This is a genomic window from Agromyces flavus (genome assembly GCF_900104685.1).
Taxonomy (GTDB): domain Bacteria; phylum Actinomycetota; class Actinomycetes; order Actinomycetales; family Microbacteriaceae; genus Agromyces; species Agromyces flavus.
The window spans coordinates 1,362,422-1,420,092 of the sequence record NZ_LT629755.1 but is presented as its reverse complement, the minus strand read 5'-3'; the positions used below and the strand labels follow the sequence as shown (position 1 = coordinate 1,420,092).

General features: G+C 71.5%; 51 protein-coding genes and 1 pseudogene (2 of these 52 running past the window's edge). 40 read left to right on the top strand and 12 right to left on the bottom strand.

Annotated elements, in window-relative coordinates; translation table 11 throughout:
- Positions 1–617: the 3' end of a class II 3-deoxy-7-phosphoheptulonate synthase gene (locus BLT99_RS06700; protein WP_371874269.1), read on the top strand. The gene continues 754 nt to the left of window position 1, outside the view; only the last 617 of its 1,371 coding nucleotides appear in the window; the start codon falls outside the window, past its left edge; the stop codon is at positions 615–617.
- Between the two features lie 34 nt (positions 618–651).
- Here BLT99_RS06700 and pknB read toward each other — a convergent pair whose 3' ends face one another.
- Both pknB and BLT99_RS06690 read right to left on the bottom strand, forming a co-directional pair.
- Positions 652–2,544, bottom strand: coding sequence for a Stk1 family PASTA domain-containing Ser/Thr kinase (gene pknB, locus BLT99_RS06695; RefSeq protein ID WP_301296284.1), 1,893 nt, complete (start codon positions 2,542–2,544; stop codon positions 652–654).
- Positions 2,545–2,665: 121 nt separating this feature from the next.
- The gene (locus BLT99_RS06690) at positions 2,666–3,772 is read right to left on the bottom strand and encodes a LysM peptidoglycan-binding domain-containing protein (RefSeq protein ID WP_092670359.1); all 1,107 of its coding nucleotides are present in this window, start codon (positions 3,770–3,772) and stop codon (positions 2,666–2,668) included.
- Positions 3,773–3,906: 134 nt separating this feature from the next.
- On the opposite strand from BLT99_RS06690, the gene BLT99_RS06685 reads away from it, so the two are divergent.
- Positions 3,907–4,245 carry an Rv2175c family DNA-binding protein gene (locus BLT99_RS06685; RefSeq protein ID WP_092670357.1) on the top strand — a complete coding sequence of 113 codons (339 nt, stop codon included), beginning with the start codon at positions 3,907–3,909 and terminating at the stop codon, positions 4,243–4,245.
- 15 nt (positions 4,246–4,260) lie between these two features.
- Here the strand turns inward: BLT99_RS06685 and BLT99_RS06680 are convergent, their stop codons facing one another.
- On the bottom strand, positions 4,261–5,370 hold the full coding sequence (locus tag BLT99_RS06680; RefSeq protein ID WP_092670355.1) for a polyprenyl synthetase family protein: 1,110 nt from the start codon (positions 5,368–5,370) through the stop codon (positions 4,261–4,263).
- 75 nt (positions 5,371–5,445) lie between these two features.
- On the opposite strand from BLT99_RS06680, the gene BLT99_RS06675 reads away from it, so the two are divergent.
- The 24 genes from BLT99_RS06675 to BLT99_RS06560 all read left to right on the top strand — a co-directional run bounded on the left by BLT99_RS06675 (position 5,446) and on the right by BLT99_RS06560 (position 32,564).
- Positions 5,446–5,838, top strand: coding sequence for a DUF3040 domain-containing protein (locus tag BLT99_RS06675; RefSeq protein WP_092670353.1), 393 nt, complete (start codon positions 5,446–5,448; stop codon positions 5,836–5,838).
- Between the two features lie 397 nt (positions 5,839–6,235).
- Complete coding sequence (gene mraZ / locus BLT99_RS06670; RefSeq protein WP_092670351.1) at positions 6,236–6,667, top strand: division/cell wall cluster transcriptional repressor MraZ; 432 nt, start codon at positions 6,236–6,238, stop codon at positions 6,665–6,667.
- Between the two features lie 103 nt (positions 6,668–6,770).
- Complete coding sequence (gene rsmH, locus BLT99_RS06665) at positions 6,771–7,724, top strand: 16S rRNA (cytosine(1402)-N(4))-methyltransferase RsmH (protein WP_092670349.1); 954 nt, start codon at positions 6,771–6,773, stop codon at positions 7,722–7,724.
- Complete coding sequence (locus BLT99_RS06660) at positions 7,721–8,305, top strand: hypothetical protein (protein ID WP_092670347.1); 585 nt, start codon at positions 7,721–7,723, stop codon at positions 8,303–8,305. The genes rsmH and BLT99_RS06660 overlap by 4 nt, the downstream gene beginning before the upstream one ends.
- Before the next feature lie 37 nt (positions 8,306–8,342).
- The gene (locus BLT99_RS06655; protein ID WP_092670345.1) at positions 8,343–10,151 is read left to right on the top strand and encodes a peptidoglycan D,D-transpeptidase FtsI family protein; all 1,809 of its coding nucleotides are present in this window, start codon (positions 8,343–8,345) and stop codon (positions 10,149–10,151) included.
- Between the two features lie 12 nt (positions 10,152–10,163).
- Positions 10,164–11,708, top strand: a complete 1,545-nt coding sequence (locus BLT99_RS06650) for a Mur ligase family protein (RefSeq protein ID WP_092670343.1) — start codon at positions 10,164–10,166, stop codon at positions 11,706–11,708.
- Complete coding sequence (locus BLT99_RS06645) at positions 11,705–13,117, top strand: UDP-N-acetylmuramoyl-tripeptide--D-alanyl-D-alanine ligase (protein ID WP_092675751.1); 1,413 nt, start codon at positions 11,705–11,707, stop codon at positions 13,115–13,117. The genes BLT99_RS06650 and BLT99_RS06645 overlap by 4 nt, the downstream gene beginning before the upstream one ends.
- The gene (gene mraY / locus BLT99_RS06640; protein WP_092670341.1) at positions 13,114–14,208 is read left to right on the top strand and encodes a phospho-N-acetylmuramoyl-pentapeptide-transferase; all 1,095 of its coding nucleotides are present in this window, start codon (positions 13,114–13,116) and stop codon (positions 14,206–14,208) included. The genes BLT99_RS06645 and mraY overlap by 4 nt, the downstream gene beginning before the upstream one ends.
- Entirely contained in the window at positions 14,193–15,749 is a 1,557-nt protein-coding gene (murD, locus tag BLT99_RS06635; RefSeq protein WP_092670339.1) for a UDP-N-acetylmuramoyl-L-alanine--D-glutamate ligase, read from the top strand. Before mraY ends, murD begins: the two co-directional genes overlap by 16 nt.
- Positions 15,706–16,962 carry a putative lipid II flippase FtsW gene (ftsW, locus tag BLT99_RS06630; protein WP_092670337.1) on the top strand — a complete coding sequence of 419 codons (1,257 nt, stop codon included), beginning with the start codon at positions 15,706–15,708 and terminating at the stop codon, positions 16,960–16,962. Before murD ends, ftsW begins: the two co-directional genes overlap by 44 nt.
- On the top strand, positions 16,959–18,059 hold the full coding sequence (gene murG, locus BLT99_RS06625) for an undecaprenyldiphospho-muramoylpentapeptide beta-N-acetylglucosaminyltransferase (RefSeq protein ID WP_092670335.1): 1,101 nt from the start codon (positions 16,959–16,961) through the stop codon (positions 18,057–18,059). Before ftsW ends, murG begins: the two co-directional genes overlap by 4 nt.
- A 43-nt stretch (positions 18,060–18,102) precedes the next feature.
- On the top strand, positions 18,103–19,509 hold the full coding sequence (gene murC / locus BLT99_RS06620; RefSeq protein WP_092670333.1) for a UDP-N-acetylmuramate--L-alanine ligase: 1,407 nt from the start codon (positions 18,103–18,105) through the stop codon (positions 19,507–19,509).
- Positions 19,510–19,519: 10 nt separating this feature from the next.
- Positions 19,520–20,620 carry an FtsQ-type POTRA domain-containing protein gene (locus tag BLT99_RS06615; protein ID WP_157674951.1) on the top strand — a complete coding sequence of 367 codons (1,101 nt, stop codon included), beginning with the start codon at positions 19,520–19,522 and terminating at the stop codon, positions 20,618–20,620.
- A gap of 195 nt (positions 20,621–20,815) precedes the next feature.
- Entirely contained in the window at positions 20,816–22,024 is a 1,209-nt protein-coding gene (ftsZ, locus tag BLT99_RS06610) for a cell division protein FtsZ (RefSeq protein WP_092670329.1), read from the top strand.
- Between the two features lie 32 nt (positions 22,025–22,056).
- Positions 22,057–22,728 carry a YggS family pyridoxal phosphate-dependent enzyme gene (locus tag BLT99_RS06605; protein WP_092670327.1) on the top strand — a complete coding sequence of 224 codons (672 nt, stop codon included), beginning with the start codon at positions 22,057–22,059 and terminating at the stop codon, positions 22,726–22,728.
- Positions 22,729–22,761: 33 nt separating this feature from the next.
- On the top strand, positions 22,762–23,244 hold the full coding sequence (locus tag BLT99_RS06600) for a cell division protein SepF (protein ID WP_092670326.1): 483 nt from the start codon (positions 22,762–22,764) through the stop codon (positions 23,242–23,244).
- Between the two features lie 10 nt (positions 23,245–23,254).
- The gene (locus BLT99_RS06595; protein WP_092670325.1) at positions 23,255–23,572 is read left to right on the top strand and encodes a YggT family protein; all 318 of its coding nucleotides are present in this window, start codon (positions 23,255–23,257) and stop codon (positions 23,570–23,572) included.
- Between the two features lie 116 nt (positions 23,573–23,688).
- Positions 23,689–24,375 (top strand): DivIVA domain-containing protein, encoded by a 687-nt coding sequence (locus BLT99_RS06590; RefSeq protein WP_092675749.1) that lies wholly within the window; start codon positions 23,689–23,691, stop codon positions 24,373–24,375.
- Positions 24,365–24,973, top strand: a complete 609-nt coding sequence (lspA, locus tag BLT99_RS06585) for a signal peptidase II (RefSeq protein ID WP_229724826.1) — start codon at positions 24,365–24,367, stop codon at positions 24,971–24,973. The genes BLT99_RS06590 and lspA overlap by 11 nt, the downstream gene beginning before the upstream one ends.
- A gap of 2 nt (positions 24,974–24,975) precedes the next feature.
- On the top strand, positions 24,976–25,896 hold the full coding sequence (locus tag BLT99_RS06580) for an RluA family pseudouridine synthase (protein WP_092670324.1): 921 nt from the start codon (positions 24,976–24,978) through the stop codon (positions 25,894–25,896).
- A 190-nt stretch (positions 25,897–26,086) separates the two neighbouring features.
- Positions 26,087–29,617, top strand: a complete 3,531-nt coding sequence (dnaE, locus tag BLT99_RS06575) for a DNA polymerase III subunit alpha (RefSeq protein WP_092675742.1) — start codon at positions 26,087–26,089, stop codon at positions 29,615–29,617.
- A 45-nt stretch (positions 29,618–29,662) separates the two neighbouring features.
- Positions 29,663–30,970, top strand: coding sequence for a histidinol dehydrogenase (hisD, locus tag BLT99_RS06570; RefSeq protein WP_092670323.1), 1,308 nt, complete (start codon positions 29,663–29,665; stop codon positions 30,968–30,970).
- Between the two features lie 30 nt (positions 30,971–31,000).
- Complete coding sequence (gene nrdR / locus BLT99_RS06565; RefSeq protein ID WP_092670322.1) at positions 31,001–31,474, top strand: transcriptional regulator NrdR; 474 nt, start codon at positions 31,001–31,003, stop codon at positions 31,472–31,474.
- Positions 31,475–31,508: 34 nt separating this feature from the next.
- The gene (locus tag BLT99_RS06560) at positions 31,509–32,564 is read left to right on the top strand and encodes a quinone-dependent dihydroorotate dehydrogenase (protein WP_092670321.1); all 1,056 of its coding nucleotides are present in this window, start codon (positions 31,509–31,511) and stop codon (positions 32,562–32,564) included.
- 30 nt (positions 32,565–32,594) lie between these two features.
- Here the strand turns inward: BLT99_RS06560 and BLT99_RS06555 are convergent, their stop codons facing one another.
- Positions 32,595–33,653, bottom strand: coding sequence for an App1 family protein (locus BLT99_RS06555; RefSeq protein WP_092670320.1), 1,059 nt, complete (start codon positions 33,651–33,653; stop codon positions 32,595–32,597).
- Between the two features lie 104 nt (positions 33,654–33,757).
- On the opposite strand from BLT99_RS06555, the gene BLT99_RS06550 reads away from it, so the two are divergent.
- From BLT99_RS06550 to BLT99_RS06530, 6 genes are all read left to right on the top strand, one after another.
- Complete coding sequence (locus BLT99_RS06550) at positions 33,758–34,411, top strand: TetR/AcrR family transcriptional regulator (protein ID WP_092670319.1); 654 nt, start codon at positions 33,758–33,760, stop codon at positions 34,409–34,411.
- A 110-nt stretch (positions 34,412–34,521) separates the two neighbouring features.
- Positions 34,522–35,334 carry an ABC transporter ATP-binding protein gene (locus BLT99_RS06545; RefSeq protein WP_092670318.1) on the top strand — a complete coding sequence of 271 codons (813 nt, stop codon included), beginning with the start codon at positions 34,522–34,524 and terminating at the stop codon, positions 35,332–35,334.
- Positions 35,331–35,777, top strand: a complete 447-nt coding sequence (locus BLT99_RS18245) for an ABC transporter permease (protein WP_331712597.1) — start codon at positions 35,331–35,333, stop codon at positions 35,775–35,777. The genes BLT99_RS06545 and BLT99_RS18245 overlap by 4 nt, the downstream gene beginning before the upstream one ends.
- Positions 35,774–36,019: a hypothetical protein gene (locus BLT99_RS18240; RefSeq protein ID WP_331712596.1), complete on the top strand. Its 246-nt coding sequence runs from the start codon at positions 35,774–35,776 to the stop codon at positions 36,017–36,019. Before BLT99_RS18245 ends, BLT99_RS18240 begins: the two co-directional genes overlap by 4 nt.
- Entirely contained in the window at positions 36,016–36,759 is a 744-nt protein-coding gene (locus BLT99_RS06535) for an ABC transporter permease (protein WP_092675739.1), read from the top strand. The genes BLT99_RS18240 and BLT99_RS06535 overlap by 4 nt, the downstream gene beginning before the upstream one ends.
- A complete protein-coding gene (locus BLT99_RS06530; protein ID WP_092670316.1) occupies positions 36,756–37,682 on the top strand; it encodes an ABC transporter substrate-binding protein in 927 nt (308 codons plus the stop codon). Before BLT99_RS06535 ends, BLT99_RS06530 begins: the two co-directional genes overlap by 4 nt.
- On the opposite strand, the gene BLT99_RS06525 is transcribed toward BLT99_RS06530, so the two are convergent.
- Genes BLT99_RS06525 through BLT99_RS06515 form a run of 3 tightly spaced genes read right to left on the bottom strand, consistent with a single transcriptional unit; the run spans position 37,679 to position 39,783 of the window.
- Complete coding sequence (locus BLT99_RS06525; protein ID WP_092670314.1) at positions 37,679–38,431, bottom strand: DedA family protein; 753 nt, start codon at positions 38,429–38,431, stop codon at positions 37,679–37,681. The two genes, BLT99_RS06530 and BLT99_RS06525, sit on opposite strands and share 4 nt — an antisense overlap.
- A gap of 52 nt (positions 38,432–38,483) precedes the next feature.
- Entirely contained in the window at positions 38,484–39,410 is a 927-nt protein-coding gene (locus BLT99_RS06520) for a M56 family metallopeptidase (protein WP_092670312.1), read from the bottom strand.
- A 1-nt stretch (position 39,411) separates the two neighbouring features.
- Positions 39,412–39,783: a BlaI/MecI/CopY family transcriptional regulator gene (locus BLT99_RS06515; RefSeq protein WP_092670310.1), complete on the bottom strand. Its 372-nt coding sequence runs from the start codon at positions 39,781–39,783 to the stop codon at positions 39,412–39,414.
- A 109-nt stretch (positions 39,784–39,892) separates the two neighbouring features.
- Here BLT99_RS06515 and BLT99_RS06510 point away from each other — a divergent pair, with 109 nt between their 5' ends.
- The 7 genes and pseudogenes from BLT99_RS06510 to BLT99_RS18165 all read left to right on the top strand — a co-directional run.
- A complete protein-coding gene (locus BLT99_RS06510; protein WP_092670308.1) occupies positions 39,893–41,305 on the top strand; it encodes a cytochrome ubiquinol oxidase subunit I in 1,413 nt (470 codons plus the stop codon).
- Between the two features lie 12 nt (positions 41,306–41,317).
- Positions 41,318–42,325, top strand: a complete 1,008-nt coding sequence (gene cydB / locus BLT99_RS06505; RefSeq protein ID WP_092670306.1) for a cytochrome d ubiquinol oxidase subunit II — start codon at positions 41,318–41,320, stop codon at positions 42,323–42,325.
- 1 nt (position 42,326) lies between these two features.
- A complete protein-coding gene (gene cydD, locus BLT99_RS18235; RefSeq protein WP_092670304.1) occupies positions 42,327–45,674 on the top strand; it encodes a thiol reductant ABC exporter subunit CydD in 3,348 nt (1,115 codons plus the stop codon).
- Positions 45,675–45,678: 4 nt separating this feature from the next.
- Positions 45,679–47,163: an aminodeoxychorismate synthase component I gene (gene pabB / locus BLT99_RS06495; protein ID WP_092670302.1), complete on the top strand. Its 1,485-nt coding sequence runs from the start codon at positions 45,679–45,681 to the stop codon at positions 47,161–47,163.
- 81 nt (positions 47,164–47,244) lie between these two features.
- On the top strand, positions 47,245–49,821 hold the full coding sequence (gene leuS / locus BLT99_RS06490; protein WP_092670300.1) for a leucine--tRNA ligase: 2,577 nt from the start codon (positions 47,245–47,247) through the stop codon (positions 49,819–49,821).
- A gap of 94 nt (positions 49,822–49,915) precedes the next feature.
- Positions 49,916–50,608 (top strand): ComEA family DNA-binding protein, encoded by a 693-nt coding sequence (locus BLT99_RS06485; RefSeq protein WP_092670298.1) that lies wholly within the window; start codon positions 49,916–49,918, stop codon positions 50,606–50,608.
- 193 nt (positions 50,609–50,801) lie between these two features.
- Positions 50,802–52,481, top strand: a pseudogene (locus tag BLT99_RS18165) (ComEC/Rec2 family competence protein); the annotation flags it as partial.
- Positions 52,482–53,056: 575 nt separating this feature from the next.
- Here the strand turns inward: BLT99_RS18165 and BLT99_RS17985 are convergent.
- On the bottom strand, positions 53,057–54,415 hold the full coding sequence (locus BLT99_RS17985; RefSeq protein ID WP_157674950.1) for a GGDEF domain-containing protein: 1,359 nt from the start codon (positions 54,413–54,415) through the stop codon (positions 53,057–53,059).
- Between the two features lie 221 nt (positions 54,416–54,636).
- Here BLT99_RS17985 and holA point away from each other — a divergent pair, with 221 nt between their 5' ends.
- A complete protein-coding gene (gene holA / locus BLT99_RS06470; protein WP_092670292.1) occupies positions 54,637–55,653 on the top strand; it encodes a DNA polymerase III subunit delta in 1,017 nt (338 codons plus the stop codon).
- A 117-nt stretch (positions 55,654–55,770) separates the two neighbouring features.
- On the opposite strand, the gene rpsT is transcribed toward holA, so the two are convergent.
- The 4 genes from rpsT to BLT99_RS06450 all read right to left on the bottom strand — a co-directional run.
- Positions 55,771–56,031, bottom strand: a complete 261-nt coding sequence (gene rpsT, locus BLT99_RS06465; protein WP_092670290.1) for a 30S ribosomal protein S20 — start codon at positions 56,029–56,031, stop codon at positions 55,771–55,773.
- Between the two features lie 120 nt (positions 56,032–56,151).
- Positions 56,152–56,943, bottom strand: coding sequence for an alpha/beta fold hydrolase (locus BLT99_RS06460; protein ID WP_092670288.1), 792 nt, complete (start codon positions 56,941–56,943; stop codon positions 56,152–56,154).
- 3 nt (positions 56,944–56,946) lie between these two features.
- Positions 56,947–57,573, bottom strand: a complete 627-nt coding sequence (locus tag BLT99_RS06455; protein ID WP_092670286.1) for a response regulator — start codon at positions 57,571–57,573, stop codon at positions 56,947–56,949.
- Positions 57,570–57,671 carry the 3' end of a sensor histidine kinase gene (locus tag BLT99_RS06450; protein ID WP_229724825.1) on the bottom strand. The gene runs 1,125 nt beyond the window's last position, so 102 of the gene's 1,227 nt are visible here — the last part of the coding sequence; its start codon lies off the right edge, out of view; it ends in the stop codon at positions 57,570–57,572. The genes BLT99_RS06455 and BLT99_RS06450 overlap by 4 nt, the downstream gene beginning before the upstream one ends.

Genomic DNA, 57,671 nt, shown 5'->3' with positions numbered 1-57,671 from the left:
GCCCGATGACGCGGATCGACTCGCGCACCGGCACGCCGTACAACACGTCGGCGCACTTCATCTGGATCGGCGAGCGCACGCGCGAGCTCGACGGCGCGCACGTCGACTTCCTCTCCCGAGTGCGCAACCCGATCGGCGTCAAGCTCGGCCCGACCACGACCCCCGAGGTCATGCTCGAGTTGGTCGAGAAGCTCGATCCGAACCGCGAGCCGGGGCGACTCACGTTCATCACACGGATGGGCGCGGGGAAGATCCGCGATGCGCTGCCTCCGCTGCTCGAGGCGATCACACGCAGCGGCGCGAATCCGTTGTGGGTGACCGACCCGATGCACGGCAACGGCATCACGACGCCCACCGGCTACAAGACGCGGCGCTTCGACGACGTGGTCGACGAGGTCAAGGGGTTCTTCGAGGCGCATCGTGCGGCGGGCACGCACCCGGGCGGCATCCACGTCGAGCTCACGGGCGACGACGTCACCGAGTGCCTCGGCGGCTCCGAGCACATCGACGAGGAGACGCTCGCCACCCGGTACGAGTCGCTGTGCGACCCGCGACTGAACCACATGCAGTCGCTCGAGCTGGCGTTCCTGGTGGCCGAGGAGCTCGCGGCGCGCTGAACGCGCCCGGCCTTCGGTGCATCGGGCCCGGCCGCTACGGCTGGAAGTTGACCGTGACCTCGCTGCCACGGGCGACCTTCTCGCCGGCAGCCGGGCTCTGCACTGAGGCGACCACTGCGCCCTCGAGGAACGGCGGCACGTTCGACGCGACCGCGAAACCGGCCGCCTCGAGCTGCGCACGAGCCTGCGCGATGGTCTGGCCAGTGACCACGTTCGGGACCTCGATGAGATCGGGGCCCTTCGAGACGGTGAGGCGCACGGTGTCGCCCGGGTTCATCGGGTCGTCGAGCCAGTCGGCCGTGATCACCACGTCGATCGCGACCTCGTTGCTGAACTGGGGATCGGCGTACTCGACGACGAGTCCGGCGTCCTTCAGGCGCGTCTCGGCCTCGCCCACCGCGAGCCCCTCTACCGGCGGGACGGGCCCGACCGAGACGACGAGCGTGATGGCCCCGCGCTCGGGGTAGGTCGCGGGGATCGGTGCGCCGTCGCCGTCGAGCACGGCGATCACCGCGCCGGCCGCGACGTCGGCCGAGAACTGCTTCGCTGAGTCCTCCGCGACGGCGAACGCCTCGAGGGCCGTGCGTGCGTCGGCCTCGGGCAGGCCGACGACCTGCGGCACGTCGAGGATCTGCGGGCCCAGCGAGACGAAGAGCTGTACGGTCGACCCGCGGCGGGCGAGTGCGCCGTCCTCGGGGTCGGTGCCGGAGACCTGGCCTGCGGGGATCAGCGGGTCGTTGCGCTCGGCGGGCTCGACCTCGAATCCCGCCTCCTGGAGCACCTGCGTCGCGGTGTCGGGCAGCATTCCGGTCGTGTCGGGCACGGTCGCGAGCGACCCCGGTCCGGCGCCGAAGTACCATCCGGTGCCCGCTGCGAGGCCGGTCAGGAGCAGCACGAGTGCGAGCAGCCAATAGCCGCGTCGGCGCCGGGCGCTCGACGTGCGCGCGAGCGTCACCGCGTCGCCCGTGTCGCCGCCATCGTCGACCGCGGTCCCTGCCGGGGCGACGAGGCGGCCGGTCGAGGCCAGCACACGCGTCTCGGCCGTCGGTGCCGCGTCGATCGCGCCGATGACCGCGGTGTCTCCGGCGGCCGTCCGCGGATGGGCCGCCCGGAGCGCCGGCTCGAGTTCGCGGAGCCGTTCGAGCATGATGCGCGCGTCGGCCGGGCGCTCATCGGGATCGCGCGACGTCGCCCACAGCACGATCTCGTCGAGTTCGGCGGGCACCGAGGGGGTGCGTGTGCTCGGAGCGGGCACGGACTCGTTCGCGTGCTGGTATGCGATCTGCATGGGCGCCTCGCCGACGTACGGCTGCTCGCCGGTGAGCATCTCGTACGCCATGATGCCCAGCGCGTAGATGTCGCTGCGCGCATCTGCCACGCCCCGCGTCACGAGCTCGGGGGAGAGGTATGCGATCGTGCCGAGCAGCGCCTGCCCGGTCGCCGTGTTGGCGCTCGCCGCACGCGCGAGCCCGAAGTCGCCGAGCTTGATGCGCCCGTCGTCGGCGAGGAGCACGTTCTCGGGCTTGAGGTCTCGGTGCACGATGCCGGCCTTGTGCGCTGCGGCGAGACCGGCGAGCACCGCATCGAGGATGTCGACGGTCTGCTCGGGCGTGAGGCGCTTGTAGTCCTTGAGGAGGTCGCGCAGCGTGATGCCGGGCAGGTACTCCATGACGAGGTACGCCATGTCGGCGTCCTGGCCCTGGTCGAAGACGTTCACGACGTTCGGGTGCGCCAGGCGCGCCGCGGAGCGCGCCTCCTGGACGAATCGCGTCTTGAACGTGTTGTCGTCGGCGAGGTGTCCGTGCATCACCTTGATCGCGACGCGCCGCTCGAGGCGGAGGTCGGTCGCGAGGTACACGGTCGCCATGCCGCCGCGCGCGATGCGCGAGCGCACCTGATACCGGCCGTCGATGAGACGGCCGATCATCGGGTCGGCGGGCGCGGTGGTCACCGTACGAGTGTACGAAGGAGCGTATGCCGTCAGATGAACAAACGCCGAGCGGCCGTGGATCGCAACGCCATCGTGACGATGGATGGGTCGTGTCGCGTCACCCGAGTTCGGTGAGCCAGCGCTGCGCCGACGCCTCCCATTTGCCGTAGTGCTCGGGGTGTCCGCTGTGCTGCACGGCCTGTGCCGCGTCCGTCAGCGTCATCGACGACCATCCGGGCACGTCGACCAGGCCGGGAGCGGTTCCGACCGTCGGCGACGACGGGCCGCCGAAGAACGCGGCGGCGGCGTGGACCGGATCGAGCACCTGGTCGACGGTGCCCCAGCCCTGGCTCGGACGCTGCTGGAACAGTCCGAGCGAGTCGCGGTCGCCGTGGTCGAGGTTGCGCAGGCCGGACTCCTGGGCGGCGACGGCGAGGGCGATCACGATGCCGCGGTCCGGCAGTCCGAGCGCTCGACCGACGTCGACGATGACCTGGGCGTTGGCGCGCATCGTGTCGTTCAGGTGCACGTCGAGCATGGCGGCGGGCGCGTCGTCGAGGGCCGGGTCGACGGCGAGCGCCCTGCCCGTCGACGGCTCGGCTCCGGGACCGCCGGGGATCTCGGCGCCATCGGCGGGCAGCACGATCGCCTGTCCCGGGAAGATGAGGCTCGCCCGGCTGAGGCCGTTCGCGCTCAGTACGACGTCGACGTCGAGTCCGTACGCGGCCGCGATGCCGCTCACCGTGTCGCCCGGTCGCACGACATGGCGCTCGATCTCGGGCCGCGGCACCGGGGGTGCGGTCGAGGCCGCGGCGATCCCGCCGGGCATCGCGAGCCGCTGCCCTGGGAAGATCAGGGTCGACCAGCTCAGGCCGTTCTCGGCCAGGACCTCGGCCGTCGACAGGCCGTAGCGGGCGGCGATCGCGGTCACGGTGTCGCCCTCCTGCACCGTCACCTCCGCCGGGACGTCGGTTGCCGCGCTGGTGCTCGTCGCCTCGACCGCGGCGGGCGCACCCGAGAGTGCCCTGGGCTTCGGCTGGCGCTTGACGGTCTGGGGCGCGGCGGCGGCCGGTTGGACGATCCCGAGCGTGACGGCGACGGCGCCGGCCACGGCGACGGGGAGCGCGAGGAGGCGGCGGACGCCTCGGCGTCGGCGTCCGCCCGACGCGGGCTCGGGGCGTCCGACCTCCCGGCCGGTGGACGTCGCTTCCCGGTGCTGGTCCATGTTCCCCCTCCGCATCGAGCGGATGCGGTCACCGTCTCACCGAGGTGCGGGCGAGTCAAACACATCCGCGCGCGTCGCCGCGCCTCGCCGTCGGGCGGTTCCCTCGGGATGCGGCCGCGTGGCAGTCTGTACGCGTGACCGACGCCCAGCAGACCGAGTGGCTGACCGTTCCCGACCTCGTCGAGCGCCTCGGGCAGACCCCGAGCCGCATCCGTCGCCTGATCGACGAGCGCTACCTGCTCGCGACCCGGGTCGACGGCGTCCTCAAGGTGCCCGCGGCGTTCCTGCGCGACGATGCGCCGCTTCCCGAGCTGCACGGCACCGCGATCGTGCTCGCCGATGCGGGCTTCAGCGACGCCGAGGCGCTCGAGTGGTTGCTCGCCGAGGAGGACAGCCTCGGCACGACCCCGATCGCGGCGCTCCACGCCGGCCGCAAGTCCGAGGTGCGCCGCGTCGCCCAGGCACTCGCCTGAGGGCCGGTCGCCGGCTCAGCTGACCCGCCGGGTCACCGCGCCGGCGAGATCGGCCAGCGCGATCGAGGCGTCCCGGTCGAGCTTCGCGGCCTCCAGCGCACGGTTCGCCTCCTCGGTGCGCATCGCGATGATCCGCTCGACCTCGTCGACCGCTCCGCAGTCCCGCAGCGCCTGCTGCAGCGAGCGCACCTGCTCCTCGTCGAGATCGGGGTCGCCGAGGAGGTCGTCGAGCAGCTGCCGCTCCGGCGACGACAGGCGTTCCCGCGCGATGGCGACGAGCACCGTGCGCTTGCCCTCGCGCAGGTCGTCGCCCGCCGGCTTGCCGGTCACCGACGGATCCCCGTAGACGCCGAGCAGGTCGTCGCGGAGCTGGAACGCGATGCCGAGCGGCAGGCCGAACGCACGGAGCGCATCGAGCTCGGCCGGCGAGCCCCCCGCGATCGCGCCGCCGATCACCAGCGGCGCCTCGATGCTGTACTTGGCGGACTTGAACACCACGACGCGCTCGGCACGTTCGCGCTGCGCATCATCTGGCATCGCGACCCACGCCCGCTCCTCGAGGATGTCGAGGTACTGACCCACCGTGACCTCGGTGCGCATGCGATTGAACTCGAGCCTGGCGGCGCGCGCCGCTTGGGTCGGCAGTGCCGCGAGCCCGTCGTCGAGCAACTCGTCGCTCCAGCCGAGCAGCAGGTCGCCGAGGAGCACCGCGGTGGCGCGGCCGTAGTCGGGTGCGCTGCCGGCCCAGGCCGAATCGGCGTGGCGCGACTCGAAGACGCGGTGGGCGGATGGCGCGCCGCGACGCGTGTCGGAGTTGTCGATGAGGTCGTCGTGCACGAGCGCCGCCGCATGGAACACCTCGAGCGCCGCGGACGCGGACACGGCGGCCGCTCGTTCCGCGGTCGACGCGTCATCCGATTGATCGCCCGACGATCCCCGCACCGCTTCCCAACCGCGCAGGCAGAACTGCGCCCGGAACCGCTTGCCACCGCTGAGAAAGCGCTTGGAGAATTCCGACAGCGGGTCGAGGTCGGGCGCGATGGAGCGGAGAATGGAAGCACGGCCGGAAAGGAAATCCTCGAGGCGTTCGTTCACCAGATCGACGAGTCGGGGAGCCGGGACCATCGTCCTAGCCTAGCGACGACGCAGCAGACTAGAATGGCGTCACGAAGCGTCGGTCCCGAGCATGAGGGGAATGAGATGCCGCTTTCAGAGCAGGAGCAACGCCTTCTCGAGGAGATGGAGCGGAACCTCTACAAGAACGACGCCGACTTCGTCGCGACGGTCGGAGGTGCGGGCCGCGGGCGACCCAACTACCGGGCGATCGTGCTCGGCGTACTGCTCGCCGTCGCCGGCGCCGGCGCGCTCATCGGCGGCGTCGCATCGCACCTGCTCATCGTCGGCGTGCTGGGCTTCGCGCTCATGTTCGTCGGCGTGCTCGTGGCCATCACGCCGTCCAAGCGCTCGGCAGCCGCGAATCCGGTGAACGGCGTGCCCGGTTCGGCAGGCCAGTCCCGTCAGTCCAAGCCGCGCGCCGGCTTCATGGATCGACTGAACGACCGGTGGGACCGCCGCCAGGAAGGCCGCGACTGACCGCGCCACCGCACTGAACACCGACTGACGGGCCGATCGGGGGATCGGCCCGTTTCGTGTGCCAGGGCGGCGCCTCCACCATCTCGCGTCATCCCCTCCACCATCTCGTGCGATCCCCTCCACTTCCCTCCCCGCTGCGGCTGCGTCGCGCATCTCCGGGCGACACGCGACCCTCGAACGCGGTCCTGGCTTGGATGCGAGGCCGCCCCCGAGTACGGCCGGCTTGTCAACCCCCGGTCATCATCACCCACTTCCCTCCACCTCGGAGATCCCCGTCATTCCGGGCCTGCACTGAGGAATGCGTCTCGAAAAGCGGCCAATGTCGTTGTCTGGTGGAGGACAGTGGAGTAAAGTGGAGCCTGCACCTGGTTCCTGGCCGGAGGATGGGGGTGACGCGATGTTCCTCGGAAGCTACGAACCCAAGCTCGATGAGAAAGGCCGCGTCATTCTTCCGGCGAAATTCCGGGAGGAGCTGTCGAACGGCCTCGTGCTCACACGAGGTCAGGAGCGCTGCATCTACGTGTTCAGTGCGCGGGAGTTCGAGAGCATGAGCGAGAAGATCCGCCAAGCCCCCGTCACGAGCAAGCAGGCGCGCGACTACATGCGCGTCTTCCTCTCAGGGGCCTCTGCGGAGACCCCCGACAAGCAGCACCGGGTCACCATCCCCTCCAACCTGCGCACGTACGCGGGGCTCGACCGTGACCTCACGGTCATCGGAGCGGGGACACGGGTGGAGATCTGGGATGCGGCGGCGTGGCAGAGCTACCTCGCCGAGCAGGAGGCGGCCTTCGCGGAGACGGCGGAGGAGGTGATTCCCGGACTCTTCTGAGTCCACGGGTCGCGACTCCCAGCCGTGCGAGCCTGCTGCACTTCCCCGCAGCAGGACGAACGGATGGGGATCGGGACCCGGCGGACCGGGATCGGGAGGCAGCATGGACATCGAACGCATCCACACTCCGGTGATGCTCGAGCGAACCCTCGAGCTGCTCGGGCCGGCGCTCGAGCGCGATGGCGCAGTCTTCGTCGATGCCACGCTCGGCATGGGCGGCCACACCGCCGCGGTGCTCGAGCGCTTCCCGGGAGCGACGGCGATCGGGCTCGATCGCGATCCCGACGCGCTCGCGATCGCGGGGGAGCGGCTCGCGTCCTTCGGGGATCGGGTGCGATTCGTCCACACCGTGTACGACGGCATCGCCGAAGCGGTGCGCGGTGAGGGCTTCGGCGAGGTGCACGGCATCCTGTTCGACCTGGGCGTCTCGTCCCTGCAGCTCGACCGGGCCGAGCGCGGCTTTGCGTACGCGAAGGATGCGCCGCTCGACATGCGAATGGACTCGACTCGGGGCCGCACCGCCGCCGACGTCATCGCCGAGTACTCCGAGGAGGACCTCCGACGGATCTTCCGCGACTACGGCGAGGAGAAGCTGGCGGCGCGGTACGCGCGCGCGATCGTGAAGGCTCGTCTGTCGGCGCCGATCACCCGGTCCGGGCGGCTCGTCGAGGTGCTGCACGAGGCGACGCCCGTCGCGGTGCAGCGGGCCGGCCATCCGGCCAAGCGCGTCTTCCAGGCGCTGCGCATCGAGGTGAACGAGGAACTCGCGGTGCTCGAACGGGCGCTCCCCGCCGCACTCGACCTCGTCGCCGTCGAGGGCCGCATCGTGGTCCTCGCGTACCAGTCGCTCGAGGACCGGCTCGTCAAGCGCGTCCTCGCGGCGGCATCCAGCTCCACGGCGCCCCCCGGGCTGCCCATGGAGCTTCCCGAGCACCGCCCGCAGTTCCGGCTCCTCGTCAGGGGTGCCGAACTCGCGAGCGAGGCCGAGCAGGCGGAGAACCCGCGTGCCAAGCCGGTGCGCCTGCGCGCCGCAGAACGAGTGAGGAGGCCGTCATGAGCGCACTGCCGGCCCAGACCCGACCCGCGCGACGGCCCGCACCCGGGGTGGCGCCCGAACGCACGAGGCGACTTCGCCCCGTGCCCGAGACGGTGCGCCGCGCGAGGCCGAGGCTCGCCTACGGCGTGGTCGCACTCGTCTCGATCGGCGCCATCGCCATGGCGCAGCTGCTGCTGTCGATCGCGATGACGCAGGGCGCCTACGAGCTCGACGCGCAGCTCCTCCGCCAGTCCGAGCTGCAGCGCGAGCAGCAGAAGCTCTCGGACGATCTCGACCGCCTCGAATCGCCGCAGTACCTCGCCATGAACGCGGAGGCGCTCGGCATGGTGCCGAACTCGGATCCCGTGTACCTGCGTCTCTCCGACGGCGCCGTGCTCGGCGAGCCGACGGCGGCCGACGGCGCCGCCGGCGCTTCCGTATCCCTCGTGCCGAACGCGCTCATCGACGGCGTGCCGCCGGTCACCGAACAGGCGGCGGAGGAGACTTCCGACAAGGGTGGGAAACCGGAGGCACCGTCTGCCGGCACGCCGGCCGCCCCGCCCGCGCTGCAGGGCGGACTGCCGACGCCCGCGACGCACTGACCGATCAACCACGCCGCGAAGGGAGCGGACCCGACCGATGAACCGTGTGAGCCGGCGGCCGCTGCGCCGCATCATCGCGGCGGGCCTCGCGCTCGTGCTCATGGTGGGGTGGTTCGTCATCCGGCTCGTCGACATCCAGGTGGTGCGCGCTGCCGAGCTCAACGCGGCGTCCGAGGACGTGAGGTCGCGCGTCGCGACGATCTACGGCGAGCGCGGCGAGATCGTCGACGCCAACGGGATCGTCCTCGCCGACAGCGTCATGCGCTACGACATCGCGCTCTCCCCGAAGCAGGCGATGCTCGGGCCCGTGGTGCGCGAGCAGCCCGATCCCGCCGACCCGTCGAAGACCATCGAGGTCGAGGTGCCGCTCGATCAGGTCCTCTCCGAGCTCGGCGCGGTCATCGGACGCTCGGCCGAGGAGCTCCGCGGCGTCATCGACGCGGCGCTCGAGGAGGATCCCGACTCCGACTTCGCGTACGTCGCGAAGCTGGTCGACACCGAGGCGTACGAGGAGGTCGGGGCGCTCGACATCCCGTGGGTGGTGCCCTACGAGCACCCGAGTCGTCGATATCCGAACGGCGCGGTCGCGGGGAACCTCCTCGGCTTCATGGATCCCGACGGCAACGCGGTCGCTGGACTGGAATACTCCGAGGATGCGTGCCTCGCCGGCGAGAACGGCCAGCGCACGTGGCTGCACAGCCTGAAGGACTGGGTCGAGATCCCCGGTTCCGAGCGCGTCCTCTCCCAGGCGCGCCAGGGCGGCGACCTGCAGTTGACCATCGACTCCGACCTGCAGTACTTCGTGCAGCGCGTGGCTGCCGCGCAAGTGCAGGCGACGGGCGCGCAGTGGGCGACCGTGACGGTCATGGAGGCGAAGACCGGCCGCCTGCTCGCAGTCGCCGACGTCCCCACGGTCGACCCCAACTCGCCGTCCTCGGTCGACTCGGACGACCGCGGCTCGCGTGCGTTCACGGCGCCGTTCGAACCCGGCTCGACCTTCAAGGCGCTCACGTCGGCATCCGTCATCGACGCCGGCAAGGGCGACCCGACCGCGGGCGTCACGGCCGACTACCAGTACCTGCCGTCGAACGGCGCCGACATCACCGACAGCCACGGTCACGGCCCGACGAACTACACGATGACGGGCATGCTCATCGACTCGTCGAACACGGCGATGTCGCTGTTCGGCGAGCGCGTGAGCGACGAGCAGCGATACGAGGACATGCTCGACTTCGGGCTCGGCTCGGTCAGCGAGGTGGGGTTCGCCGGCGAGGCGGCGGGCGACCTGCACGGCGGCCCCGAGGCCTGGGATGCGCAGACGAAGTACGCGACGATGTTCGGGCAGGGACTGACGACGACCGCCATCCAGATCGCCAGCGTGTACCAGACGATCGCCAACGGCGGCGTCCGGATGCCCGTGACGCTCGTCGACGGGTGCCGAGCCGCCGACGGCGTCGTCACGGAGCGGGCCTCGACCGAGGGCAGCCGGGTCGTGTCCGAGAAGGCGGCGGATCAGACCGCCCAGATGCTCGAGCGCGTGTACCTCGAGGGGTGGCTCGCCGACGACTGGAACATCCCCGGGTACCGGGTCGCGGCGAAGACCGGAACCGCGCAGGTCGCCGACGGGAACGGCGGCTACCAGAGCGGTCACCTGGTGTCGGTGTCCGGGTTCGCTCCGGCCGACGACCCCGAGTTCGTCGTTTCGGTCAGCATCATGGACCCGGTTAAGATGAACTCGTCCGCCGCATCCGCTCCCGTCTTCCAACAGGTGATGAGCCAGGTGCTGAAGAAGTATCGGACGATTCCATCCGGCGCTCCGGCGCCCGAGTTGCCAGCCACCTGGTAGAAAGTTGGGTTCGTGACCGGAACGCCTCCGACGGCACTCCGGCCGCTGCACCCGAGTCCTCGATCGCTCCGCGGCCTCGCGGAGGCGTTCGGATTCGAGGTGCGCGGCGGGATCGACGAGATCGACGTGACCGGCGTCGCCATCGCCTCCGGGGCGGTCAACGGCGGCGACCTCTACGTCGGCGTGCCCGGTCGCAACGCCCACGGCGCCGACTTCGCCGCGCAGGCTGCCGCGAACGGGGCGGTGGCCGTCCTGACGGATGACGCGGGTGCCGAGCGTGCGGCCGCGTCGGGCCTTCCCGTGCTCGTGACGCCTGATGCGCGCGCCGCGCTCGGCGAGGTCGCCGCCTGGATCCACCGGACCGCCGAGAACCCCGCGACGCTGTTCGGCGTCACGGGAACGAACGGCAAGACGAGCGTGGTCTACCTGCTCGACGCGCTGCTGCGCCAGCTCGGCGTGACCGCGGGCCTGACCTCGACGGCGGAACGGCGGATCGGCGACGTGGCCGTGACCAGCTCGCTGACGACGCCCGAGGCGAGCGAGCTGCACGCCCTGCTCGCACGCATGCGCGAGGTCGACGTGCGCGCGGTCGGCATCGAGGTGTCGGCGCAGGCCCTGAGCCGGCACCGCGTCGACGGCATCGTCTTCGACGTGGTCGGGTTCACGAACCTCAGCCACGACCACCTCGACGACTACGCGTCCCTCGAGGAGTACTTCGACGCGAAGCGCGAGCTGTTCACGCCCGAGCGTGCGCGCCGCGGCGTGGTCACGGTCGATTCCGAGTGGGGCCGCCGCCTGGTGGCCGAATCGCGGATCCCGGTCACCACGCTCGCCACCGAGCCCGGCGTCGAGGCCGACTGGATGCTCGAGATCCTCGACGAGGCGCCGACCCACACCGCGTTCCGGTTGGTCGGACCCGACGGCCGCGCGCTCGAGACGCGCGTCCCGCTCATCGGGCGGTTCATGGCGTCCAACGCCGCGCTGGCGATCGTCATGCTCGTCGAGGGAGGCCACGACCTGGACCTGATCGCGCATGCGGTCGCCGATCACGGCATCGATGCCTACATCCCCGGCCGGGCGGAGCGGGTCTCGGGGGAGCGGGGGCCTGTCGTGTACATCGACTACGGGCACACGCCGGACGCGTTCCGGCAGACCCTCGATGCCATCCGCCGCACGACCGACGGGCGCATCGTGATGGTCTTCGGCGCCGACGGCGACCGCGACGCGACCAAGCGCCGTGACATGGGCGCCATCGCGGCCCGGGGGGCGGACGCGCTCGTCATCACCGACTTCCACCCGCGATGGGAGGATCCGGCCGCGATCCGCGCCGCGCTGATCGCCGGTGCCCGCGCCGCGGTCCCCGAACGGGAGATCCACGAGATCGCAGATCCGCGGGCCGCCTTCCGGCAGGCGCTCGCATTGGCCGGCGAGGGTGACGCGATCCTGTACGCCGGCCCCGGACACGAGGACTACCAGGAGGTCGCGGGCGTGAAGCATCCGTACTCGGCGAGGGACGACGCGCGGCTGGCGCTGCACGAGGCGGGGTGGCTCGCATGATCGCGCTCACGCTGGCCGAGGTCGTCGCCGCGACGGGCGGCCGCCTCGAGACCGTCGGCACCTCGGCGACCGAGTCGACCGTCGTGGACGGTCCGGTCACGACCGATTCGCGCGAGGTCGTCCCCGGCGGCATCTTCGTCGCCAAGCGCGGGGAGTTCGACGACGGGCACCGCTTCGCGCCGGGCGCGGTCGAGCGCGGCGCCGCCCTGCTCATCGTCGAGCGTCCACTCGACCTGCCCGTGCCGCAGGTCGTGGTCGCCGACTCGGTCGACGCGCTCGGCGCGCTCGCCACCGAGGTCGTGGCTCGGGTGCGCGCGCTCGGCCGGCTGCGCATCGTGGGCGTCACGGGCTCGAACGGCAAGACGACCACGAAGAACCTGCTCCGCACCGTGCTCGAGGCGGTGGGCCCCACGGTCGCGGCGCGCAAGAGCTACAACAACGAGGTCGGCGCGCCGACCACCATGCTCGAGCTCACCGAGCAGACCGAGTACCTGGTCGCCGAGATGGGCGCGTCGGGCGTCGGCGAGATCGCCCGCCTGATCCGGATGGCGCGACCCGACGTCGGCATCGTGCTGAAGGTCGGACTCGCCCACGCGGGCGAGTTCGGCGGCATCGAGAAGACCGTGCAGGCCAAGTCCGAGATGGTGACCGACCTGCTCGCGACCGATGTCGCGGTGCTGAACGCCGACGACCCGCGCGTGGTGCCCATGGCCGACGTCACGGCCGCACGCGTCGTGTGGTTCGGGCTGGGCGAGCGCGCCGACGTGCGGGCGACCGACGTGGTCGTGCACGCACGAGGCACGTCGTTCACCGTGACCGTGCCCGGCGGCGAGTCGGCGCGCGTGCGATTCTCGGTGCTCGGCGAGCACCACGTCATGAACGCGCTGGCCGCGATCGCAGCGTCGCTCGAGCTGGGCGTCCCGCTGGCCACCGTGGTCTCCGGCCTCGAGCGCGTGACGCTCGCCGAGCAGTGGCGCATGCAGGTCATGGGCGGCCGCGACGACATCACGGTCATCAACGACGCCTACAACGCGAGCCCCGACTCGGTCGCGGCCGCGCTGAAGACGCTCGCGCAGGTCAAGCGGCCCGAGGGGCGCACGATCGCCGTGCTCGGCGAGATGAGCGAACTCGGCGAGTTCTCGGGCGAGGAGCACGATCGCATCGGCCTGCTCGCCGTGCGGCTCGGCGTGTCCCAGCTCGTCGTCGTGGGTGAGGGCGCGCGGCGGCTGCACATCACGGCGATCAACGAGGGGTCGTGGGACGGCGAGTCGGCGTACGTCGAGACGGCCGACGAGGCCTTCGAGCTCGTCACGTCGACGGTCCGGCCGGGCGACACCGTGCTGGTGAAATCGTCGAACTCGGCGGGCCTCCGCCACCTCGGAGACCGACTGGGAGAATGGTTCGCGTGAGAGCACTTCTGACCGCCGGAGCCCTGTCGCTCTCCTTCACCCTGTTCCTGACGCCGCTGTTCATCCGGCTGTTCACGAGGCTCGGCTGGGGCCAGTTCATCCGCGACGACGGTCCGAAGACCCATCACGTCAAGCGCGGCACGCCGACCATGGGCGGCATCATCTTCATCCTGGGCACGCTGTTCGGGTACTTCTCGGCGACGATGCTCATCGGCGACGGTCCGACGGCGTCGGGCCTGCTCGTGCTGTTCATGATGGTGGGCCTCGGCCTCGTTGGCTTCGTCGACGACTTCCTGAAGACGCGCAAGAAGCAGAGCCTCGGGCTCGGGGGCTGGGCGAAGATCGCCGGCCAGACGCTCGTCGCAGCGGCATTCGCCCTCCTCGCGCTCCAGTTCCCGAACGAGGAGGGGGCGACGCCCGCCACGACGAAGATCTCCTTCATCCGCGACCTGCCGCTGGACTTCATGGTGCTCGGCACGGTGGTCGGCATCATCGCGTACGTCGCGTGGATCGTGCTCATCACGGCGGCGGCCTCGAACGGCGTGAACGTGACCGACGGACTCGACGGCCTGGCTTCGGGCGCGTCGATCCTCGCCATCGGGTCGTTCATCATCATCGGCTTCTGGCAGTTCAACCAGTCCCGCTTCAGCGAGAACCTCAATCCGGACGACCTCTATCGCAGCTACGACGTGCGGGACCCGCTCGACCTCGCGATCGTCGCGACCGCGATCGTCGGGGCGGTCGTCGGCTTCCTCTGGTGGAACACCAATCCCGCGCACATCTACATGGGCGACACGGGCTCGCTCGGCCTCGGCGGTGCGCTCGCGGCACTCGCCGTGACGAGCCAGACCGAGCTGCTCCTGCTCATCATCGGCGGCCTGTTCGTGATCGAGGCGGGCTCGGTGATCGTGCAGCGCGCGTACTTCAAGATCTCCGGCGGCAAGCGCATCTTCCTGATGAGCCCCATCCACCATCACTTCGAGCTGAAGGGCTGGGCCGAGGTCACGATCGTCGTGCGGTTCTGGATCATCGGCGGTCTGTTCGTCGCGGCGGGCGTCGGCGCCTTCTACTTCGAATGGCTGCAGAGTTGACCGATGCCGCTGCGCGCGCCGCGCGCCTCGAGGGCCTGACGAGCTGGCATGCCGACGGATGGCGCGGCCTCCGGGTCGCGGTACTGGGTCTCGGAGTGACGGGATTCGCCGTCGCCGACACGCTCGCCGAGCTCGGTTCCGAGGTCACCGTCTACGCGCGCGACCGCGACGAGGACCGAGAACGGATCCTCCAGGTGATCGGGGTGCGCTTCGCATCGCATCCGCTCGACGCCGTGCCCGATGAGCTCGCGACATCCGCCCCCGACCTCGTCGTGATCTCACCGGGATTCCGGCCCGATCACCCGGTCGTCACCTGGGCCGAGGAGCGCGCCGTCCCGGTGTGGGGCGATATCGAGCTGGCGTGGCGTGTGCGCGACAAGGTGAAGGCCTCGGAGTGGATGCTCGTCACGGGCACGAACGGCAAGACCACGACGGTGCAGCTCGCTGCGACCCTCATCGCCGCGAACGGCGTGCGGGTCGCGCCGTGCGGGAACATCGGGGTGCCGGTGCTCGACGCGGTCCGCGACCCGCTCGGCTACGACGTGCTCGTCGTCGAGCTGTCCAGCTTCCAGTTGCACCGCCTGCCGACCGAGGGCCCCGGCGCGATCCATCCGTACTCGAGCGTCTGCCTGAACATCGCCGACGACCACCTCGACTGGCACGGTTCGGCCGAGGCCTATCGCGACGCCAAGGGCAAGGTGTACGCCAACACCAAGGTCGCGTGCGTCTACAACCGCGCCGACGAGGCGACCCGCACGATGGTCGAGGACGCCGAGGTCGAGGAGGGCGCCCGCGCCATCGGCTTCGGGCTCGACACGCCCGGGCCCAGTGACTTCGGCGTGGTCGACGGCATCCTCTGCGATCGGGCGTTCCTCGAGGATCGGCGCACCGCGGCCCTCGAGATCACCACGCTCGACGAGCTCGAGCCCCACGGGCTCGCCGCGCCGCACATCGTGGCCAACATCCTCGCGGCGTCGGCGCTCGCACGCTCGTACGACGTGCCGGTCCGGGTCGTCCACGATGCGCTCGCGACCTTCCGCCTCGACGCGCACCGGATCGAGACGGTGGCGGTGGCCGGCGGCATCCGCTGGATCGACGACTCGAAGGCGACCAACCCGCACGCGGCCGAGGCGTCGCTGCGCGCCTTCGGCCGCGTGGTGTGGATCGTGGGCGGGCTGCTGAAGGGCGTCGACGCCGATGCGCTCGTCGCGCGGCACGTGGCCCGCCTGCGGGCCGCGGTCGTGATCGGGCGGGATCGCACGCCGCTCGTCGAGGCGTTCCGCCGACACGCGCCGGGACTGCCCCTCTTCGAGGTGCTCGCGGATGACACTGAGAACGTGATGCCCGACGCGGTCGCCCTGGCGGCCTCGGTCGCGGAGGACGGAGACACCGTCCTCCTCGCCCCGGCTGCGGCATCGATGGACCAGTTCGCGGACTACGCCGACCGCGGCCGGCGCTTCCACGACGCCGTCCGCGAGCGGCTCGGAGGGGAGGCGCATGACGAGCCCGCCTCGGACGAGCCGCCCGCCGAAGCGCCCTGAGGCGTCGGGCCTCGCCGCCCGCATCCGCCTCGGCGCATTCCGGCCCGAGTCGAAGGACTACTTCCTCCTCCTCGGCACGACGCTCTTCCTCGTGCTGCTCGGCCTCATCATGGTGCTCAGTTCCTCGATCGTCGAGTCCGGCCTCGAGAACGACGGCGACTTCACGTCGCGCGCCCTGCAGCAGGCGACGTACGCGCTGATCGGCGTGCCGGTCATGCTGCTCGCCGGCCGCATGCCCGAGGGCTTCTGGATGCGCATCGCCTGGCTCGTCCTCGGGGTCGCGTGCGCCCTGCAGCTGCTCGTCGTCGCGACCCCGCTCGGGGTCGAGGTCGGCGGCAACACCAACTGGCTGCGACTCGGCCCGGTGCAGTTCCAGCCGTCCGAGCTCATCAAGGTGGCGCTGGTGCTCTGGCTCGGCCTCATCGTCACCAAGAAGCAGGAGCATCTCCACGAGTTCGGCCAGGGCATCATGCCGATCCTGCTCGTCGGCGGCGGTGCCATCGGACTCGTGCTGCTCGGCGGCGACCTGGGCACCGTCATGGTCATGGCCGCGATGCTGCTCGGCACGCTCTTCCTGATCGGCGTGCGACTCCGGCTGCTCGTCATCCCGCTCGTCGTGGGCGCCATCGCGTTCTGGCTCGTGGCCATCTCCAGCGAGAACCGAATGCGTCGCATCACCGCCTTCCTGCACGAGCACTGCACGCAGTACGACACGGCCGACTGCTGGCAGATCCAGCACGGCACCTTCGCGCTCGCGAACGGCGGCATCTTCGGCGTCGGACTCGGCAACTCGGCCGCGAAGTGGTCGTGGCTCCCGGCCGCCGACAACGACTTCATCTTCGCGATCATCGGAGAGGAGCTCGGCCTCATCGGCGCGGTCGTCGTGATCGGGCTCTTCGTCGTCCTCGCCATCGCGCTCGCCCGCATCATCCGCTCGTCGACCACCCCGTTCGCCCGCACCGTCGCCGCCGCAGTGCTCGTGTGGGTCGTCGGCCAGGCGTGTGTCAATATCGGTGTCGTGCTCGGCGTCTTCCCCGTCCTCGGCGTTCCGCTGCCGCTCGTCTCGGCCGGCGGCACCGCATTGCTCACCACCCTGTTCGCGATCGGCGTGGTCCTCTCGGTCGCGCGCGATCCCGGCGCGCCCGCGCGTGCCGCCGCGCGTGCCGAGCAACGACGCGCGACGCGCGCGAACCGGACGGCGCGCAGCCGATGACCACGTACCTCCTGGCCGGCGGCGGGACCGCCGGCCACGTGAACCCCCTGCTCGCCGTCGCCGACCGGCTTCGCGAGCGCGACGCCGATGCCGTCGTCCTCGTCCTCGGCACCGCCGAGGGGCTCGAGTCGCGTCTCGTGCCCGCGCGCGGATACGAGCTGCTCACGATCGAGAAGGTGCCGTTCCCGCGGCGCCCCAACGGCGCGGCGCTCCGGTTCCCCTCGCGATTCCGCCGGTCCATCGCCGACGTCGCCGCGATCATCGATGAGCGCGGCGTCGATGCGGTCGTCGGCTTCGGCGGGTACGTCGCGACCCCCGCGTACCTCGCCGCACGCCGTGCCCGCGTCCCCGTCGTCATCCACGAGGCGAACGCACGTCCCGGACTGGCGAACCGGCTCGGTGCCCGGTTCGCGGCACGCGTCGGCGTCGCCTTCCGCGGGACGCCACTCCCGCGCGCCGAGTTCGTGGGCATGCCCCTGCGTCGCGAGATCGAGACGCTCGACCGTCCGGCGCGCCGCGCCGAGGCGGCGGCGCTGTTCGCCCTCGATCCCGCCCGGCCCGTGCTCCTCGCGACGGGAGGCTCGCTCGGCGCACGTCGCATCAACCGCACGATGGTCGCGAGCGCGCGGGCGCTCGTCGACCGCGGCTGGCAGGTCCTCCACGTCACGGGAGCGAAGTCCGACGTCGACGACCCGGGCCTGCCCGACTACCGCATGGTCGAGTACGCCGACCGCATGGACCTCGCGCTCTCGATCGCCGACGCGGCCGTCTCGCGTGCCGGGGCGGCCACGGTGAGCGAACTCTCTGCGCTCGGCATCCCGGCCGTCTACGTGCCGTATCCCGTCGGCAACGGCGAGCAGCGCTTCAACGCCGCCGACGTGGTCCGCGCGGGCGGCGGCATCCTCGTCGACGACGCCGCGTTCCTCCCCGAGTGGGTCGAGCGCGGGCTCGTCCCGCTGCTCGCCGACCGTGAGCGGCTCGACGCGATGGCGCGGGCCGCGGCATCCATCGGCGCGCTCGACGGCACCGATCGCACGGTCGCCCTGATCGACGCCGCGCTGCGCCCGGCGGGCGAACCACCCGCCCGGGGCGCGTAACGTTGAACCGACCGATCATCCGACCAGGAAGCTCCACGACACCGTGACGATCAAGCCCGACCTCTCCACCCCGATCCCCGCCGACCTCGGCACCGTGCACTTCGTCGGCATCGGCGGCTCGGGCATGAGCGGCATCGCCCGCCTCGCGCTCGGCGCAGGGCACCGCGTCACGGGATCCGACGTGCGGGACTCGGCGAACATCGCGGCGCTCCGCGAGCTCGGCGCGACGATCGCGATCGGCCACGCCGCCGAGAACCTGCCCGACGACGTCGACACGGTCGTCGTCACGGGTGCCCTCTGGCAGGACAACCCGGAGTACCGGCTGGCGCTGCAGCGCGGCATCCCGGTGCTGCACCGCTCGCAGGCGCTGGCCTCGGTGATCGCCGGCCAGCGGCTCGTCTCGGTCGCCGGCGCGCACGGCAAGACCACGTCGACGGGCATGATCATCACCGGCCTGCTCGCCCTCGGCGAGGACCCGAGCTTCGTCAACGGCGGGGTGATCGAGGAGCTCGGCGTGAGCTCGGCATCGGGCTCGGGCGAGCTGTTCGTGGTCGAGGCCGACGAATCCGACGGCTCCTTCCTGCTCTACGACACCTCCGTGGCGCTCATCACGAACGTCGATCCCGACCACCTCGACCACTACGGGTCGCTCGAGGCGTTCGAGCAGGCCTTCGTCGACTTCGCCGATCGGGCCCGTGAACTCGTCGTGATCTCCTCCGACGACCGCGGTGCGACGCGCGTGCGCGAGCGGCTCTCGCACGCCCGCGTGCTGACCTTCGGCGAGGCGCCGGATGCCACGGTGCGGGTGCACGACATCGTGACCGACGGCCCCGTGGCCTTCGCCGTCACGCACGAGGGGCGCGAGTACCGTGCGCAGCTGCGCATCCCCGGGCGGCACAACGCGATCAACGCAGCGGGCGCGTTCGCGGTGCTCGTGGGCCTCGGCTTCGATCCGCAGCGCGCCCTCGACGGCGTCTCGCGGTTCGCCGGGACCGGGCGCCGCTTCGAGCTGCATGGCACGGTCGACGGCGTGAGCGTCTACGACGACTACGCGCACCACCCCACCGAGGTCGCCGCGGCGCTCTCCGCGGCGCGCACGGTCGTGGGCGACGGGCGCATCATCGCCGTCCACCAGCCGCACCTCTACAGCCGCACCCGGCTGTTCGCGAAGGAGTTCGCCGAGGTCCTCGAGCAGTACGCCGACGAGACCGTCGTGCTCGACGTCTATGGAGCCCGCGAGGACCCCGAGCCCGGTGTCACGGGCGCGCTCGTCAGCGAGCGGTTCGAGCACCCCGAGCATGTCGCGTTCATCGCCGACTGGCAGGAGGCGGCCGACCACACCGCGCGCATCGCGCGACCGGGAGACTTCGTGATCACGCTGGGCTGCGGCGACGTGTACCGCATCGTGCCGCAGCTGCTCGGGTCGCTCGAGCACGAGCGGCGCGGCTGAGCGGGGCGACGTGAGGCGGCCGCAGGGATTCGATCGCGCGCGGACCGTGCGCACGCCTGCGGCGCCGCCCTCGGCCGCGCGTGAGAGGACCGAGCCGTCCGGTGCGACGCCCCGCGCCGTCGCGACCGGTGCAGCGACCGGTACAGCGCGCGGCGCGCGAGGCGCGCAGGACGCGAACGCGACCGAGCCCATCCCTCGTGCGGCCCTCGACACCGCAGCGCGCTCGTCCGGGGCCGAGCCGACCCCTGGCGCGCCGCGGCACGACCGGCGTCCGAGCCGGCCCGATGACCGGAGCACGGGCAAGCCGGCGACTCCTGCCACCGACGGCGGCGCGCGAGGTCGTGACGATCGCGCGGCACGTCGCGCGATCGCTGCCGCCGAGCGCGAGCGTCGCCGCTACGAGCGCCAGGAGATGCGGCGCTTCACGCACCGCAGCCGCATGCGCCGCCTCGCCTGGATCGTCGGCATCGCGTCGGTCGTCGGACTCGCGGTGCTCGCGGTCGCCGTGGCCTACTCGCCGCTCATGGCGCTCCGCGAGGTGCGCGTCGAGGGCGCCTCGCGCATCCCGGCCGCTGACATCCAGGCGGCGTTCGAGGATCGGATCGGCACGCCGCTCCCGCTCATCTCGGCCGACGACGTGCAGACCACGCTCTCGGAGTTCCCGCTGATCGAGACGTACGCGACCGAGACCCTGCCGCCCGGCACGCTCGTGGTCCGGATCGTCGAGCGAACGCCCGTCGGGGTCCTGGACGGCCCGTCGGGCTTCACCGCGGTCGACGCGGCGGGCGTGGTCGTCGCGCGATCCGACGAACGGCCCGATGCGCTGCCCGTGATCACCGTCGAGGGCGGGGTGGACGGCGATGCCTTCCGGGCCGTCGGCGCCGTGCTGCGGAGTCTGCCCGCCGACCTCCTGGCTCGCGTCACGACGGTCACCGCGCAGACGCCCGACGACGTGGAGTTCGAGCTCGCGGAGGGTGCGGCGGTCGTCTGGGGGAGTGACGAGGACTCCGCGCTGAAGTCGGCCGTCCTGGTTCGACTGATGGCGGCCGCTCCGCCCGACGAGGTCGATCGCTACGACGTCTCCGCGCCGCTCAGTCCCGTCCGGCAGTAGCCGCCGACGCGGTCGCCCGTCGCGACATCCGGCCCCACCGGGCTCGGACCCTCGCATCGGATCGCGACACGCGGGAGCGCCTTGCGGGATGCCTCGGACGGGGCACCTACCTTCGAACTCAGGAATTGCATACTCGGCAAAACTTTAACCTTCGAGTAGAGGTTCAAGGTTCAGAGTTCGCAGAGAGGGCCGGACATGTCGACAAACCAGAACTACCTCGCCGTCATCAAGGTGGTCGGTATCGGCGGCGGCGGCGTCAACGCCGTCAATCGCATGATCGAGCTCGGCCTGCGCGGGGTCGAGTTCATCGCGATCAACACCGATGCCCAGGCGCTGCTGATGTCGGACGCCGACGTCAAGCTCGACGTCGGCCGCGACCTCACGCGAGGCCTCGGCGCCGGCGCCGACCCCGAGGTCGGTCGTCGCGCGGCCGAGGATCACGCCGAGGAGATCGAGGAGGCGCTCGCGGGCGCCGACATGGTCTTCGTCACGGCCGGCGAGGGCGGCGGCACCGGCACGGGCGGCGCGCCCGTCGTCGCGCGCATCGCCAAGTCGATCGGAGCGCTCACGATCGGCGTCGTGACGAAGCCGTTCAGCTTCGAGGGCAAGCGCCGCCAGACGCAGGCCGAGCAGGGCGTCGCGCGGCTGAAGGAAGAGGTCGACACTCTCATCGTCGTGCCCAACGACCGCCTGCTCGAGATCAGCGACCGCGGCATCTCGATGCTCGAGGCCTTCGCGACGGCCGACCAGGTGCTCCTCGCCGGTGTCCAGGGCATCACCGACCTCATCACCACGCCGGGCCTGATCAACCTCGACTTCGCCGACGTCAAGTCGGTCATGCAGGGCGCGGGCTCCGCACTCATGGGCATCGGCTCGTCGCGCGGCGCCGACCGCGCGATCAAGGCGGCCGAGCTCGCCGTCGCGAGTCCGCTGCTCGAGGCATCCATCGACGGCGCGCACGGCGTGCTCCTCTCGATCCAGGGCGGGTCGAACCTCGGCATCTTCGAGATCAACGACGCCGCGAGGCTCGTGCAGGAGGCGGTGCACCCCGAGGCGAACATCATCTTCGGCGCCGTCATCGACGACACGCTCGGCGACGAGGTGCGCGTCACCGTGATCGCCGCCGGGTTCGACGGCGGCGACCCGATGCCGAAGCCCGTCGAGGTCAAGCGGCCCACGGTCGTCCCCGCGACCGTCGGGGCGGGCGTCGCCGGGGGCGCGGGCGTCGGAGGCGCGTTCGGCAGCGACGCCGCCGCCGAGCCCCTCGCCGAGATCGACATCGAGGAGCTCGTCGAGACGGCCAACTGGGGCGAGGCCACGAGCAGCTCGGCCGACCAGATCGTGACCGATCCCGCGTTCGGCGACGACTCCGACGACCTCGACATCCCCGACTTCCTCAAGTGAGGCGCGAGGACGCCGGCCGGGGGGCGAGCCGCGTGAGCGAGCTCGCCGCCCGGCTTTCGGCGGTCCGAGAACGCATCGCGGATGCCGCGGACGCGGCCGGACGCGACGCCCACGACATCACGACCGTCGTGGTCACGAAGTTCCAGCCCGTCTCGCTCATCCGCGAACTCGCCTCCCTCGGCGTGCGCGACATCGGCGAGAACCGGCACCAGGAGGCGCAGGCGAAGGCGCGGGAGCTGGCCGACCTCGGGTTGGACTGGCACTTCGTCGGACAGCTGCAGGGCAAGAAGGCGCGGCAGGTCCGCGCCTACGCCTCGGTGATCCACTCCGTCGACCGGACCTCGCTCGTCGACGCGCTGCGCTCCGACGAGGCATCCGTCGACTGCTTCGTGCAGGTCAACCTCACCGACGATCCGGGGCGTGGCGGCGTCGATCCCGAGGGCCTCGAGGACCTCGTCGAGCACGTGCTCCGCACGCCGGGGCTCCGCCTGCTCGGCCTCATGGCCGTGGCTCCGCTCGACGAGGACGCGCGAGCGGCCTTCGCGCGCGTGCGCGGGCTCTCGGATCGCATCAGGCCGCTCGCGCCCGAGGCCACCGCGCTGTCCATGGGGATGTCGCACGACTATCGCGACGCGATCTTGGAGGGTGCGACACACCTGCGGATCGGAACGGCAATCACGGGGAATCGACCGGCCCCGGGCTAGCCTCGAAACCACGAACGACTGACGGAGGCAGCGATGTCCAACCCGCTCAAGAAGACCATGGTCTACCTCGGACTCGCCGACGAGGAGCTCGAGGCCGAGACGCCGCCCCCGGCGGCCGCACCGGCACCGATCGTGCACGCGGCGCCCGCACCGACCGCGGCCAAGGGCGGAGCGGCCGTGACCCCCCTCCGAAAGCACCACGTGCAACCGACGACACCACCGCAGGCGGAGATGAACGAGATCCTCACGGTGCACCCGCGCCAGTACCGAGACGCCCAGATGATCGCAGAGTCGTTCCGCGAGGGCGTGCCGGTGATCATCAACCTCTCGCAGATGTCCGACGCCGACGCTCGCCGGCTCATCGACTTCGCGAGCGGCCTCTCGCAGGGCCTGTACGGCAAGATCGAGCGCGTGACGAGCAAGGTCTTCCTGCTCTCCCCGGCGCACGTCGTGGTCTCCGGAGAGGCCGGCGAAGCGGAAGGCGACGTGGACGCGTCGTTCTTCACGCACGCGTAGACTCCCCGTCGTGAGCGCCCTCTCCGTCGTCTGGAACCTCCTCTACACCCTCCTCCTCATCTATTTCTTCATCATGTGGGCGAGGTTCGTCCTGGACCTCGTCCGCACCTTCAACCGGTCGTGGCGCCCGCGTGGATTCGTGCTCGTGCTCGTGGAGGGCGTGTACACGGTCACCGATCCGCTCGTGCGATTCTTCCGGCGCCTCGTGCCGCCGATCCGCCTCGGGCAGGTCGCGCTCGACCTCGGCTGGAGCATCGCGATGCTCGTGGTGATCATCGCGATGACGGTCGTGTCCTGGCTCGCCGCGGCATCCGCTGCGACGGCCTGACCCGGATGACGCGGGGTGGCGCGCCGTACGTCGCCGCTCTGCATCCCCGAGGTTCTCTTTGCTACCGTTAGCAGAACGTGATCGAACCGTTCGACAGATTCAAGGGATGGGAAGCCATGGCGCTAACTCCGGAAGATGTGGTCAACAAGCGCTTCCAGGCGACGAAGTTCCGGGAGGGCTACGACCAGGACGAGGTCGATGACTTCCTCGACGAGGTGGTCGTCGAGCTTCGCCGGCTCAACCAGGAGAACGAGGAGCTGCGCCAGCGCCTCGCCGCGGCCGAGGCACGCGCCGGCGAGGGCGGCGGATCCGCGTCCGCAGCCGCCCAGGCGCCCGTCTACGCCGAGCCCGCCGCCGCACCGCCCACGGTCGCGGTGCCGACTCCGACCGCCACGCCGCAGTCCGAGATCGACGAGCAGACCAGCACCACCAACCTGCTGCAGCTCGCCCGCCGCCTCCACGAGGAGCACGTCCGCGAGGGCGTCGAGAAGCGCGACGCGCTGATCGCCGAGGGCCACGCGACCGCGGCCCGCATCGTGGCCGAGGCCGAGGCCAAGCAGCGCGCCCAGATGGGCATCCTCGACCAGGAGCGCGTCGCGCTCGAGAAGCGCGTCGACGAGCTCCGCATCTTCGAGCGCGAGTACCGCCAGAAGCTGAAGAGCTACATCGAGGGCCAGCTCCGCGAGCTCGACACCGCCCAGCCGGTGCAGGTCTCCGGCGGCGCGGGCTTCTCGGCGCCGGTCGGTGCGCAGGGCGTGAGCAACGAGCAGCCCGCCCCGACCTTCCAGGGCTTTGCCGGCTGAGCGCGCGGCGAGGGTCGGCACCACCGCGCTGCTCATCCTGGTCGGCGTCGCGATCACGGTCTACGGCGTCGACCAGCTGAGCAAGTTCTTCGTCGTCACCACGCTCGCCGAGGGCGAGGTCGTCCCGGTGCTCGGCACCGTGCTGCAGTGGCAGTTCGTGCGGAATCCCGGGGCGGCCTTCTCCATCGCGAGCGGCATGACCTGGATCTTCACGATCCTCGCCGCGGGCGTCATCACGTTCATCGTGTGGTTCGCCCGCCGCATCCGGTCGATCGCCTGGGCGCTCGTCTTCGGCCTCCTGCTCGGCGGCGTGCTCGGCAACCTGACCGACCGCCTGTTCCGCGAGCCGGGCTTCGGCATCGGGCACGTCATCGACTTCATCTCGACGCCGTGGATGCTGCCGGCCATCTACAACGTGGCCGACATCGCGATCGTGTCGAGCATGGTGCTCTTCATGATCCTCACGATCCGCGGCGTCGGGCTCGACGGGTCGCGGCCGTCGCGCAGCGAGAAGTCGCCCGAGGCGGCCGACCAGGGTGACGAGCCGCGGCACGAGGCCCGCGGCGGCACGCCCGCCGCCCTCGCGCGCGAGTCCTAGAGGTGGAGCATCGCGCACTGCCCGTGCCCGACGGGCTCGAAGGGTCGCGGGTCGACGCGGGCCTCGCGAAGCTGCTCGGCTTCTCGCGCACGCAGGCGGCCGAGGTCGCCTCGGCAGGCGGGGTGCTCCTCGACGGTGCGGTCGTCGACAAGGCCGACCGCCTGCGTGCCGGTGCCTGGCTCGAGGTGAGCTGGGCGCCGCCGCGCACGCTCGAGGTCGAAGCCATCCCCGTGCCCGACCTCGGCATCATCCACGACGACGACGACATCGTCGTGGTCGACAAGCCCGCGGGCGTCGCCGCGCACCCGTCGCTCGGCTGGGAGGGACCGACCGTCGTCGGCGCGCTGGCCGCGGCCGGCTACCGCATCTCGACCTCGGGGGCACCCGAACGCCAGGGCGTCGTGCACCGGCTCGACCAGGGCACGAGCGGGCTCATGGTCGTGGCGAAGTCCGAGCGCGCGTACACCGACCTCAAGCGCAAGTTCCACGACCGCGAGGTCGAGAAGATCTACCACACCGTCGTGCAGGGCCTGCCCGATCCGCTCGCGGGGACCATCGACGCACCCGTCGGGCGTCACCCGCGATCCGAGTGGAAGTTCGCCGTCACCTCCGACGGCAAGCACGCCGTGACGCACTACGAGACCATCGAGGCGTTCCCATACGCCTCGCTGCTCGAGGTGCACCTCGAGACGGGACGCACGCACCAGATCCGCGTGCACATGGCGGCGCAGCGGCATCCGTGCGCCGGCGACGCCATGTACGGCGCCGATCCGACGCTGAGTGCCCGGCTCGGGCTGGCGCGGCAGTGGTTGCACGCGAAGGAGCTGTCGTTCGTGCACCCGGGCACGGGGGAATGGACGACGTACGAGTCGGACTACCCGGCCGACCTGCAGCACGCGCTGGACGTCCTCCGCGGCGACTAGTTCTCTCGGGGCGCGGCGGTGGATGTCTCGTTCCGCGCCGCAGTCCCGAGGCCGCCTCCTGCGGCCTCCCGCCAGGCCCGATGCCTGCGACGCGGAACGAGACATCCATCGCCGCTGGGGGAGTCGCGCGTCGGGCAGGGGTCGAGTCGGCGGCCCGGAATACACTGTGAGCACCCCGAAGCACCATCCGATGAGGAGTTCCGTGGCCGCCGATTCCTTCGTCCACCTGCACGTGCATTCCGAGTACTCGATGCTCGACGGCGCGGCCCGGGTCGGCGAACTGATGAAGGCAGCCGCGGCCGAGGGCATGCCGGCCGTCGCCATGACCGACCACGGCAACGTGTTCGGCGCGTACGACTTCTGGAAGCAGGCGACGGATGCCGGCGTGAAGCCGATCATCGGCACCGAGGCCTACCTGACGCCCGGCACGCACCGCAGCGACAAGACGCGCGTGCGATGGGGCAACGGCGGTGGCGACGACGTCTCCGGATCGGGCGCCTACACGCACATGACCCTGCTCTCCGAGACGACCGAGGGCATGCACAACCTGTTCCGGCTGTCGAGCCTCGCGTCGATCGAGGGGTACTACTTCAAGCCGCGCATGGACCGCGAGCTCCTGCAGACGTACTCGAAGGGGCTCATCGCGACCACGGGCTGCCCGTCGGGCGAGGTGCAGACGCGCCTCCGGCTCGGGCAGTACGACGAGGCTGTGCAGGCGGCGGCCGAGTTCCGCGACATCTTCGGCAAGGAGAACTTCTTCGCCGAGATCATGGACCACGGACTCGGCATCGAGAAGCGCATCATGGACGACCTGCTGCGACTCGCGAAGCAGCTCGACCTCCCGCTCGTCGCCACGAACGACCTCCACTACACGCACGCGCATGACGCGAAGAGCCACGCGGCCCTGCTCTGCGTGCAGTCCGGCTCGACGCTCGACGACCCGAACCGGTTCAAGTTCGACGCCGACGAGTTCTACCTCAAGTCGGCCGACGAGATGCGGCATCTGTTCCGCGACCACCCCGACGCCTGCGACAACACGCTGCTCATCGCCGAACGGTGCGACGTGCAGTTCAACACGAGCGCGAACTACATGCCGCGCTTCCCCGTGCCCGACGGTGAGACCGAGCAGAGCTGGTTCGTGAAGGAGGTCGAGCGCGGGCTGCACGTCCGGTACCCGAACGGCATCCCCGACGAGGTGCGCCGCCAGGCCGACTACGAGGTCGACGTCATCAGCCAGATGGGCTTCCCCGGCTACTTCCTCGTGGTCGCCGACTTCATCAACTGGTCCAAGCGCAACGGGATCCGCGTCGGGCCCGGCCGCGGTTCGGGCGCCGGCTCGATGGCGGCGTACGCCATGCGCATCACCGATCTCGACCCGCTGCAGCACGGGCTGATCTTCGAGCGCTTCCTCAACCCCGATCGCGTCTCGATGCCCGACTTCGACGTCGACTTCGACGAGCGTCGTCGCGGCGAGGTCATCAAGTACGTCACCGACAAGTACGGCGACGAGCGCGTCGCGCAGATCGTGACGTACGGCACCATCAAGGCCAAGCAGGCGCTCAAGGACTCCAGCCGCGTGCTCGGCTTCCCCTTCGGCATGGGCGAGAAGCTCACCAAGGCGATGCCGCCCGCGGTCATGGGCAAGGACATCCCCCTGTCGGGCATCCTCGACAAGGACCATCCGCGCTTCAAGGAGGCCGGAGACATCCGTGCGCTCATCGAGACCGACGCCGAGGCGAAGACGGTGTTCGACACGGCGCTCGGACTCGAGAACCTCAAGCGGCAGTGGGGCGTGCACGCGGCCGGCGTCATCATGTCGAGCGAGCCGCTCGTCGACATCATCCCGATCATGAAGCGGGAACAGGACGGCCAGATCGTCACGCAGTTCGACTACCCCGCGTGCGAGTCGCTCGGCCTGATCAAGATGGACTTCCTGGGCCTCAGGAACCTCACCATCATCGACGACGCGCTCGACAACATCGAGGCGAACCGCGGCTTCCGGCCCGTGCTCGAAGACCTGGCGCTCGACGACGCGGCGGCGTACGAGCTGCTCTCGCGCGGCGACACGCTCGGCGTGTTCCAGCTCGACGGCGGGCCCATGCGCTCGCTCCTGCGCCAGATGAAGCCCGACAACTTCGAGGACATCTCGGCCGTCATCGCGCTGTACCGCCCCGGCCCCATGGGCGCGAACTCGCACATCAACTACGCGCTGCGCAAGAACGGCCTGCAGCCGATCACGCCCATCCACCCCGAGCTCGAGGAACCGCTGAAGGACATCCTCGACACCAGCTACGGCCTGATCATCTACCAGGAGCAGGTCATGGCGATCGCGCAGCGCGTCGCCGGCTTCAGCCTCGGCCAGGCCGACATCCTGCGCCGCGCGATGGGCAAGAAGAAGAAGTCCGAGCTCGACAAGCAGTACGAGGGCTTCTCCGGGGGCATGAAGGCCAATGGCTACTCGGACGCCGCGGTGAAGACGCTGTGGGACATCCTGCTGCCCTTCTCCGACTACGCGTTCAACAAGGCGCACTCGGCCGCGTACGGCGTGCTCAGTTACTGGACGGCGTACCTCAAGGCGCACTACCCGGCCGAGTACATGGCCGCGCTGCTGACGAGCGTCGGCGACGCGCGCGACAAGCTCGCGCTGTACCTCAACGAGTGCCGCCGCATGGGCATCAAGGTGCTGCCGCCCGACGTGAACGAGTCCATCGGGTTCTTCGCCGCCGTCGGCGACGACATCCGGTTCGGTCTCGGGGCGGTGCGCAACGTCGGGTTCAACGTGGTCGACGCGATCCGAGCGGCCCGCGACGCGAAGGGCCGATTCGAGTCGTTCCACGACTTCCTCAAGAAGGTGCCGTCGCAGGTGGCGAACAAGCGCACCGTCGAGTCGCTCGTGAAGGCCGGGGCGTTCGACTCGCTGGGGCACACCCGCCGTGCGCTCGTCGAGATACACGAGGGCGCGGTCGAGGCGGCCGTCAAGGAGAAGCGCGCCGAGGAGAACGGCGACGTCGGCTTCGACTTCGACAGCCTGTTCGAGGAGCACGAGAAGCAGGCCGCGCCGTCGCCCGTCCCCGACCGTCCCGAGTGGGCCAAGCGCGACAAGCTCGCGTTCGAACGCGAGATGCTCGGGCTCTACGTCTCCGACCACCCCCTCGCCGGCCTCGAGGCGACCCTCGCGAAACATGCGTCGACGACGATCACCGACCTCATGTCGTCGGATGCCACGCAGGACGGCGACACCGTCACCATCGCGGGCCTCGTCACGAGCGTCCAGCACCGCGTCGCCCGCCAGAGCGGCAACCAGTACGGCATGATCCAGGTCGAGGACTTCTCGGGCGAGATCACCGTGATGTTCATGGGCAAGGCCTACCAGGAGTTCGCCCCGGCGCTGAAGGGCGACTCCATCGTGGTCGTGCGGGGCCGGGTGAGCCTTCGCGACGACGGCATGAACCTCCACGCCTACAGCGTCTTCGAGCCCGAGGTCGGGCAGGGCGATGAGAACGGCCCGGTCGTCATCTCGCTGCCCGACGTCCGCGCCACGACCGACACGATCACGGCGCTCGGCGACGTGCTCATCCGGCACCGGGGCGACACCGAGGTGCGCCTCAAGCTCACCAAGGGCCGAACCGCTCGCGTGTTCGAGCTGCCCTACCCCGTCGCCGTGAGCGCCGACTTCTACGGCGAGCTGAAGAGCCTGCTCGGTCCCAACTGCCTGACCTGAGCACCGCGCGGGCGGCCGCGAACCCCTCGGTAGGCTGGAGCCATCATGCTGCGCACCATCGACCTCCGTGGTTCACGTCCTTCCGAGAGTGAGCTGCTGGCACTCGTGCCGCGTGCGGCGACCGACGTGGCGGCCGCGCTCGAGCCCGCTCGTGCGCTCATCGACGACGTGCGGGCGCGAGGCGAGGCCGCGCTGCTCGAACAGGCCGAGCGGTTCGACCGTGCCAACCCCGGCGCGGTCCGCGTGCCCGCGAGCGAACTCGCGGAGGCGCGCGATGCGCTCAGGCCCGACGTGCGCCGTGCGATCGAGTCGACCATCGCGCGCGTGCGCGCCGCGAGCGCCGCGCAGGTCCCGGCTCCCGAGCGCACCGTCCTCGCGGACGGTGCGGTGGTGGAGCAGCGGTGGCAGCCGGTCGGGCGCGTCGGCCTCTATGTGCCCGGCGGCAAGGCCGTCTACCCGTCGAGCGTCGTCATGAACGTCGTGCCCGCGCAGGTCGCCGGCGTGCGTTCGATCGCGCTCGCCTCCCCGCCCCAGGAGGCGTACGGCGGGCGCATCCACCCCACCATCGCGGGCGTCGCGGCCCTGCTCGGCATCGACGAGGTCTACGCCATGGGCGGCGCGGGCGCGATCGGCGCGTTCGCGTACGGGGTGCCCGACATCGGGCTCGCGCCGGTGCAGCGCGTCACCGGTCCCGGCAACGTCTTCGTCGCGGCCGCGAAGCGACTCGTGCAGGGCGTCACCGGCATCGACGCCGAGGCGGGACCGACCGACATCCTGGTGATCGCCGACGAGGCCGCCGACGCCGACTTCGTGGCATCCGACCTCGTCAGCCAGGCCGAACACGACGAGCTCGCGGCGGCCGTGCTGGTCACCGACTCGCTCGACCTCGCCGAGCGCGTGCTCGAGCGCGTGACGATCCGCTCGACCGAGACCCGGCACTCCGCGCGCGTGCGCGCCGCCCTCGAGGGCCCGCAGTCGGCCATCGTGCTCGTCGACGACCTCGACGTGGCCGTCGACTTCGCGAACGCCTTCGGCGCCGAGCACCTCGAGATCCAGGTCCGCGATCCCGACGCCGTGCTCGCGCGCATCGAGAACGCCGGCGCCATCTTCATCGGGCCGTACTCGCCCGTCAGCCTCGGCGACTACGCCGCGGGTTCGAACCACGTGCTGCCCACCGGAGGGATGGCGCGACACGCCGCCGGACTCTCCGCCGCGACCTTCCTCCGGCCCCAGCAGGTCGTGCGGTACGACGAGGCGGCGCTGCACGCGGTCGCTCCGGTCATCGCGACCCTGTCGGCCGAAGAGGACCTCCCGGCGCACGGCGAGGCTGTCATCGCGCGGTTCGGCGACTGACGTCCCGGCCGCCGGTACGCTGAGAGCACCATGTACTGCCCGTTCTGCCGCCACCCCGATTCGCGCGTCATCGACTCCCGCACGAGCGACGACGGGCTCTCCATCCGTCGCCGTCGGCAGTGCCCCGAGTGCGGCCGCCGATTCTCGACGACCGAGACGGCGAGCCTCGCGGTGATCAAGCGGTCGGGGGTCATCGAGCCGTTCAGCCGCGAGAAGGTGGTCGCCGGCGTCAAGAAGGCCTGCCAGGGCCGACCGGTGACCGACTCCGACCTCGCGGTGCTCGCGCAGAAGGTCGAGGAGACGATCCGCTCCACGGGCGCGTCGCAGATCGAGGCCAACGACATCGGGCTGGCCATCCTTCCGCCGCTGCGCGACCTCGACGAGGTGGCGTACCTGCGGTTCGCGAGCGTGTACCAGGCGTTCGAGTCGCTCGACGACTTCGAGTCCGCGATCGAGACGCTGCGCGAGGAGCACGGCCGGCTGCCCGCGCGACCGGTCGAGTAGCGCCCCGTCGCGCTCCGGTAGCCTGATCGACGGCATGTATCGACTCCTCTTCTCCCTGGTCTTCGCCCGCATGGACCCGGAGCGCGCGCATCACCTCGCGTTCCGCGTCATCCGCACCCTCCCGGTCCTCGGCGTGGGCCGGCTGGTCCAACGCTGGGCCGGGCCCGGGCCCGAACTCGCGGTCGAGGCGCTCGGCCTGCGCTTCCCGTCGCCGTTCGGTCTCGCCGCGGGCTTCGACAAGGACGCGGTCGGCGTCGTCGGCCTCGGCGACCTCGGCTTCGGTCACGTCGAGGTGGGCACGATCACCGCGCAGGCGCAGCCCGGCAACGACCGGCCGCGCCTGTTCCGGCTGGTCGCTGATCGGGCCCTGGTCAACCGCATGGGCTTCAACAACGGCGGGGCGGATGCCGCGGCCGGCCGGCTCTCGCGCCTCGCTCGCCGCACCCGTCGGCCCGTGCTCGGCGTCAACATCGGGAAGAGCCGGGTGACGCCCGTCGAGCAGGCCACCGACGACTACGTGCGGAGCGCGAAGGTGCTCGCGCCGCACGCGGACTACCTCGTGGTCAACGTCAGCTCGCCGAACACGCCGGGCCTGCGCGGCCTGCAGGAGCTCGACGCGCTCGCCCCGCTGCTCGAAGCGGTGCAGCGCGCTGCCGGGCGCACGCCGCTCCTCGTGAAGATCGCGCCCGACCTCGCCGACGACGAGGTCGTCCGGATCTGCGAGCTCGTGGTCCGGCTCGGGCTCGACGGCATCATCGCCACGAACACGACGATCTCGCGCGATGGTCTCGTCACCCCCGCGGTCGGCGTCGAGGCGATCGGCGCCGGCGGGCTGTCGGGCGCGCCGCTCGCGACACGCTCGCTCGCCGTGCTCCGGCTGATCCGCGACCACGTGCCGGCATCGCTGTGCGTGATCTCGGTCGGCGGCGTCGAGACGGCCGAGCACGTCCAGGAACGCCTCGACGCGGGGGCCACGCTCGTGCAGGGCTACACCGCGTTCGTCTACCGCGGTCCGCTCTGGGCGCGGCAGGTCAACCGCGGGCTCGAGCGCATCCGGCGCGAGCGTCGCGTCGCGTCATCCGTCGCCTGACGACGCGCGCCTGCGTCTCGGCGGTCGACGTCAGAGCATGTCGACGTCGGAGAGACGGTCGGCGAGGGTCGCGCCGTCGCTCGCCGAGACCCACGGCACGCCGGCGTTGTGCTCCTCGGCCTTCGTGCGCCCGCCCGCGAGCACGGCCTCGCCGACCGACAGCTCGCGGATCGCGATCGCAGCGACCTGGTCGGGATGCTTGCGCGCGAAGTCGGCGTAGAGCTCCTCGTCGTGCTGCCCGTCGTCGCCGACGAGCAGCCAGCGCATGTGCGGGAACTCCTCGGCCAGCCGGTGCAGGTTCTCGGTCTTGTGGGCGCGCCCGCTTCGGAACCACCGGTCGTGCGTCGGACCCCAGTCGGTGAGCAGGATCGGCCCGGCGGGGTAGAGGTTGCGCGAGAGGAAGCGCGTGAGGGTCGGGGCGACGTTCCATGCACCCGTGGACAGGTAGATGACGGGCGAGCCGGGGTGGGCGCGGACGAGCCGCTCGTAGAGGACCGCCATGCCCGGCGTAGGGCTGCGAGCGTGCTCGTCGAGCACGAACGTGTTCCAGAACGCGACGAGCGGCCGGGGGAGTGCGGTGACCATCACGGTGTCGTCGATGTCGGAGACGATGCCGAAGTCGACCTCGGGACCGACGACCCAGACGGGTGCCTCGACCTCGTCGGAGCCCTCGACGCGGAGGGCCACGCGGTTCCAGCCCGGCTGCAGCTTCGCGGGCACCTTCGTGTCGACGACGCCGCCGCGGTCGGCGAGCACCTCGATGCGCTCGCCGCCGATCTCGATCACCACGGGTACGTCGCCGACCGGCACGCTCGTGAAGCTGCGCCATCCGCGGATGCCCTGTTCGCGGCGCCGCCGGCGCCGGCTCGACGTCTCGTCGGCGCGGACCGGCTTGGAGAGGAGGACACGGCAGAACACGCGCACCCACTCGGTCGAGCCGTAGCCCGTGTACGGCACGACGGTCGGCACGTGCCCGCGGCGGCGGGCCCAGCGCTCGCGCACGTCGTGGAACCAGTCCTCGACGCGTGCGGCACCGTGCCGGACCGGCCGCTGCCGGGAACCGGCCGGGATGGGGGAACTCACCGGCATCCACTCAGTCTGTCATGCACCCCCGCGGCGATGCGAAACCCCGCCGCCTTGGTGAGGACCACTCGAAAGCACGGGTAGAGTGGTGCGGCAAGTGAGGAGGTCCCGTGCCAAACATCGACCTGATCCTCGGGACCGATCACGGACGGAAGCGTTCGATTCGCACCGAGCCGACGCAGCGTCGCAGCAGCCAACGGCTCGACGCGCTGCTCGACGCCGCCGCCGAGATCGTCGACGAGCTCGGATTCGAGCGACTCACGACGCAGATGGTGGCCGAGCGCGCCGGTGCGTCGATCGGCACGGTCTACCGCTACTTCCCCGACCGCGTCGCCGTGCTGCACGCCCTGCGCGAGCGCGGCGTGCGTCGCTACCGCGAGCGCCTCGCCGAGTCGATGGAACGCGCCGACCTCGCCGAGTGGTGGGACGTCGTGGCGCTCGCCCTCGACGTCTGCGCCGATCTCTACCGCGACGAGCCCGGCTTCAGCGTGGTCCACGCCGCTCCGCGCGAGACGTCCGACCGCGACGGCGAACCCGAGCTCGCGCACCGCGTCGCACGCCTGATGGAGCACGAGTTCGGCATCGACGACGAGGCCGAGGTCCGCTTCCGGCTCGGCGTCTCGCTCGAGATCGGCGGTGCGCTCATCCACCGTGCGTTCGAGCGCGACGGCGACGGCGACGAGCGCTACCTCGAGGAGGCGCGCCGCGTGGTGCGCGAGTACCTCGACGACCACCTCGCCGAGCGCGCGTCCTCCGCCGCCTGACGCGGAACGAGTCGGAACGCAACCCACCGAAAGGCGATTGCCTCCGCGGGCCGCGAGGTGTTTGGCTTGACCGCGTGCGCTGATCTGCGCACGCACCGGGAAGAGGCAGCATGATCGAGTTCCGCGGCGTCACCAAGCAGTTCCCCGATGGCACGGTCGCGGTCCGCGACGTCGACATCGTCATCCCCCCGCACAAGACCACGGTGTTCGTCGGATCGTCCGGCTCGGGCAAGACGACCCTGCTCCGGATGATCAACCGCATGGTCGACCCGACGTCCGGGCAGGTGCTGATCGATGGCGAGGATGTCGCGACCCGCGACCCGGTCAAACTGCGCCGCGGCATCGGCTACGTCATGCAGAACTCGGGGCTGCTGCCGCACCGCAAGGTGATCGACAACGTCGCGACGGTCCCGCTGCTGCGCGGCAAGAGCCGACGCGAAGCGCATGCCAGAGCGCTCGAGCTCCTCGACACGGTCGGCCTCGACCGGTCGCTCGCCGACCGCTACCCGAGCCAGTTGTCAGGCGGCCAGCAGCAGCGCGTCGGCGTCGCGCGCGGCCTCGCAGTCGACCCGAACATCCTGCTCATGGACGAGCCGTTCGGCGCGGTCGACCCCATCGTGCGCGCCGAGCTGCAGCAGGAGCTGCTCCGGCTCCAGGGCGAGCTCGGCAAGACCGTCGTGTTCGTCACCCACGACATCGACGAGGCGTTCCTGCTGGGCGACCAGGTGGTGATCATGCAGCAGGGCGGCAAGATCTCCCAGGCGGCATCCCCGGCCGAGATCCTCGCGCGCCCGGCCGACGAGTTCGTCGCCGACTTCGTGGGCGCCGAACGCGGCAAGCGCGCGCTCCATGTCACCGAGGTGGACGGCCGGCGCATCGTGGTCGACGGCGACGGGCGGCCGGCCGGGGTCCTGGCCTCGTGAACTGGCTCTGGTCGAACCTCGACCTGGTCGGCGAGCTCACGCTCGTGCACCTGGCATTGTCGGTGCCCGCGATCATACTGAGCTTCGTGGTGTCGGTCCCGATCGGATGGCTCGCCCACCGGTACCGGTGGTCGCGCGGCGTGCTGCTGTCCCTCTGCGCGCTGCTGTACGCCGTTCCCTCGCTCGCGCTGTTCATCGCGCTGCCGGCGTTCACAGGGCTCAGCCTGCGGTCACCGCTCAACCTCGTGATCGCCCTCACGCTCTACGGCGTCGCGGTCATCGTGCGCACGGCCGCCGACGCCTTCGATGCGGTCGAGCGCGATGTGCTGCAGTCGGCCACCGCGGTGGGGTACTCCGGGGTGCGCCGCTTCTGGGGGTCGAGCTCCCTCTGGCCGGGCCCGTGCTGCTGTCGGGCCTCCGCGTCGTCATCGTCAGCACGGTGAGCCTCGCAACGGTGGGCGCAGTGATCGGGGTGCAGAGCCTCGGCAGCCTGTTCACCGACGGCTTCCAGCGCGGCATCCAGGTCGAGATCGCCACGGGCATCGTGGCCACGATCGCGCTCGCGCTCCTCCTCGACTGGCTCGCGGTCCTCGCGGGCCGCGCGCTCATGCCGTGGACCCGGGCCCGCGCGTCACGACCGGCGTCGTCCCCCGCGGTCGCCGCGGCCGCGACGGAGGCCTCGTGAACCTCTTCGTCGACGCACTGGCCTGGCTCACCGATCCCGCGAACTGGAGCGGCGCGGGCAGCATCCCGCAACGTCTGTTCGAGCATCTCTGGATCTCGGCCGTCGTGCTCGTGATCTCCGCGGCCATCGCACTCCCGCTCGGCGGGCTCGTCGGACACACCGGCCGTGGCCGCGAACCCGCGGTCATGGTGTCGGGCGGCCTGCGCGCACTCCCGACCCTCGGCGCGCTCACGCTCTTCGGGCTCTGGCTCGGCATCGGACTGCAGGCGCCGATCATCGCCCTCGTGATCCTGGCGATCCCGCCCCTGCTGGCCGGCGCGTACGCGGGGTTCGAGTCGGTCGACCGGCGCACGATCGACGCGGCGCGGGCCGTGGGAATGCGAGAAGACCAGATCGTCGGCAAGGTCGAGCTGCCGCTCAGCATGCCGATCGTCGTCGGCGGCATCCGATCCGCCACGCTGCAGATCATCGCGACCGCGACGCTCGCCGCGTACGTAGCCGACTTCGGCCTCGGCCGCTTCATCTTCGCGGGCCTGAAGACCCGCGACTACGGCGAGATGCTGGGCGGTTCGATCCTCGTCATCGTGCTGGCCCTCGTCGTCGACGGCGGCTTCGCGATCACCCAGCGCCTCGTCGTGCCCGCCGGCGTCCGCGCCGCGCGCACCGCAGAGCCTCGCCCGGAGCCGACCCGGACCCGGGCGATCATGGGGCGACCCATCACCGAAGGGAATCAGGAATGACCACAGCAGGAAAAGGCCGGCTCGTTGCCCTGGCAGCGGTCGCGGTCGGGGCGACAGTGGCCCTGGCAGGGTGTGCGTCGGGCGATCCGCTCGACGGCGGATCCGATGGCGGCGACGGCTCCTCGGAGACCGTCGTCATCGGCTCGCAGGACTACTACTCCAACGAGATCATCGCCGAGCTCTACGCGCAGGCGCTCGAGGAGAACGGCTTCACGGTCGACCGGCAGTTCCGCATCGGCCAGCGCGAGGTGTACATCCCCGAGATCGAGAGCGGCGCCATCGACGTGTTTCCCGAGTACACGGGCAACCTGCTCCAGTACTACGTGGAAGACACCGAGGCGAGGACGAGCGATGACGTGTACGCCGAGCTCGAGGGCGCGCTGCCCGACGGGCTCCGCGTGCTCGACCAGTCGCCCGCGACCGACCAGGACTCGTACAACGTGACCAGGACGTTCTCCGAGGAGAACGACGTCACGAGCCTCGCCGACCTGAAGGACGTGACCACGCCGATCACGCTCGGCGGCAACTCCGAGCTGGCGACGCGCCCCTACGGCCCCGACGGTCTGAAGTCGGTCTACGGCGTCGACGTCGCGTTCACGCCCATCGAAGACAGCGGCGGTCCGCTGACCCTGAAGGCGCTCGTCGACGACCAGGTGCAGATGGTCAACATCTACAGCGCCGACCCCAACATCAAGACCAACGACCTCGTCACGCTCGAGGACCCCGAGGGGCTCTTCCTCGCGTCGAACGTGGTGCCCGTCGTGAGCGACAAGGTCACCGACGAGATGGCCGACGTCCTCAACACCGTGAGCGAGGCGCTCACCGCGGCCGACCTCGTCGAGCTCAACTCGCTGAGCCTCAACGATCAGGAGTCCGCCGAGCAGATCGCGAAGGACTGGCTCGCCGACAAGCAGCTGTTCTAGCCGGGGGCCTCGCGCTCCGAGGGGTCGGTCGTCTCGGCGGCCGACCCCTCGCGCGTCTCGTGCGCGGTCGACTCGGCGGGGTGCGAGTGCTGCGAGTCATCCGGCGTCGGTGTCGGCGCCATGTGCCGGCCCTCGAGTCGCAGCAGCACCTTCTTGCCGGCCCACACGACCACGAGGAACAGCACGATCGCGCCGACGAAGAGGTAGCCGGCGCCATGCAGGTCGTCGCTGAGCTGCCGATACCCGCCCGCGGCGGCCGATCCGACGCTCACGTACGAGAACGACCAGATCACGCAGGCGGGCACCGTCCAGGCCAGGAAGCGCCGGTACGACATGTCGCTCATGCCCACGGTCAGCGGCACCAGCGAATGCAGCACGGGCAGGAACCGCGAGATGAACACCGCCGGCCCGCCCCGGCGCGCGAGGTAGCGCTGCGCCCGGTGCCAGTTGTGCTCGCCGATGCGACGTCCGAGTCGGGAATGCTGGATGTGCGGGCCGAACCAGCGCCCCAGCGCGAATCCGATGCTCTCGCCGATGAGGGCGCCGACGATCACGGCGATCGCGAGCCCGAAGTACTCGGCCGGCCCGTCGACCGCGGTGGCGGCGACGATCACGATGGTGTCGCCCGGCACCACGAGGCCGACGAGCACCGACGTCTCGAGCATGATGCCGAGCCCGGCCAGCAGCGTCCGCAGCACCGGGTCGACGCTCGCGACGAGACCGAGGATCCCGTCGAGCAGCTCGTTCACCCTTCCGAGCCTACGGGCTGGGCAACCGGACTGCCGCCGAGGTCGCCTCGGCTCAGGTCGCGATCGCCGCGAGGATGCCGACGGGCACGACGACCAGGCCGGCCGTGGCGGCCCAGCAGGCGACGCGCGCGCGACCATCGAGCGGATGCCGCGACCCGCCGAGCCGCTCGAGCCGCTGCGCGAGCATCGCGGCGTCGGGGTTCACGCCCCCGGACTCCGCGTACGGCCCGGGCTCGCCGGTGGCGCCGAGTCGCGCGAGCGCCGCGCCGAGCGGTTCGGCCCCGACCTGGCGGCGGGCGCCGTCGTCGGCGAGCATCTCGGTCAGCAGCGACACCGCGCGTTCGGCGCGGTTGGCGATGGGGAACCACGGCAGCGCCTCGTGCCACGCACGGAACGCCAGGAGCACGAGGTGGTGGAACTGGTCGAGGTGCGCGCGTTCGTGCGCGAGCACCGCGCGCAGCTCGTCGGCGTCGAGGAGGTCGACGAGGCCCTCGGTCACGACGGTGACGGTGCGCAGGCCCGGCACGCAGTAGGCGAGCGGGATCGGGTGGGACAGCACGCGCGCACCCGAACCGTCGGCGGCGGGGTCGGCGAGCAGGTCGACCATGCTGTGCAGGCGCCGGCGGGCCCGTTCAGCGCGGACGGCGGTCGTGACGAGGTTGAGCGCCAGGTGCACCGCCAGCCCGACGGCGAGCGTGAGCGCGGCGAGCTGCACGACGCCGAATCCGGCCGGGATCGGCCCGGCGGTGAACACGGGAAGCAGCTGGCGTGCGGCGTCGACGAGCGAACCCGCGGGAGCGGCACCGAATGCGAGGAGCGATCCGATCATGGCGAGGCCGCCGCCGAGCGCGATGCCCTGCCAGAGGGCGAGCGCGGCCGCGGGGGAGCGACTCGGCCAGGCCGCTCGGGAGAGCACGACCGGAACCGGCCAGGCAAGGGCGAGCGCGAGCGCGCCGAGTGCGACCGCGGCGGCGATCACGTCAGTGGCGGACGAGTTCGTCGAGCAGGCGCCGCAGCGTGTTCGCCTCGCCCGCGGAGACCGTGCCGACGAACCGCGCGAGCGCGGCGTCACGGTCGGAGGAGGAGGACAGCACCTCGTGCATCAGCTCGGCGGTGTGCTCGGCACGACTGAGCAGCGCGTGGTAGCGGTGCGGCCGGATGTCGCGAGATCGGGCGACGAATCCCTTGCGCTCCAGCCGGGAGAGCACCGTGAGCACGGTCGTCGTCGCCGGCCCGTGCGAGGAGGCCGCCGGCTCGGCGAGGCGGTCGCGCACCTCGTTCGCGGTGAGCGGGGTGTCGCTCATCCAGAGCTGCTCCATGACGGAGCGCTCGAGCTCGCCGAGTCCTGCCATACGACGAGGATAACCCGCGCACCGCAATGTTTCTACATGACGTAGAAATGTGCTCTACGCTGTGTAGAAGATTCGCGTCGCAGTTCACTCCCACGGAAGGGGACCTCCAGTGAACGACCTCCTCGACCCGCTCCTGCTCGCGCGGTGGCAGTTCGGCTTGACGACCGTCTACCACTTCCTGTTCGTGCCCATCACGATCGGCCTCGCGAGCACCGCGGCGATCTTCCAGACCGCGTGGGTGCGGACCGGCAAGGTGGAGTACCTCCGCATCACGCGGTTCTTCGGCACCATCTTCCTCATCAACTTCGCGATGGGCGTGGTCACGGGGATCGTGCAGGAGTTCCAGTTCGGCATGAACTGGTCGGAGTACTCCCGGTTCGTCGGCGACGTGTTCGGCGCTCCGCTGGCCCTCGAGGGCCTGCTCGCGTTCTTCCTCGAGGCCACCTTCATCGGACTCTGGATCTTCGGGTGGAACCGCCTGCCCCAGAAGGTGCACCTCGCCACGATCTGGGCGACGGCGATCGGCACCATCCTCTCGGCGTACTTCATCATCGCCGCCAACGCCTTCATGCAGAACCCCGTGGGGTACGAGATGAACGCCGAGCGCGGGCGCGCCGAGCTCGTCGACATCTGGGCGCTGCTCGCCAACCCCGTCGCCCTGGCGGCATTCCCGCACACCATCGCCGCGTCGTTCATGGTCAGCTCGGGCCTCGTCATCAGCGCGGCCGCATGGCACCTCGCGCGCAACCAGCACGTCGACACCATGCGGCCCGCGCTCAAGTTCGGTCTCTGGGCGATGGTCGTGTCGGGCGGGCTCACGACGTTCTTCGGCGACCAGCTCAGTCTCGCCATGGTGGCGACGCAGCCCATGAAGATGGCCGCGGCCGAGGCGACCTACGACACGGTCTGCGGGGCGGATGCCTCGTTCTCGCTGTTCACGCTCGGCACCCCCGACGGCAGCAGCGAGCTGTTCTCCATCCGCGTGCCGTACCTGCTCTCGCTGCTGTCGACGCACTCGTTCGACGGCTGCGTCGAGGGCATCAACGACCTGCAGGCGCAGTACGCCGAGCTGTACGGCCCCGGCGACTACGCGCCCATCATCTGGGTGACGTACTGGGCGTTCCGGTGGATGATCGGCCTCGGCGTCCTGCACGTCCTCGTCGCCGTCGTCGGCCTCTGGCTGACCCGCAAGGGCCGGATGCCGACGCAGCGGTGGATCTGGAGGATCGCCGTCTGGAGCTTCCCGCTGTCGCTCGCCGCGATGATCGTCGGCTGGATCTTCACCGAGATGGGACGCCAGCCCTGGATCGTCTTCAGCCTCCTGCCCACCGAGTCCGCGGTGTCGCCGAACGTGACGGGGCTCGAGGTGCTCATCTCGCTCGTGGTGTTCACGCTCGTCTACGGTGCGCTCGCGGTCGTCGAGGTCAAGCTGATCCTCCGCGCCATCCGGAAGGGCCCGCCCGAGGTCGCGCCGCCCGACCCGGTGACGGGTGAGGTCGAACACGCGGCAACGGTCTACTAGGAGGAGAACGACATGGATCTCGCAGTGCTCTGGTTCTGGATCGTCGCCTTCCTCTTCGTCGGCTACTTCGTGCTCGACGGGTTCGACTTCGGCGTCGGGATGTCGCTGCCCTTCCTCGGGAAGGACGACACCGACCGCCGCGTGCTCATCAACACCATCGGCCCGGTCTGGGACCTGAACGAGACGTGGGTCATCGTGGCCGGCGCCTCACTGTTCGCCGCGTTCCCGGAGTGGTACGCCACGCTCTTCTCCGGGTTCTACCTCGCGTTGCTGCTCATCCTCGTGGCGCTCATCGCGCGCGGCGTCTCGTTCGAGTACCGCCACCAGCGGCCCGAGGCCGAGTGGAAGCGGCGCTTCGACTGGATGATCATCGTCGGCTCGGCGGTCCCCGCGCTGCTCTGGGGCGTCGCGTTCGCGAACATCGTCCAGGGCGTGCCGTTGGACGCCGACCACAACTACATCGGCACGCTTTTCGACCTGCTCAACCCGTACGCGCTGCTCGGCGGACTCACGACGCTGCTGCTGTTCTTCACGCACGGCGTCGTGTTCGCCGCGTTGAAGACCGACGGCGAGATCCGCGAGCGCGCCCGGCGCCTGGCCGCACGGTCCGGCGTGCTGACGATCGTCGTGGCGGCCACGTTCCTCGTCTGGACCGGGTTCGCGCACGGCACCACGTGGTTCTGGGGGCTCGCCGCGGTCGCCGCCCTCGCGCTCATCGGCGGATGGCTCGCCAACGGGCGCGGTGCGGAGCGCACGGCGTTCGCCCTCATGGCCGTGACCATCGGCGCGGCCGTCTTCGCGCTGTTCGCCGCGCTGTTCCCCGATGTGATGCCCGCGTCGAACGACCCGGCCAACAGCCTCACGATCGCCAACGCGTCGAGCACGCCCTATACCCTGACGGTCATGAGCTGGACGGCGCTGATCTTCCTGCCGCTCATCCTCGCCTACCAGGGGTGGACGTACTGGGTCTTCCGCAAGCGCGTCACGCGGCAGACCATCGACGCGGCCGCCGTGCACTGACGTGCGTCCCCTCGATCCGAGGCTGCTCCGCCGGTCGCGTGCCGCGCGGGGCTTCCTCGCGGCCGGCGCGGTGCTCGCGCTGCTCCAAGCGGGCGCGATCGTCGCCTTCGCCTGGGCGCTCGCGACGCTCGTCGTCGGGTTCATCGAGGGCGGCGCCGCGCTCGCTGCGGTTCCCGGCGGAGCCCAGGCGCTCGTCGCCGTCCTGCTCGTCGCGGCGACCGTTCGCGGTCTCGCGGGCTGGTCCTGGGAGTGGCTCGGTTCCGCCGGCGCGATGCGGGTCAAGTCCGAGTTGCGCGACGAACTGCTGGTCAGTCTCGAGCGCCGCCGCGGCGCCCGGTCGGTCACGACCGCGCGCGCGGCGACGCTGCTGGGCTCGGGGCTCGACGCGCTCGACGAGTACTTCGGGCGGTACCTGCCGCAGCTCCTGCTCACGGCCGTCGCCACGCCCGTGCTGGTGGCCGCGGCGTGGGCGGCCGACTGGCTCTCGGGACTGATCGTCATCCTCGTGCTGCCGCTCATCCCGGTGTTCATGGCGCTCATCGGCATGGCCACGGAGGTGGTCCAGCGCCGACAGTGGCAGCGCCTGCAGTCGCTCTCGCGCGGCTTCCTCGAGGTGGTCGGCGGGCTCTCCACGCTCATGGTCTTCGGGCGTGCGGAGCGACAGGCCGCGCGCATCCGAGCGGTCACCGACGAGTACCGCTCGACCACGATGAAGGTGCTGCGCGTCACCTTCCTGTCCGGCTTCACGCTCGAGCTGGCCGCGAGCCTCTCTGTCGCGCTCGTCGCGGTCTCGATCGGGCTCCGCCTCGTCGCGGGCGACATGTCGTTCGCGCCGGGGCTGTTCGTGCTCATCCTCGCGCCCGAGGTGTTCCTGCCCATCCGCAACGTGGGTGCGGCGTTCCACGCGTCGACCGCGGGCCTCGAGGCGTCGCGCGAGGCACTCGACGTACTCGACGACGGCGGGGATGAGGGCGACGCGGCGGGCGTGCCAACCGAGCGATCGACGATGTCGAAGGGGCCCGATGTCGCGGGCGTGCGCGCTCGGGACGTGCGCGTGCTCCGCGACGGCATCGTGGTCGTCGCCGGCCTGGATCTCGATGTCGCGCCGGGTGAGCTGGTCGCGCTCGTTGGCCCGAGCGGGTCTGGCAAGAGCTCGATCCTCGAGGCGGTGCTCGGGTTCGCCGATTCGGAGGGCGACCTTCGCGTCGATGGCGAGCCGGCCGGCGAGGTGACCCGGAGAGCCGTCGCATGGTCCGGTCAGTCGCCCCAGCTGCTCGAGGGCACGGTGGCCGACAACATCCGGCTCGGATGTCCCGACGCGGCGCCTGCGCTGCTGGACCGAGCCCTGGCCCTGGCGGGCCTGGACGTGCCCGCAGACCTGCGGCTCGGCCCGGGCGGAGCGGGGCTCTCCGGTGGCCAGGCGCAGCGGGTCGCGATCGCCCGGGCTTTGCACCGCTCCCTCGCGACGGGCGCCGACGTGGTGCTGCTCGACGAGCCCACGTCCGCGCTCGACGCCGAACGCGAGGCGGCGCTCGCGCGAGCACTCCGGGAATTCGCGCGCGGGGGGGCCGAGCCGTGCTCGTCACCACGCACCGCGAGGGACTCGCCCGGGCCGCCGACCGCGTCGTGGAGATCAGGGAGGGCGCACGTGTCTGACCGCTCGCGATCCGTGCTCCGAGAGGCCGTACCGCCCCCGCGCACGCTGCTTCCGGCGGTCCTGCTCGGCGTGCTCGCGGGGCTCTCGAGCGTTGCACTGCTCGGCGCGAGCGCGTGGCTCATCGCCCGCGCGGCGGAGCAGCCGCCCGTGCTCTACCTCCAGGTCGCGGTCGTCGGGGTGCGCGCGTTCGCGCTCGGGCGCGCGGTGTTCCGGTACCTCGAGCGGCTCGCCGGCCACGACGCCGCCTTCCGCCAGCTCTCGCGCATCCGGGCGGGCGTGTTCGAGCGGATGCTGCCGCTCGCCCCCGACGGTCTCGCGGCCTCCCGGCGCGGCGACCTGCTCGCGCGGTTCGTCGGCGACGTCGACGATCTCCAGGACGTCTCGCTGCGGATCGTGCAGCCGATCGCGAGTGCGACGGTCGTGCTGGTCGCGGCGATCGCCGGGCTGGCGTGGCTCGCTCCGGCGTCGGCGCTCGCGGTGGGTGCCTGCCTCGTGGTCGGCACCGCTGCGGCGGCGCTCGCGCAGGCGGTGCTCGCAGCGCGCGCCGACGCACGGCTCGCACCCCTGCGCGGCGACCTGCAGGCCGCCATCGTCGAGCACGTGCAGTCGCTCGATGTGCTCGTCGCGTTCGACGCCGCAGCGGACGGCCGCGCGCGGATCCGCCGACTCGGAGCCCGGCTCGAGCGCGCGACGCGTGCCCGCGCGTCGGCGGTGGGACTCGCCGCGGGCGCCATGAGCGCAGTGGGTGCGTTCGCCGCTGCGGCGAGCCTCGGCGCAGTGCAGCCCCTGCTCGAGGGCGGCCGGATCGACGGACCCACCTTCGCGGTGGTGTGCCTCGTCCCGCTCGCGATCGCCGAGGTCGCTGCGGCCCTGCCGGTGGCGATCGGGTCGCTCCGGGTCGTGCGCGCGAGCGCGCGACGGGTGGCGGACGCGGTGCCCGAGCGGGTGCCGCCGCAGGTCCCCGCGCCGTCCGGTGGTGCAAGGGTGCCATCCGGCCGCGGCGACGCCGGCGATCGCGTGCCGGCGATCCAGCTGCGCGGAATCCGCGCGAGCTGGCCATCCGTCGCGGGTGCCGGCCCCACCCCCGTCGCGCTCGAGGCGGTCGACTTGGACCTGGCGCCCGGAGAACGACTGCTCGTGGAGGGCCCGTCGGGATCGGGCAAGACCACGCTCGCGCACGTGCTCGTCCGATTCCTCGAGTACGGGGGCTCGTACCTGATCGGCGGGCGCGAGGCGCGCGATCAGGACCCCCGCGAGATCCGTCGCAGGATCGGGCTCGTGGAGCAACGCCCCTGGCTGTTCGATGAGGACGTGCGCCAGAACCTCCTGTTCGCTCGCGACACCGCCACCGACGAGGAGTTGCTCGACGTGCTCGGCCGCGTCGGGCTCCGGGAGTGGGTGGAGGAGCGTGGCGGACTCGACGCCCCCGTCGGCGAGCGCGGCGATCTCGTCTCGGGCGGACAGGCACAGCGGATCGCCCTCGCCCGCGCGATGCTCGCCGACTTCCCGGTCCTCGTGCTCGACGAGCCCACGTCGAGCGTCGACGCCGAGCGGGCGGACGCCCTGCTCCGCGACCTCCTGGCGGCGGCGGGTCGCGATCGGTCCGTGATCGTCATCTCCCACACCGGCGCGCCGGACGGGCTGGTCGACCGCCGGCTGCGGCTGCAGCCGCTCGCACCGCCCGTATCCTGAGGGGATGCCGCGACGCGTCCGGAGCCTCACGCTGCCGGAGTGGCGCGACCCCGAACTCGTCTTCCTCGACCTCGCGGACGACGCCCGCCGCGTGGCCTGGCTCGACGGCGGGCGCGACGCCCGCGACGGTCGGAGCGTCATCGCCGTGGCGGTCGACGGTGCACCCGTCGTGGTCGCGTCGAGCAACGACCACCCCGACGACGTGTACGCTGCACTGGGCTCCGAGCTCGGCCCGGTCGAGCTCGGCGACGAGCTCGATCCCGGGGGTCGTGCCGCGGTCGGCTGGCACGGCTGGTTCGGATACGAGTTCGGCGCCCGCACGCTCGGCGTGCCGGCGTCCGACTCGGAGGCACCCGCCGTCGCGTTCTTCCTCGCCGACCGCGTGGTCGTGTTCGAGCATGGCGCGCACACCGTGCGGCTCGAGTGGATCGAGGACGACGCAGGGGACGCGGGGGCCGTCCGCGACTGGGTGCGCGCGACCGCCTCTGCCATCGCCGCGACCGAAGGGGATGGGGCCGCCCCCGCGTCATCCGAGCCGGAGGGCGAGCCGGCGACATACGTCGCGACGCCGGCGGACACCCGATGGCGCCACGACGCCGACGCGTACCGGCGCATGATCGGCGAGTGCCAGGCCGCCATCGTGCGCGGCGACGCATACCAGCTCTGCCTCACCAACCGCGTCGACGTCGACGCCTCGCCCGACCCGGTGGCGGCGTACCTGCGCTTGCGGCGATCGAGCCCGAGCCACCACGGCGGGTTCGTCCGGTTCGATGACGTCGCCCTGCTCAGCGCCTCGCCCGAGCAGTTCCTGCTCGTCGAGCGCGACGGCACCATCGCGACCAAGCCGATGAAGGGGACGCGACCGCGATCCGGCGACCCGGCGACCGACCTCGCCCTGCGAGCCGAGCTCAGCGCGAGCGAGAAGGAGCGCGCCGAGAACCTGATGATCGTCGACCTCATGCGCAACGACCTCGGCCGCATCGCCGAGGTCGGAAGCGTCCAGGTGCCGAGCCTGCTCGAGGTGGAGGAGTACCCACACGTGCACCAGCTCGTCTCGACGGTCACCGCGCGACTGCGCCATCCGCTCACCGCGCTCGACGCCGTGCGGTCGGCGTTCCCAGCCGGATCGATGACCGGTGCGCCGAAGCTCTCGGCGATGACGATCCTGCACGGTCTGGAGCAGGGGCCGCGTGGCGTCTACTCGGGGGCGTTCGGCTGCCTCGGGGCGGATGGGACGGCGGACCTCGCCATGGTGATCCGATCCATCCTGCTCACCCCGTCGGGGGCGTCCATCGGCACCGGGGGCGGCATCACCGCGCTGTCCGATCCCGACGAGGAGGTCGAGGAGACCCGGGTCAAGGCCCGTGCGCTCATCGCCGTGCTGGGCGGCGAGGTCCCCGACATCGACCACCTGCCCGACGCCATCCCCACGGCGGACGCCGCTGCGCCCGACGCGAACGCCCACCGGCCGCCCCGGCCGATCGAATAGGCTGTTCACCCGGGCGTCGCCTCCGCGCGCCCGCTTCCGGGCATTGTGCCCAGGCCCCCGCGCTTCACGATTGAGAGTCACGTGGCATACGAGCAGGACACCCCGCAGGCCGCCGACACCGGCACGTACGACTTCGCCGCGATCCAGGCGAAGTGGCTTCCGGTGTGGGACGAGCTCGCGCCGTTCGAGGCCGCCCGGCCCGGCGACACGCGTCCGCGCAAGTACATCCTCGACATGTTCCCGTACCCGTCCGGCGACCTGCACATGGGCCACGCCGAGGCGTTCGGATTCGGCGACGCGGCGGCGCGCTACTGGCGGCACCAGGGCTTCGACGTGCTGCACCCGATCGGCTGGGACTCGTTCGGCCTGCCGGCCGAGAACGCCGCGATCAAGCGCGGCGCCGACCCCGGGGAGTGGACCTACGCGAACATCGAGCAGCAGAAGCGCTCGTTCAAGCAGTACGCGCCCTCGTTCGACTGGAGCCGCGAGCTCCACACCAGCGACCCCGAGTACTACAAGTGGAATCAGTGGCTGTTCCTGAAGCTCTACGAGAAGGGCATCGCGTACCGCAAGGCCGGTCTGGTCAACTGGTGCCCCAACGACCAGACGGTGCTCGCGAACGAACAGGTCGTCGACGGACACTGCGAGCGCTGCGGCTTCGTCGTCACGAAGAAGGCGCTGACGCAGTGGTACTTCCGCGTCACCGACTACGCCGACCGCCTGCTCGACGACCTGAACCAGCTCGAGGGCAAGTGGCCGTCGAAGGTCCTCACGATGCAGCGCAACTGGATCGGCCGGTCGACGGGCGCCGACGTCGACTTCGCGATCGAGGGCCGCGATGCGCCCGTCTCGGTGTTCACGACGCGGCCCGACACGCTCTACGGCGCGACCTTCATGGTCGTCGCCCCCGACTCCGAGCTGGCGGCCGAGCTCGCGGAGGGTGCCTCCGACGACGTGAGGTCGCGCTTCGAGCAGTACCTCGAGTCGGTGCGCTCCGAGAGCGAGATCGAGCGCCTCTCGACCGAGCGGGCCAAGACGGGCGTCTTCCTCGAGCGATACGCGACCAATCCGCTCAACGGCGAGCGGCTGCCGATCTGGGCCGCCGACTACGTGCTGGCCGACTACGGCCACGGCGCGATCATGGCGGTTCCGGCGCACGATCAGCGCGACCTCGACTTCGCGCGCGCCTTCGAGCTGCCCGTGCGGGTCGTGGTCGACACGAACGCGCCGGTCACGGGCGTGATCCCCGTCATCCCGGTCGACGATCAGGGCGTTCCGCTGCCGCTCGAGGACCTGCCCGAGCTCGACCCTGCGCGCACGGGCGTCGCGCTCGCGGGTGACGGGCGCCTGATGAACTCCGGTCCGCTGAACGGGCTGAGCAAGTCCAACGCCATCCGTCGTGCCATCGAGCTGCTCGAGGAGCGCGGGCTGGGGCGTGCGGCGAAGAACTACCGCCTGCGCGACTGGCTGATCTCGCGGCAGCGCTACTGGGGTACGCCCATCCCGATCATCCACTGCGACGAGTGCGGCGAGGTCCCGGTGCCCGAGGCCGACCTGCCGGTGCGGCTGCCGGATGCCGCGGGGCTCGACCTGACCCCGAAGGGGTCGAGTCCGCTCGGCGCGGCCGAGGCCTGGTCGCGCGTCACGTGCCCGAGCTGCGGCGGCGAGGCGCGCCGCGACTCCGACACCATGGACACGTTCGTCGACAGCTCGTGGTACTTCCTCCGCTACCTCGACCCGAACGACGACTCGCGCGCCTTCGACCCGGCCGAGGCCGAGAAGTGGCTGCCCGTCGACCAGTACGTCGGCGGCGTCGAGCACGCGATCCTGCACCTGCTCTACGCGCGGTTCTTCACCAAGGTGCTGTTCGACCTCGGCTACCTGGGCTTCACCGAGCCGTTCACCTCGTTGCTCAACCAGGGCATGGTGATCATGGACGGCGCGAAGATGTCGAAGTCGAAGGGCAACCTCGTCGAGTTCGCATCCGAGCTCTCGGCGCACGGCGCCGACGCGCTGCGGGTCACGATGGCGTTCGCCGGCCCGCCCGAAGACGACGTCGACTGGGCGGATGTCTCGCCCGTCGGTGCCGCGAAGTTCCTCGCGCGCGCGTGGCGCATCTCGGGCGAGGTGACGTCGAGCCCCGACGTCGAGTGGAAGACGGGCGATCCCGCGCTCCGGCGCGTGACGCACCGCCTGCTCGCCGACGCGCCCGGACTCGCCGAGGCCTTCAAGTTCAACGTCATCGTGGCGCGCCTGATGGAGCTCGTGAACGCGACCCGCAAGGCCATCGACTCGGGTCCCGGCGCGGGCGACGCGGCGGTCCGCGAAGCGGCCGAGGTCACCGCGATGATCCTCGACCTCTTCGCGCCGTTCACCGCCGAGGACATGTGGCAGCGGCTCGGGTACGAGCCCACCGTCGCGAATGTCGTATGGCGCAAGGCCGACCCGGCGCTGCTCGTCGAGGAGTCGGTGACCGCGATCGTGCAGGTCGACGGCAAGGTCCGCGACCGGCTCGTGGTGTCGCCGAAGATCGGCGCCGACGAGCTCGAGGCCCTCGCACGCGCCTCGGCCGCCGTGGCCCGCTCGGTCGGAGAGCGCGAGATCGTGAACGTGATCGTGCGCGCGCCGAAGATCGTGAACATCGCGACGCGGGGCTGACGACCGGTCCTCAACACGGCGCGGGCTCGCCAGTTCGGGCATGCCGCGCCGGGCACCGCCGGTTCCGCGTCCGATGCCGCCGTAGCGTCGGGCCATGCCCGAGCCCGTCGCCGATCCGCTCGCCGCGCTCGACGGCAGTCGGGCGCGACCACGTGCCCGCGTCGCCGTGGGCGCGGCCGTCGCGCTGTTCGTGGTCGCCGTCGCGGTGTCGGCGATCGTCTCCTTCGCCGGTGGGGGCGGGGGAGCGCAAGGCGAGATCGTTCCCGCGGTCTCGGTCGACGGCACTGGCGAGGTCGACTCGAACGGTGCGACCGCCGCTGGCGATGAGACGGGGGGCGCGGCGGTCATCCTCGTGCACGTGCTCGGTGCGGTCGCCGAGCCCGGCATCGTCGAGCTGGCATCGGGTTCGCGCGTGGTCGACGCCGTCGCCGCGGCCGGCGGGCTCACGCCCGAGGCCGATCCCGGAGGGGTGAACCTGGCACGAGCGCTGGTCGACGGCGAACAGCTCGTCGTGCCGAAGGTCGGCGAGGTCCCGCCTCCCGCGGCCGGATCGGGCGGCGCGGATGCCGTCGGCGCGCCGGGGGCGGCCGGCAGCGGCCGCGTGAGCCTCAACAGCGCCGACGTCGCGGCGCTCGACACGCTGCCGCGGATCGGCCCCGCCCTCGCGCAGCGCATCATCGACTGGCGCGAGGTTAACGGGCCGTTCACCGACGTGTCGCAACTGCTCGAGGTCGCCGGCATCGGCGACGCCGTGTATTCGGGCCTGGTCGATCTCGTGAGCCTCTGAGGTGCGCGGCCACGACCTGCGGCTGATCTGCCCGGCGGTCGCCGCGTGGGCCGCAGCCTGGCTGGCGACCGGCGCGACGGACGTCGCGGCGCCGGTGTGGCTCGTGCCGGCCGCGTGCTGGGCGCTCGCCGCCGCCGCCCTCGTGATCCTGGTCGCCGGCGTCCGCGGCACCCGGCGGGGTCGGAGGGGTGCGATGTCGCCGCGCCCGCGACGGTCGTCATGGGTGATCCTCGGCGCGCCGGTCCTCGTGGCGATGGCGTGCGCCGGGCTGTCCGCGACCACGGCCGCAACGGCGCTCTCCGCACGGCAGTCGAGCCCGCTGCTCGAGGCGGCGGCGACCCGGCAGCCGATCGAGCTCACCGTGCGACTCGATTCCTCGCCTCGGCCGGAGACGGGGTCGCCCTGGGGCGGCGAGGGTTCGCAGCGCGCCCGCGCCACGCTGCTCGCCGTCGACGGGCGCGACGCGCCGGCGCTGGCGCTCGACGTCTCGATCCCCGACGTCGACGCGCCGTCTCCGCGGGTGGGCTTCGGCTCGCGGCTCGAGCTCGCCGGACGGGTCGGCGAGCTGCCCGGATCCGAGCGTGCGGCGTTCCGCTTCCGGGCGTCCGAGATCGTGGTCGTCGGCCCGGCGCCGCCGCTCGTCGCGTGGACCCATCCACTCCGCGCGGGTCTGGCCGACGGTGCCGAACGTCTCGGCGGCGACGGCGGCGCGCTGGTTCCAGGACTCGCCATCGGAGACACGTCGCGACTCCGGTCCGACCTCGAGGAGGCGATGGCCGGTGCGTCGCTCACCCACCTGACGGCGGTCAGCGGGGCGAACTGCGCGCTCGTGACGGCCCTCGCGTTCTGGGCCGCGGGCGCGATGCGCCTGCGTCGTTCGATCCGCGTGATCGTCGCGCTCGTGGCACTCGGGGGCTTCGTCGTGCTCGTCACGCCCGAGTCCAGCGTGGTCCGTGCGGCCGCGATGGCGGTCGTCGTGCTGGTCGCCTGCGCCACCGGCCGCACGGGCGGCGGCGTGCCGGCACTGGGACTCGCGACCATCGTGCTGCTGGTCGTCGACCCGTGGTACTCCCGGGACTTCGGGTTCGCGCTCTCGGTCTGCGCCACGGCGGGACTCGTGCTCGGATCCGGACCGCTCGCGGCGCTGCTCGGCCGCTGGATGCCACGGACGTTCGCCCTGGTGCTCGCGGTCCCGCTCGCGGCGCAACTCGCGTGCCAGCCGGTGCTCGTGCTGCTCGAGCCCGTCGTGCCCGTCTACGGGGTGCCCGCCAATCTCCTCGCCGCTCCCGCGGCACCGATCGCGACGATGGCTGGACTCGTCGGCTGCCTCCTCCTGCCGGTGCTGCCGTCGGCGGGGTTCGCGGCGCTCCAGGTCGCGTGGTTGCCGGCCTCATGGATCGCGCTCCTCGCGCGTGGTGTCGAGTCCATGCCGTTCCAAGCGGTGCCCTGGCTGCCCGACGCTGGCGGCGCCGTCCTCTGCGCCGCGTCCATCGGCGCGGGTGTCGTCCTCGCCGTGCGGTCTCGGCCGGGTCGGATCCCGCGCGCCGTCCGCGTGGCGGCCGCGATCACGCTCTGTCTGTCCCTCGCCGTGCCGGTCGGCGTCGCGGCGGGCCGGCCCGTCCTCGTGCACGCGACTCTTCCCGCTGACTGGGACGTGCTCCAGTGCGATGTCGGGCAGGGCGACGCCGTGCTGGTCCGCGACGGCGGGGCCGTCCTGCTCATCGACACCGGACCCGACCCCGCACGCCTCGCCGGGTGCCTCTCGCTCACGGGCGTGGACCGGCTCGACCTGGCGATCATCACCCACTGGGATGCCGACCACGCCGGAGGGGCAGAGGCGATCGCCGGCCGGGTCGACGTGGTCCTGCACGGCCCCCTCGACGGACGGCGCTCCGACCGGGCGCTCGACCCACTCGCGCGCGGAGGCGCAGAACTCGTCCAGGTCGGCGCGGGTGCGACCGGCCGGCTCGGCGACGCCCGATGGCGCGTGCTCTGGCCGCCGGCACGAGCCGATCCGGGCAACGACGCGAGCGTCGTGCTCGATCTCATCGCCGACGGCTACCGTGCGGTCTTCCTGGGCGACCTCGGCGCGGAGGCGCAGGCCGCCCTGCTCCGCGAGCACGACCTCGGGCGTGCCGATGTCGTGAAGGTCGCCCATCACGGCAGCGCGGATCAGGATCCGGCGCTCTACCGCGAGCTCGCAGCATCCGTCGGATTCATCGGCGTGGGTGCGGCCAACGGCTACGGCCATCCGACACCGAGCCTGCTCGGATTGCTCGCCGAGGTCGGTACCGTTCCGGTCCGCAGCGATCGCTCGGGAGCCGGCGCACTGGTCGTCGACGGGGGACGGTTCGCGCTCTGGTCGGAGCGCGGCGACCCGAGTGCGGTTTCGCCCGACGCTCAGGAGCGGATCGGTGTCACCCATCAGCCGGAGCGGCGGCCGTGGGGTCAGATGACAGCTCGTGGAAGGTCAGACCGTGCGGTCGCGTTCCCTCGGCGGTCGCCCGGCGGGGGGTCGGCGACCGTGGTCCAGGTGTCGGCGAGCACGATCCGGTCGCCGCCCGCTGCCTTGGCGTCGTACATCGCCAGGTCGGCGGCGCGAATGAGGTGCTCGGCGCTGAGACCGCTCGAAGGGGGAGCCCACGCGACGCCGATGCTCGCGTTCAGCCGTGAATGGGTCGACGCGACGTCATCCAGCCCGTGAAGCAGCTCGAGGACCCGGTGCGCGACCTCCATCGCGGCAGCGGGGTCGTCGGTGCGGCAGACGATCACGAACTCGTCACCGCCGAAGCGGGCGACCACGTCGCCGGCGCGCACGCCGGACAGCAGTCGGCGTCCAGCGTCATGGAGCAGGCGATCGCCGGCGTGGTGGCCCAAGCGGTCATTGACCTCCTTGAATCCGTCGAGGTCGACGAACAGCGTCGCGCAACCGACCTCGCCCACGATGGTGGACAGCTCCAACTCCAGAAGGCGCCGGTTGGGCAGACCGGTCACGTCATCATGGGTCGCGGCATGCGCCAGACGATTCTGCAGTCGCAGGGTCGCGAGGGCCTGTGCTGCCTGTCCCGCGAGGGCTTCCGCGAGCGGGGCGGCTTCATCGTCGAAGGTGCGGACGTGATGGAACCAGCTGATGAACGCGCCGAAGTCCATCTCCTCGTGATGGAGCGGTGCCGCGATCAGCGCGTGAACGCCGGCGGCCCGCATCTCTGCGCCCAGGTCGGGAAGCAGGAGCTCGCCATCCTCCGGCCCGACGACCTTGATGGTTCGGCGCGGCACGCTCACCAAGCTGATCAGCGATTCGTAGTCCACCCGCCCGTCGAAGGGGTCGTGGCCGGCGGCGAGGGTGCTCGACCCGCCGGGTTGGTGCAGGTAGACCGCGGAGTGCTCGGCGCGGTATGCGCGCGTCGCCGTGTCCGCGAGGATCATCGCCAGCCGCTCTTCGGAGGTGGCCGTCGAGAAGGCCACGGAGGAATCCATCACCAGCTCGAGACGCGCCCGAGTGCGATCGGCGAGAGCATGGCTCCGGCGAAGTTCGCACAGGGCTCGCCAGCGCTCCGAGGCCTCCGACAACACGAGCATCTCGTGCCCGTCGCCCTCAGAACGCGTAACCATGACGGCCTTGCTCGGGCGTCGCTTGTCGAGCATCATCCACGGTCCTGGCCCGCTTCCCGCGGGGAACAGGTCGTCGTGCGCCTGGATCAGGAACTCCTCGAGCGGCCTGCCGACGATGTGCTCGGCTCCCAGGCCCAGCCATGCGCAGAACCAGTCGTTCGCGTGCGAGACCTCGTGCCCCGCGCCGATGCGCACGACGCCGACCGGAAGCGCATCAATCGCATCCACCACCGCTGCTCCTGTCCAGCGACCCGGAGGAGCCCGGCGCTCGTGTGTTTCCGACCCAGCTTTGCGCTGCGAAGCGGTTCGACTCTAACAGCGCGCTGCGATCGGAGCGAGATGATCCCGCGATCGGTGTCGCCGGGCCTCCGTAGACTGGTGCGGGCTCTGCAGCACGTGCAGGCGGAGGGAGAGTCGTGGCGGCACGCGGAGGAACGGCGAAGGCGAAGGTCGCGATCCCGCAGCTCGCGTGGAAGGCGGCGCGAGCGGCGCCGATCGTGCTCATCTCCGGCCCGGAAGACGTGCTCGCCGAGCGCGCCTCGACGATGCTGCGCGATGCCCTGCGTGCAGACGACCCGTCGCTCGAGGTCAGCGACCTCGAGGCCGACGGGTACGCACGCGGCACGCTGATCACTCTCGCGAGCCCGTCGCTCTTCGGCGAGCCGCGGCTCATCCGCGTCAGTGGAGTCGAGAAGGCCAGCGACGAGTTCCTCGCCGATGCGCTCGACTACCTCGCCGATCCCGCCGACGGCACCACCGTGGTGCTGCGCCACCGAGCCGGCATGCGCGGCAAGAAGCTGCTCGACGCGATCCGCGCGGGCGAGGGCGGCGGCGTCGAGATCGTGTGCGCCGAACTGCGCAAGGACTCCGAGAAGCAGGATTTCGCCGCCGACGAGTTCCGGCTCGCCCGCCGACGCATCGCGCCAGCGGCGCTCCGAGCGCTCGTCGCGGCCTTCAGCGACGACCTCGGCGAGCTGGCCGCCGCGTGCCGGCAGCTGATCGCCGACGTCCCCGGCGACGTCGACGAGGCGACCGTCGCGAGATACTACGGCGGTCGCGTCGAGACCACGTCGTTCGAGGTCGCCGATGCCGCGATCGCCGGACGGCACGGCGAGGCGCTCATCGCGCTTCGCCACGCGCTCGACTCCGGTGCCGATCCGGTTCCCATGGTCGCGGCGTTCGCCATGAAGGTGCGCACCATGGCCAAGGTCGCCGGCGCACGCGGCGCGGCGGCCGGCGCACTCGGCCTCGCGCCATGGCAGGTCGATCGAGCCCGACGCGACCTCATGGGCTGGACCGATGAGGGCCTCGGATCCGCGATCCAGGCGCTCGCGGCCGCCGACGCCGCGGTCAAGGGCGCCGAGCGCGACCCGGTCTTCGCCCTCGAGCGGCTCATCGGTGTCATCGCGGCGCGCGGGATCGTCGACGCCTGACGGCTCCCGCCCGCGCCCACGCGCGCACTCACCGCGCGCTTCGACCGCGCGGACGCCGAGCGGAGACGACGAAGGCCCCGCACCGGACGGTGGGGGCCTTCGAACGAACGGCTCGGATCAGAGCGCGGCGACCTGCTTCGCGATGGCCGACTTGCGGTTCGCGGCCTGGTTGCGGTGGATGACGCCCTTGCTCACGGCCTTGTCGAGCTTGCGCGTCGCGACGCGGAGGGCAGCGGTCGCCTTCTCCTTGTCGCCGGCGGCGACGGCCTCGCGCGCAGCGCGGACGACGGTCTTCAGCTCGCTCTTGACGGCCTTGTTGCGCTCCTCGGCCTTGCGGTTGGTGCGGATGCGCTTGATCTGCGACTTGATGTTTGCCACGTGGTTCGTCTTTCGTGTGTTCTGCGGGTACCGGAGTGAGTGCCGCAATCGGTAGAGGGGCCGTCGCGGCGCATCGTGCGGGGTGGGACCCACACGCAAGCCAACAGGCAACGATACCAGCTAGGGCCGGGCGGCACCAATGCGGGCGGCGCCCAGCCGCGCCGCGGTTCGGCGGCGCCGGGCAGCGCGCGCCTCGAGTTCGGCGACCGCGCCGAGCACCGCCGCGGCGAAGTCGTCGGGGCGCACGAGGCTGACCAGGTGGGTGGCGCGGTCGATGAGCACGAGGTGGCCGTCGCGGGCCGCCCGGGTCATCCGGCGCTCCTCGAGCCGGAAATGGTCCATGCGGCCGTTGACGAACCAGATCGGCACCTCGACGGCCGCGATCGCGCGCTCGACGTCGAGCTCGGCCACGGCCGCGAGCGCGGGCTGCATGACGTCGAGCGCGACACCGCCCGCGAGCACGTCGTCGACGGCCGAGGGGGAGAGGAACAGCCGGGCCATCGCGTCGTTCAGGCCGCGGCCGCGATCGGGAAGGCGGCCGATCACCGCCGCGATCGCCGCGTATCCCCGGAGCGCCCACCCACGCGGCCGCGTCCCGCACGCCGCGGCGACGAGTCCGTCGATGCGATCGCGATGGCGCGCCGCGTACTCGATCGCGACGTACCCGCCGAGGCTCAGCCCGACCAGCAGACGCGGCGCCCCACCGTCAGTCTCATCGGATCGACCGACGGCCTCGTCGATGGCGCGCATGGCGGCCTCGATCGTGAACGCCTCGTCGATCCGGGCGCCATGACCCGGCAGGTCGACGGGGATCACCTCGAGGTCGTGCCGCTCGAGTCGCGCGACCTGCCCCCGCCACATGGTGGCGGACGTGCGGATGCCGTGCACGAGGATGACGCGGGCGCGCGGCATCCGTCAGCCCGCCCTGATCGCGCCGAGCTCGCGGGCCCTCGCCACCGCCGCGGTGCGCGAGCCGACGCCGAGCTTGGTGAAGATGTGCACGAGGTGCGACTTGACGGTCGCCTCGCTGAGGAACAGCGCCTTCCCGATCTCGCGGTTGGTGCTGCCGGCCGCGACGAGCTGCAGCACCTCGGCCTCGCGCACGGTCAGCCGCTGGTCGGCACTGCGCTGCGATTCGTCGAGGCGCGACGCGACGGCAGGGGCGAGCGCCGACTCGCCGGCCGCCGCGGCCCGGATCGCCGCGACGAGCTCGCCGGGCGGGGCGTCCTTGAGCAGGTACCCGCTCGCTCCGGCCTCGATCGCGCCGAGGATGTCGGCGTCGGTGTCGTAGTTCGTCAGCACGAGCACGCGCGGGGAGTCGGGGAGCGACCTGATGCGGCGGGTGGCCTCCACGCCCTGCAGCGAGCCCGGGAACTGCAGGTCCATCAGCACGAGGTCGATGCCGGGGCTGGCGGCGAGGCGCACGGCCTCCTCGGCGGACGCGGCCTCGCCCGTGACCTCGAGGTCGGGCTCGGCCTCGAGCAGCGCGCGCATGCCGGCGCGCACGACGGGGTGATCGTCGCTCAGCAGGAGCCGGATCACGCGGCCACCGCCGGGATCCGCACGGACAGCGCCGTTCCGCCGCCTGGCCTGGACTCGACGTCGGCGGTACCGCCGAGGTTCTCGGCGCGCTGCCGGAT

Bases quoted from the DNA above. Each gene is read 5' to 3' on its own strand.
- pknB (WP_301296284.1), bottom strand. From the start codon at position 2,544: ATGATCGGCCGTCTCATCGACGGCCGGTATCAGGTGCGCTCGCGCATC.
- BLT99_RS06690 (WP_092670359.1), bottom strand. From the start codon at position 3,772: ATGGACCAGCACCGGGAAGCGACGTCCACCGGCCGGGAGGTCGGACGC.
- BLT99_RS06680 (WP_092670355.1), bottom strand. From the start codon at position 5,370: ATGGTCCCGGCTCCCCGACTCGTCGATCTGGTGAACGAACGCCTCGAG.
- BLT99_RS06675 (WP_092670353.1), top strand. From the start codon at position 5,446: ATGCCGCTTTCAGAGCAGGAGCAACGCCTTCTCGAGGAGATGGAGCGG.
- mraZ (WP_092670351.1), top strand. From the start codon at position 6,236: ATGTTCCTCGGAAGCTACGAACCCAAGCTCGATGAGAAAGGCCGCGTC.
- rsmH (WP_092670349.1), top strand. From the start codon at position 6,771: ATGGACATCGAACGCATCCACACTCCGGTGATGCTCGAGCGAACCCTC.
- BLT99_RS06660 (WP_092670347.1), top strand. From the start codon at position 7,721: ATGAGCGCACTGCCGGCCCAGACCCGACCCGCGCGACGGCCCGCACCC.
- BLT99_RS06655 (WP_092670345.1), top strand. From the start codon at position 8,343: ATGAACCGTGTGAGCCGGCGGCCGCTGCGCCGCATCATCGCGGCGGGC.
- BLT99_RS06645 (WP_092675751.1), top strand. From the start codon at position 11,705: ATGATCGCGCTCACGCTGGCCGAGGTCGTCGCCGCGACGGGCGGCCGC.
- murD (WP_092670339.1), top strand. From the start codon at position 14,193: ATGGCTGCAGAGTTGACCGATGCCGCTGCGCGCGCCGCGCGCCTCGAG.
- ftsW (WP_092670337.1), top strand. From the start codon at position 15,706: ATGACGAGCCCGCCTCGGACGAGCCGCCCGCCGAAGCGCCCTGAGGCG.
- murG (WP_092670335.1), top strand. From the start codon at position 16,959: ATGACCACGTACCTCCTGGCCGGCGGCGGGACCGCCGGCCACGTGAAC.
- ftsZ (WP_092670329.1), top strand. From the start codon at position 20,816: ATGTCGACAAACCAGAACTACCTCGCCGTCATCAAGGTGGTCGGTATC.
- BLT99_RS06600 (WP_092670326.1), top strand. From the start codon at position 22,762: ATGTCCAACCCGCTCAAGAAGACCATGGTCTACCTCGGACTCGCCGAC.
- BLT99_RS06590 (WP_092675749.1), top strand. From the start codon at position 23,689: ATGGCGCTAACTCCGGAAGATGTGGTCAACAAGCGCTTCCAGGCGACG.
- dnaE (WP_092675742.1), top strand. From the start codon at position 26,087: ATGAGGAGTTCCGTGGCCGCCGATTCCTTCGTCCACCTGCACGTGCAT.
- hisD (WP_092670323.1), top strand. From the start codon at position 29,663: ATGCTGCGCACCATCGACCTCCGTGGTTCACGTCCTTCCGAGAGTGAG.
- nrdR (WP_092670322.1), top strand. From the start codon at position 31,001: ATGTACTGCCCGTTCTGCCGCCACCCCGATTCGCGCGTCATCGACTCC.
- BLT99_RS06560 (WP_092670321.1), top strand. From the start codon at position 31,509: ATGTATCGACTCCTCTTCTCCCTGGTCTTCGCCCGCATGGACCCGGAG.
- BLT99_RS06555 (WP_092670320.1), bottom strand. From the start codon at position 33,653: ATGCCGGTGAGTTCCCCCATCCCGGCCGGTTCCCGGCAGCGGCCGGTC.
- BLT99_RS06545 (WP_092670318.1), top strand. From the start codon at position 34,522: ATGATCGAGTTCCGCGGCGTCACCAAGCAGTTCCCCGATGGCACGGTC.
- BLT99_RS06530 (WP_092670316.1), top strand. From the start codon at position 36,756: ATGACCACAGCAGGAAAAGGCCGGCTCGTTGCCCTGGCAGCGGTCGCG.
- BLT99_RS06515 (WP_092670310.1), bottom strand. From the start codon at position 39,783: ATGGCAGGACTCGGCGAGCTCGAGCGCTCCGTCATGGAGCAGCTCTGG.
- cydB (WP_092670306.1), top strand. From the start codon at position 41,318: ATGGATCTCGCAGTGCTCTGGTTCTGGATCGTCGCCTTCCTCTTCGTC.
- pabB (WP_092670302.1), top strand. From the start codon at position 45,679: ATGCCGCGACGCGTCCGGAGCCTCACGCTGCCGGAGTGGCGCGACCCC.
- BLT99_RS06485 (WP_092670298.1), top strand. From the start codon at position 49,916: ATGCCCGAGCCCGTCGCCGATCCGCTCGCCGCGCTCGACGGCAGTCGG.
- BLT99_RS06460 (WP_092670288.1), bottom strand. From the start codon at position 56,943: ATGCCGCGCGCCCGCGTCATCCTCGTGCACGGCATCCGCACGTCCGCC.